The 57,671-nt window shown below is 63.4% G+C and carries 44 protein-coding genes (2 of these 44 only partly in view); 14 read left to right on the top strand and 30 right to left on the bottom strand.

Features of this window, described 5'->3' with window-relative positions:
• Together nhaC and MSG32_RS12605 are read right to left on the bottom strand one after the other, a co-directional pair.
• Positions 1-638, bottom strand: the beginning of a protein-coding gene (nhaC, locus tag MSG32_RS12610) for a Na+/H+ antiporter NhaC (RefSeq protein ID WP_248379990.1). It extends 895 nt beyond the left edge of the window; only the first 638 of its 1,533 coding nucleotides appear in the window; its start codon is at positions 636-638; the stop codon falls past the left edge of the window.
• 211 nt (positions 639-849) lie between these two features.
• Positions 850-1,959 carry a hybrid-cluster NAD(P)-dependent oxidoreductase gene (locus MSG32_RS12605; RefSeq protein ID WP_213113475.1) on the bottom strand — a complete coding sequence of 370 codons (1,110 nt, stop codon included), beginning with the start codon at positions 1,957-1,959 and terminating at the stop codon, positions 850-852.
• 618 nt (positions 1,960-2,577) lie between these two features.
• Between MSG32_RS12605 and MSG32_RS12600 the strand changes: the two genes are divergently transcribed.
• Entirely contained in the window at positions 2,578-3,861 is a 1,284-nt protein-coding gene (locus MSG32_RS12600) for an aromatic ring-hydroxylating dioxygenase subunit alpha (protein WP_192838586.1), read from the top strand.
• Positions 3,862-3,991: 130 nt separating this feature from the next.
• On the opposite strand, the gene cyoE is transcribed toward MSG32_RS12600, so the two are convergent.
• From cyoE to cyoA, 5 genes are read right to left on the bottom strand one after another with little or no spacing between them, the layout of a single operon-like run.
• On the bottom strand, positions 3,992-4,846 hold the full coding sequence (gene cyoE / locus MSG32_RS12595) for a heme o synthase (RefSeq protein WP_043333143.1): 855 nt from the start codon (positions 4,844-4,846) through the stop codon (positions 3,992-3,994).
• A 13-nt stretch (positions 4,847-4,859) separates the two neighbouring features.
• Positions 4,860-5,189, bottom strand: coding sequence for a cytochrome o ubiquinol oxidase subunit IV (cyoD, locus tag MSG32_RS12590; RefSeq protein ID WP_248379988.1), 330 nt, complete (start codon positions 5,187-5,189; stop codon positions 4,860-4,862).
• Positions 5,186-5,812 carry a cytochrome o ubiquinol oxidase subunit III gene (gene cyoC / locus MSG32_RS12585; protein ID WP_054555336.1) on the bottom strand — a complete coding sequence of 209 codons (627 nt, stop codon included), beginning with the start codon at positions 5,810-5,812 and terminating at the stop codon, positions 5,186-5,188. Before cyoC ends, cyoD begins: the two co-directional genes overlap by 4 nt.
• A 2-nt stretch (positions 5,813-5,814) precedes the next feature.
• Positions 5,815-7,824: a cytochrome o ubiquinol oxidase subunit I gene (gene cyoB, locus MSG32_RS12580; protein WP_248379986.1), complete on the bottom strand. Its 2,010-nt coding sequence runs from the start codon at positions 7,822-7,824 to the stop codon at positions 5,815-5,817.
• Between the two features lie 3 nt (positions 7,825-7,827).
• Complete coding sequence (gene cyoA / locus MSG32_RS12575; protein WP_082388205.1) at positions 7,828-8,796, bottom strand: ubiquinol oxidase subunit II; 969 nt, start codon at positions 8,794-8,796, stop codon at positions 7,828-7,830.
• Between the two features lie 1,458 nt (positions 8,797-10,254).
• On the opposite strand from cyoA, the gene MSG32_RS12570 reads away from it, so the two are divergent.
• On the top strand, positions 10,255-10,884 hold the full coding sequence (locus MSG32_RS12570; protein WP_052384477.1) for a flavin reductase family protein: 630 nt from the start codon (positions 10,255-10,257) through the stop codon (positions 10,882-10,884).
• Between the two features lie 231 nt (positions 10,885-11,115).
• Positions 11,116-12,696 (top strand): BCCT family transporter, encoded by a 1,581-nt coding sequence (locus MSG32_RS12565; protein WP_248379984.1) that lies wholly within the window; start codon positions 11,116-11,118, stop codon positions 12,694-12,696.
• Positions 12,697-12,823: 127 nt separating this feature from the next.
• On the opposite strand, the gene MSG32_RS12560 is transcribed toward MSG32_RS12565, so the two are convergent.
• From MSG32_RS12560 to MSG32_RS12550, 3 genes are all read right to left on the bottom strand, one after another.
• Complete coding sequence (locus MSG32_RS12560) at positions 12,824-13,063, bottom strand: hypothetical protein (protein ID WP_043333148.1); 240 nt, start codon at positions 13,061-13,063, stop codon at positions 12,824-12,826.
• A 261-nt stretch (positions 13,064-13,324) separates the two neighbouring features.
• Positions 13,325-16,351: a molybdopterin-dependent oxidoreductase gene (locus MSG32_RS12555; RefSeq protein ID WP_248379982.1), complete on the bottom strand. Its 3,027-nt coding sequence runs from the start codon at positions 16,349-16,351 to the stop codon at positions 13,325-13,327.
• Entirely contained in the window at positions 16,348-18,111 is a 1,764-nt protein-coding gene (locus tag MSG32_RS12550; protein WP_248379980.1) for an NADH-ubiquinone oxidoreductase-F iron-sulfur binding region domain-containing protein, read from the bottom strand. Before MSG32_RS12550 ends, MSG32_RS12555 begins: the two co-directional genes overlap by 4 nt.
• Positions 18,112-18,531: 420 nt before the next feature.
• Here MSG32_RS12550 and MSG32_RS12545 point away from each other — a divergent pair, with 420 nt between their 5' ends.
• Complete coding sequence (locus tag MSG32_RS12545; RefSeq protein WP_248379978.1) at positions 18,532-20,121, top strand: BCCT family transporter; 1,590 nt, start codon at positions 18,532-18,534, stop codon at positions 20,119-20,121.
• Between the two features lie 168 nt (positions 20,122-20,289).
• Here MSG32_RS12545 and MSG32_RS12540 read toward each other — a convergent pair whose 3' ends face one another.
• Complete coding sequence (locus tag MSG32_RS12540; protein WP_043333741.1) at positions 20,290-20,682, bottom strand: DUF4168 domain-containing protein; 393 nt, start codon at positions 20,680-20,682, stop codon at positions 20,290-20,292.
• 668 nt (positions 20,683-21,350) lie between these two features.
• Here MSG32_RS12540 and MSG32_RS12535 point away from each other — a divergent pair.
• Positions 21,351-21,986 carry a DUF4174 domain-containing protein gene (locus MSG32_RS12535; RefSeq protein WP_248379976.1) on the top strand — a complete coding sequence of 212 codons (636 nt, stop codon included), beginning with the start codon at positions 21,351-21,353 and terminating at the stop codon, positions 21,984-21,986.
• A 171-nt stretch (positions 21,987-22,157) separates the two neighbouring features.
• On the opposite strand, the gene MSG32_RS12530 is transcribed toward MSG32_RS12535, so the two are convergent.
• The 10 genes from MSG32_RS12530 to MSG32_RS12485 all read right to left on the bottom strand — a co-directional run bounded on the left by MSG32_RS12530 (position 22,158) and on the right by MSG32_RS12485 (position 36,155).
• Entirely contained in the window at positions 22,158-23,063 is a 906-nt protein-coding gene (locus MSG32_RS12530) for an electron transfer flavoprotein subunit beta (protein ID WP_248379974.1), read from the bottom strand.
• Positions 23,064-23,096: 33 nt separating this feature from the next.
• Entirely contained in the window at positions 23,097-24,569 is a 1,473-nt protein-coding gene (locus MSG32_RS12525) for an electron transfer flavoprotein subunit alpha/FixB family protein (RefSeq protein WP_248379972.1), read from the bottom strand.
• Positions 24,566-26,755: a (Fe-S)-binding protein gene (locus tag MSG32_RS12520; protein ID WP_248379970.1), complete on the bottom strand. Its 2,190-nt coding sequence runs from the start codon at positions 26,753-26,755 to the stop codon at positions 24,566-24,568. Before MSG32_RS12520 ends, MSG32_RS12525 begins: the two co-directional genes overlap by 4 nt.
• A gap of 89 nt (positions 26,756-26,844) precedes the next feature.
• A complete protein-coding gene (gene dgcA, locus MSG32_RS12515) occupies positions 26,845-28,923 on the bottom strand; it encodes a dimethylglycine demethylation protein DgcA (RefSeq protein ID WP_043333738.1) in 2,079 nt (692 codons plus the stop codon).
• A 272-nt stretch (positions 28,924-29,195) separates the two neighbouring features.
• Positions 29,196-29,732 carry a DUF5943 domain-containing protein gene (locus MSG32_RS12510; protein WP_107335564.1) on the bottom strand — a complete coding sequence of 179 codons (537 nt, stop codon included), beginning with the start codon at positions 29,730-29,732 and terminating at the stop codon, positions 29,196-29,198.
• A 99-nt stretch (positions 29,733-29,831) separates the two neighbouring features.
• Positions 29,832-30,842 carry a dipeptidase gene (locus tag MSG32_RS12505; RefSeq protein ID WP_052384560.1) on the bottom strand — a complete coding sequence of 337 codons (1,011 nt, stop codon included), beginning with the start codon at positions 30,840-30,842 and terminating at the stop codon, positions 29,832-29,834.
• 248 nt (positions 30,843-31,090) lie between these two features.
• Entirely contained in the window at positions 31,091-31,954 is an 864-nt protein-coding gene (gene mtgA / locus MSG32_RS12500) for a monofunctional biosynthetic peptidoglycan transglycosylase (protein WP_248379968.1), read from the bottom strand.
• A 182-nt stretch (positions 31,955-32,136) separates the two neighbouring features.
• On the bottom strand, positions 32,137-33,378 hold the full coding sequence (locus MSG32_RS12495) for a GlxA family transcriptional regulator (RefSeq protein WP_248379966.1): 1,242 nt from the start codon (positions 33,376-33,378) through the stop codon (positions 32,137-32,139).
• A gap of 682 nt (positions 33,379-34,060) precedes the next feature.
• Complete coding sequence (gene fghA / locus MSG32_RS12490) at positions 34,061-34,924, bottom strand: S-formylglutathione hydrolase (protein ID WP_248379964.1); 864 nt, start codon at positions 34,922-34,924, stop codon at positions 34,061-34,063.
• A gap of 121 nt (positions 34,925-35,045) precedes the next feature.
• The gene (locus MSG32_RS12485) at positions 35,046-36,155 is read right to left on the bottom strand and encodes an S-(hydroxymethyl)glutathione dehydrogenase/class III alcohol dehydrogenase (protein ID WP_248379962.1); all 1,110 of its coding nucleotides are present in this window, start codon (positions 36,153-36,155) and stop codon (positions 35,046-35,048) included.
• Positions 36,156-36,441: 286 nt separating this feature from the next.
• On the opposite strand from MSG32_RS12485, the gene MSG32_RS12480 reads away from it, so the two are divergent.
• A complete protein-coding gene (locus MSG32_RS12480) occupies positions 36,442-37,335 on the top strand; it encodes a LysR family transcriptional regulator (protein ID WP_248379960.1) in 894 nt (297 codons plus the stop codon).
• A gap of 104 nt (positions 37,336-37,439) precedes the next feature.
• On the opposite strand, the gene MSG32_RS12475 is transcribed toward MSG32_RS12480, so the two are convergent.
• Positions 37,440-38,918 carry an NCS1 family nucleobase:cation symporter-1 gene (locus tag MSG32_RS12475; protein WP_225996544.1) on the bottom strand — a complete coding sequence of 493 codons (1,479 nt, stop codon included), beginning with the start codon at positions 38,916-38,918 and terminating at the stop codon, positions 37,440-37,442.
• 902 nt (positions 38,919-39,820) lie between these two features.
• On the opposite strand from MSG32_RS12475, the gene MSG32_RS12470 reads away from it, so the two are divergent.
• The 4 genes from MSG32_RS12470 (at position 39,821) to preA (ending at position 45,221) form a co-directional block, all read left to right on the top strand.
• On the top strand, positions 39,821-40,723 hold the full coding sequence (locus MSG32_RS12470; protein WP_052384559.1) for a nitrilase-related carbon-nitrogen hydrolase: 903 nt from the start codon (positions 39,821-39,823) through the stop codon (positions 40,721-40,723).
• An 84-nt stretch (positions 40,724-40,807) separates the two neighbouring features.
• Positions 40,808-42,250, top strand: coding sequence for a dihydropyrimidinase (hydA, locus tag MSG32_RS12465; protein ID WP_043333732.1), 1,443 nt, complete (start codon positions 40,808-40,810; stop codon positions 42,248-42,250).
• A gap of 206 nt (positions 42,251-42,456) precedes the next feature.
• Entirely contained in the window at positions 42,457-43,857 is a 1,401-nt protein-coding gene (locus tag MSG32_RS12460) for an NAD(P)-dependent oxidoreductase (RefSeq protein WP_248379958.1), read from the top strand.
• A complete protein-coding gene (preA, locus tag MSG32_RS12455) occupies positions 43,857-45,221 on the top strand; it encodes an NAD-dependent dihydropyrimidine dehydrogenase subunit PreA (RefSeq protein WP_248379956.1) in 1,365 nt (454 codons plus the stop codon). Before MSG32_RS12460 ends, preA begins: the two co-directional genes overlap by 1 nt.
• A 172-nt stretch (positions 45,222-45,393) precedes the next feature.
• On the opposite strand, the gene MSG32_RS12450 is transcribed toward preA, so the two are convergent.
• The 3 genes from MSG32_RS12450 to MSG32_RS12440 form a co-directional block, all read right to left on the bottom strand.
• The gene (locus MSG32_RS12450; RefSeq protein WP_043333730.1) at positions 45,394-46,014 is read right to left on the bottom strand and encodes a TetR/AcrR family transcriptional regulator; all 621 of its coding nucleotides are present in this window, start codon (positions 46,012-46,014) and stop codon (positions 45,394-45,396) included.
• Positions 46,015-46,184: 170 nt separating this feature from the next.
• Positions 46,185-47,393, bottom strand: coding sequence for a CmpA/NrtA family ABC transporter substrate-binding protein (locus MSG32_RS12445; protein WP_248379954.1), 1,209 nt, complete (start codon positions 47,391-47,393; stop codon positions 46,185-46,187).
• Positions 47,394-47,443: 50 nt separating this feature from the next.
• Positions 47,444-48,019 carry an ANTAR domain-containing protein gene (locus MSG32_RS12440; RefSeq protein ID WP_054555320.1) on the bottom strand — a complete coding sequence of 192 codons (576 nt, stop codon included), beginning with the start codon at positions 48,017-48,019 and terminating at the stop codon, positions 47,444-47,446.
• Positions 48,020-48,581: 562 nt separating this feature from the next.
• On the opposite strand from MSG32_RS12440, the gene MSG32_RS12435 reads away from it, so the two are divergent.
• Positions 48,582-49,940: a NarK family nitrate/nitrite MFS transporter gene (locus MSG32_RS12435; protein WP_043333727.1), complete on the top strand. Its 1,359-nt coding sequence runs from the start codon at positions 48,582-48,584 to the stop codon at positions 49,938-49,940.
• Positions 49,941-50,061: 121 nt separating this feature from the next.
• Here MSG32_RS12435 and MSG32_RS12430 read toward each other — a convergent pair whose 3' ends face one another.
• From MSG32_RS12430 to dbpA, 3 genes are all read right to left on the bottom strand, one after another.
• A complete protein-coding gene (locus MSG32_RS12430) occupies positions 50,062-50,229 on the bottom strand; it encodes a hypothetical protein (protein ID WP_166019763.1) in 168 nt (55 codons plus the stop codon).
• A 139-nt stretch (positions 50,230-50,368) separates the two neighbouring features.
• Positions 50,369-50,941, bottom strand: coding sequence for an N-acetyltransferase (locus tag MSG32_RS12425; RefSeq protein ID WP_054555319.1), 573 nt, complete (start codon positions 50,939-50,941; stop codon positions 50,369-50,371).
• A gap of 251 nt (positions 50,942-51,192) precedes the next feature.
• A complete protein-coding gene (gene dbpA / locus MSG32_RS12420) occupies positions 51,193-52,593 on the bottom strand; it encodes an ATP-dependent RNA helicase DbpA (protein WP_043333726.1) in 1,401 nt (466 codons plus the stop codon).
• A gap of 1,083 nt (positions 52,594-53,676) precedes the next feature.
• Here dbpA and MSG32_RS12415 point away from each other — a divergent pair.
• Complete coding sequence (locus tag MSG32_RS12415; RefSeq protein WP_248379952.1) at positions 53,677-55,272, top strand: hypothetical protein; 1,596 nt, start codon at positions 53,677-53,679, stop codon at positions 55,270-55,272.
• A gap of 342 nt (positions 55,273-55,614) precedes the next feature.
• Here the strand turns inward: MSG32_RS12415 and MSG32_RS12410 are convergent, their stop codons facing one another.
• Positions 55,615-56,049 (bottom strand): hypothetical protein, encoded by a 435-nt coding sequence (locus MSG32_RS12410; RefSeq protein ID WP_248379950.1) that lies wholly within the window; start codon positions 56,047-56,049, stop codon positions 55,615-55,617.
• 431 nt (positions 56,050-56,480) lie between these two features.
• Between MSG32_RS12410 and MSG32_RS12405 the strand changes: the two genes are divergently transcribed.
• Entirely contained in the window at positions 56,481-56,984 is a 504-nt protein-coding gene (locus tag MSG32_RS12405) for a hypothetical protein (protein ID WP_248379948.1), read from the top strand.
• Positions 56,985-57,187: 203 nt separating this feature from the next.
• Complete coding sequence (locus tag MSG32_RS12400) at positions 57,188-57,502, top strand: hypothetical protein (protein ID WP_043333722.1); 315 nt, start codon at positions 57,188-57,190, stop codon at positions 57,500-57,502.
• A gap of 163 nt (positions 57,503-57,665) precedes the next feature.
• Here MSG32_RS12400 and MSG32_RS12395 read toward each other — a convergent pair whose 3' ends face one another.
• Positions 57,666-57,671 carry the final stretch of a hypothetical protein gene (locus MSG32_RS12395; protein WP_248379946.1) on the bottom strand. 1,002 nt of this gene lie beyond the right edge of the window, so the window shows 6 of its 1,008 coding nt (coding positions 1,003-1,008); the start codon falls outside the window, past its right edge; its stop codon occupies positions 57,666-57,668.

Below are 57,671 nucleotides of genomic sequence, written 5' to 3'. Positions count from 1 at the left end.
ATCAGATAGATCACCAGCGCGATCAGCATGGCGGGAATGGTGGTCGGCATCATGTTGCGGATGTGCGCGAACAGATTCACGCCCGTCACCGCAGGGGCCAGATTGGTGGTATCCGACAGCGGCGAGACCTTGTCACCGAAGAAGGCGCCGGACACCACCGCACCGGCGGTCCACCACGGCGGAATGCCGAAGCCGGCCCCGATGCCCATCAGCGCAAGCCCCACCGTGCCCACGGTGCCCCAGCTGGTGCCCAGCGCCACCGAGACCACCGCGCACAGCAGCATGGCCGCCGCCAGGAAGTATTCCGGCGAGACCAGCTTGAGCCCGTAGTAGATGATCATCGGTACGCTGCCGGAGGCGATCCATACCCCGACCGTCATGCCGACCAGAATCAGGATCGCGATGGAAGGCAGGCCGACACGCACGATGCGCATCATGCCCTCTTCCATCGCCGACCAGCCGTGGCCCAGCTTCCAGCCGATCAGCGCCGTGATGGCGACACCGCATACCAGCGGCACATGCGGGGTGAACTCGCCGAACACGAACAGTTGCAATGCAAGAACGGCCAGGGTGGCCACGATAGGCAGGCAGGCCATCTTGAGCGATGGCCGTAGTGGGGTCTTCACATCCCGAGTCATGTCTTGCTCCATTAGTTAGTTGTACTTTTTGTACCCCTAACGCTAATGGGACCCGGGAAGTCGCGGCTGACTGACTGCGTCATCCAACCGCGCGAATGCGACATGTCCTCTCATTTAGCCAGCGCATTTATCCAGCGCATTTATCCAGCGCCTGCGCCCGCCCGTGAATATCGCTCGCGAAAGCCAGCAGGGCGGGAGGCCAGGTTGTGGATCAGTAATCGATCACCACATCGCCATTGGGCACGCTGCAGCAGGACAGGATGAAGCCTTCGGCGACGTCTTCATCGGTGATGCCGCCGTTGTGTTCCATCTCGACCTCGCCCGAGACCTTCTGCACCCGGCAGGTGCCGCAGATGCCCATGCCGCAGGCCTTGGGAATATGCAGACCGAGCTTGGCGGCGGCGGCGTGGACGGTCTCGCCCGGGGCGATCTGCACCGACTTGCCGGTGGTGGAGAACTCGACCCGCGTGAGATCGGAGCGGTCCAGCTCATCGGCCAGCACCTCGGCCTGTTCGGCCTGCTCGATGGCCTCTTCCTCGACATCGACCGGCGTGGCACCGAAGGATTCCTCGTGATAGCGGCTCATGTCGAAGCCGTGGCTGCGCAGCAGATGCTTGACCGCATTCATGTAGGGCGTGGGGCCACAGCAGAAGATCTCGCGCTCCATGAAGTCCGGCGCGATCATCTCGAGCATCGCGTCGGTGAGATAGCCGCGATAGCCGGACCAGGTCTGGCCGGTCTCGAAGCGCTCGCAGATGACGTGCATGTTGAACTCCGGCACGCGGGAATCCATGAACTCGAGCTGACGCCAGAAGATGATGTCGCGCGGGCTGCGCGCACTGTGCACGAAGGAGATGTCCACGTTGGCATTGGTATCGAAGTACCAGCGCGCCATCGACATCAAGGGCGTGATGCCCACGCCACCGGACAGCATCAGAATGCGCTCCGCCGGGTAGTCGATGCAGTTGAAGTTGCCGACCGGGCCGTGCACCGCCAGCACATCGCCTTCATTGAGGTTGTCGTGCAGCCAGTTGGAGACCAGCCCGCCCGGCACGCGCTTGACGGTGATCGAGAAGCTGTAGGGCACCGACGGTGAGCTGGAGATGGTGTAGGAGCGCATGATCTGCTGGGCATCGATCTCGAGCTCCAGGGTCACGAACTGCCCCGGCTTGAAGAAGAACATCACCGGCTGTTCGGCCATGAAACAGAAGGTGCGGACGTCCCAGGTTTCCTGAATAACCTTCACGCAGCGCACGCTATGTCGACCGTTGGTCCAGGTCTGCGTCGTAACCGGATTGAAGTTGCTGAGAGTGGTGCTCATGAAGGCCTCGCTGGGCATGTTGTTCTTGGAGACATGTTCTTGAAGAGACAGTGTCAGGCCACCCTGCGCTGCGTGCGCGGCCAACGGTGGGACATGCTCAGGATTGTCGAGTCAGTGCCCGGCAAGCATTTATCCGTGCACGACAGAAACATGCCCGATCACTCCAATCACGCCCCGCAGCGCCCTGCCCCCGCCTCATCGCTACGTCTGTCTGTGCCTCAAAGCCCCTGCGCAGACGACCGGCGTCGGAAATACATCATTGAGCGTCGCCATCAGACATAAGTCGCGACTTGACCTCAGCCACACTGCGCTCCATGCGTGGCAATGCCCTTCAGACGTCATGCGGGCTGCCTGAACTTCCACGCTGACTATCCTGTCGAGCGAGCGGCACTCTGCCTGCGCCGCCCTCGACACCCGAACCGACCAGGACGGAATGACGCACCGCGCGATGCATCGGCACTCCCTCATGGGGCCCCGATGTCGCCCCGCGGTGCTGCCCGGCAATGGTCTGTTCACTCGTTCCCTCTGTCCCGGCTTCACAACAACAATGATCAGCACACTCACTCAACCCAAGGCGACCCTGCTCCCGGCGCCTACCGACCGTGCGAGGACACCGCGATGAGCGACTTACTGGAACACGCTCAGGATCAGCAGCGTCAGGCTGTGCGCGAGGCCGCCGCGCGGCTTCTAGAGGCCCGCAGTCCCGGCTACACCCTGCCCCAGCCCTTCTACAATGATCAGCGCCTGTTCGATCTCGACATGAAGGAGATCTTCGAGCGCGAGTGGCTGTTTGCCGGCCTCAGCAGCGAGATCCCGCTCAAGGGCAACTTCATGACCATGGACGTGGGCAACAGCCCGATCATCATCGTGCGCGGTGACAACGGGGCCATCCATGCCTTCCATAACGTCTGTCGCCATCGCGGGTCCCGCCTGTGCAGCACCGAGCGCGGCAAGGTCGCCAAGCTGGTGTGCGGCTATCACAAGTGGACCTATGAGCTGGATGGTCGCCTGCTGTTCGCCGGTTCCGACATGGGCACCACCTTCGATACCAGTGAATACGGCCTGCATCCCGTCCACGTGCGCTCAGCCGGCGGCATGCTGTTCATCAACCTCGCCGAGCAGCCCGAGAACTGCGAGCCGTTCTTCAAGACGCTGGAGTTCTACCTCAAGCCCTACGACATGGAGAACGTCAAGGTCGCGGCCAGCTCCTCCATCATCGAGGAAGGCAACTGGAAGCTGGTGATCGAGAACAATCGCGAGTGCTATCACTGCGATGGCTCCCACCCGGAGCTGCTCAACACCCTGCAGGAATTCGATGACACCGATGACCCGCGTGCCACCGAGGCCTACAAGGCGCTGGTCGCGAAGAAGCAGGCCGACTGGGATGCCGAGAAGGTGCCCTATCAGCTGGTGCGCTTCGGTCGCCGCAATCGCATGACGCGCACGCCGCTGCTGGAAGGCACCGTCTCGATGACCACGGACGGCACCCCGGCGTGCAAGAAGCTGCTGGGTCGCCTGCAAAGCCCCGACATGGGCTCGCTGCGCATCCTCAACCTGCCCAATTCCTGGAACCACTTCATGGGCGATCATGCCGTGGTCTTCCAGGTCGACCCGATCGGCCCCCTCAAGACCCGCGTGACCACCAAATGGCTGGTGCACAAGGACGCGGTGGAAGGTGTCGACTACGACCTGGCGAAGCTGCGCAAGGTGTGGGATGCCACCAATGATCAGGACCGTCAGCTGGTGGAAGAGAACCAGCGCGGCGTCAACTCCAGCGCCTATCAGCCCGGCCCCTACTCGGCGACCTTCGAGTTCGGTGTCGTCGACTTCGTCGACTGGTATGCCGAGCGCATGCAGGAAGCGCTCAAGGAACAGCAGGAGCCGCATCTGCAGCTGGCCTGAGGGTTTGTGAGCTTCTACTAAAAGACAGGCAAGAAAAAAACCCGCCACCGGCAAGCCGGTGGCGGGTTTTTTTGGCTTTCACCCGGGCAACACGCCGAAGGCGGGTCACCCGAGAGGTACTACGGCTGGATTACAGCTGCGTGTCCAGGCTCATCATCAGGCTGAGCGCCATGACGATGATGATGGAGAAGCCGAACAGCTTGCGTGCCCAGGAGGCATCAGGCTGATCCTTGAGGCGCCAGGCGGCCAGATACAGCCACCAGCCGCCCGTGACGGTCGCGACTACCAGATACCAGATGCCGGTATATCCCCACAGTGTCAGCAACAGCGACACCGGGATGAAGCCGGCAATGTACCCCGTCACTACACGCTTGGCATGCTCCATGCCTCGCGCTACCGGGAGTACCGGAATATTGGCGGCCCGATAGTCATCGACACGAAACATGGCAATCGCATAGGAATGCGGCATCTGCCACATACTGAAGATGATCAACAGCAGCAGCGCCCCCATGTCCGCCTGACCGGTGACGGCCAGGTAGCCGACCACTGGCGGCGCAGCGCCGGACAGTGAGCCGATGAGGGTGCCATACACCGAGCCACGCTTGAGCCACATGCTGTAGGCCCCGACGTAGATCACGAAGCCCAGCCCCACGGCGATCATCGCCATGAGATTGGTCATCGCGGCCAGAAGCCAGAAGCCTGCAAGGCCCAGCACGCTGCCGAAGACGAAGGCCCCCTTCAGCGAGATGTCGCCCTGCACCAGAGCACGGCCCTGGGTACGTGCCATGTGGCGGTCGATATCGCGATCGATGCAGTTGTTGAACACACAGCCTGAGGCCACGATCAACGCCACCCCGACCAGGGTGGCGATGAACAGCGCCCAATCCACCTCACCACCGGAAGCGAGAAAGAAGCCGCCGCTGACGGTGATCAGGTTGCCGAAGATAATGCCCGGCTTGGTGGTACGCAGGTAGTCCTTGATCATCAGGCTCACGCTATCAGATGGGCATCATGTTCTGATTCAGCTCGATCATGATCCACATGGAACCACCAACGACGATTGCCACGATCACCACGGTGAACAGCATGGCCATGACATTCCAGCTCTGCTCCTTGGAGCCGTCCAGGTGCAGGAAGAAGTACAGCTGCACGAAGACCTGAGCGATGGCGAAACCGTAGATGGCCCAGATCACGCCGACACCCGGATCGTCCATCATCATCACCATCCCGAACGGGATGATGGTCAGGATGATGGAGAGAATCAGACCGGTCACGTACTGCTTGACGCTGCCGTGATTGTCGTTGTGGTCGTTGTTGGAATGGCTCATAGCATCACTCCTGTGAGATAGACGACGGTGAAGACGCAGATCCAGATGACGTCCAGGAAGTGCCAGAACAGGCTGAGCATCATCAGACGACCGCGATGCACTTCCGTCAGGCCTTTCTGCTTGACCTGGAAGATCAGCAGCGCCATCCAGATCAGACCGACGGTCACGTGCAGACCGTGGGTGCCGACCAGGGTGAAGAAGGCAGACAGGAACGCGGACTTGTCCGGACCATGGCCGTTCACGATCAGGTGGTGGAACTCATAGATTTCCATCGCGATGAAGCCTGCGCCACAGGCGAAGGTGATCATCAGCCACTTGATCACCGCGGAGCTGTCTCCGCGGTTCATGCCCAGCATCGCCAGGCCGTAGGTGAAGCTCGAGGCCAGCAGCAGCGCGGTCTCGACCAGCACGAAGTCCAGCTCGAAGATCTCGGCGCCCGTCGGGCCACCGGCATAGGCCTGGCTCAGTACCACGTAGCCCGCGAACAGCATCGCGAACAGGATGCAGTCGCTCAGCAGATAGAGCCAGAAACCGAAGACCTTCAGGCCGTTGGTATCGTGATGCTCGTGATCGTCATGGGCGTCATGCGCCCCATCGTGAGATGTCATTGCATTATTCGCCATGATTACCCCTGAACCACTGTGTCGTTAGGTGTGCGGGCGCTGGGCAGGGCGCGACGCTCGCGACCCTCACGCTCGACACGCTCCACTTCCTCGACGGACACGTAGTAGTCGATGTCGTAGTTGAAGGAGCGCACGATGAAGGTGGCGATCATGCCGACCAGCCCGACCACGGCCATCCACCAGATGTGCCAGATCAGTGCGAAACCGAACACCAGGCTGAAGGCGGAGATGATGACGCCAGCAGCGGCGTTGCGCGGCATGTGGATCGGCGCATAAGGCTTCTTGGCCTCCTGCTCGATGCCACGTTCCTTCATTTCCCAGAACTCGTCGAGCTCGGAAACCTGCGGCTCGTGAGCGAAGTTGTAGAACGGTGCCGGTGAAGTGGTGCTCCACTCCAGGGTACGACCGCCCCAGATATCGCCGGTGGTGTCCTGCAGCTGCTTGCGGTTCTTGATGCTGACCGCGATCTGGATCACGGTGCACGCGATACCGATCAGGATCAGGACAGCACCGATGAAGGCGACGACCAGGTACGGTACCCACAGCGGGTTGTCGACGTGCTGCAGACGACGGGTCATGCCCATGAAGCCGAGGATGTACAGCGGCATGAAGGCGAGGTAGAAGCCAGTGATCCAGAACCAGAAGGAACGCTTGCCCCACTTCTCGCACAGCATGAAGCCGGTCGCTTTCGGGAACCAGTAGGTGATACCGGCCATCGCACCGAAGACCACGCCGCCGATGATGACGTTGTGGAAGTGAGCGATCAGGAACAGCGAGTTGTGCAGTACGTAGTTGGCGCCCGGAACGGCCAGCAGAACGCCGGTCATGCCACCGATGGTGAAGGTGACGATGAAGCCCAGGGTCCACAGCACCGGAGAGGTCATTTCGACGCGACCGCGGTACATGGTGAACAGCCAGTTGAAGATCTTCACACCTGTCGGGATCGAGATGATCATCGTCGCGATACCGAAGAAGGCGTTCACGTCAGCGCCGGCACCCATGGTGAAGAAGTGGTGCAGCCAGACGATGAACGACAGGACGGTGATGACGAGAGTCGCCCACACCAGCGAGGTGTAACCGAACAGCTTCTTCTTGGAGAAGGTGGAGATGACTTCGGAGAACACACCGAAGACCGGCAGCACCAGGATGTACACCTCAGGATGGCCCCAGGCCCAGATGAGGTTGACGTACATCATCATGTTTCCACCAAGGTCATTGGTGAAGAAGTGGAAGTCGAGGTAGCGATCGAGCGTCAGCATCGCGATGGTAGCGGTCAGAATCGGGAAGGCCGCGACGATCAGGACGTTGGCACACAGTGCGGTCCAGGTGAAGACCGGCATTTTCATCAGGGACATGCCCGGCGCACGCATCTTGAGGATGGTGGCGATGAAGTTGACACCTGTCAGCAGGGTACCGACACCGGAGATCTGCAATGACCAGATCCAGTAATCCACCCCGACTCCGGGACTGTAATTGGCCCCCGACAACGGCGGATAGGCCAGCCAGCCAGTCTTGGCGAACTCACCCAGACCCAGAGAGATGTTGACCAGCAGCGCGCCGACCACGAACAGCCAGAAGCTGAGCGAGTTCAGGAACGGGAAGGCCACGTCACGTGCGCCGATCTGCAGCGGCACGACAACGTTGATCAGACCGATGACCAGCGGCATCGCCACGAAGAAGATCATGATCACGCCGTGGGCGGTGAAGATCTGGTCGTAGTGATCCGGGGGCAGATAGCCGTGCCCGCCGGAGGAGGCCAGCATCTGCTGGGAACGCATCATGATCGCATCGGAGAAACCACGGATCAGCATCACCAACGCGACGATGATGTACATCATGCCGATCTTCTTGTGATCGACAGAGGTGAACCACTCATTCCACAGGTAGGCCCACTTTTTCTTTACCGTGATGAAGCCGAACAGGGCTGCACCACCGAGGATTACCGCCGCGAGCACGATCACAATGATCGGGTCGTGATACGGAATCGCCTCTAATGTGAGTTTTCCAAGCATTGCTTATTCCTCGGTTGCCATCGCAGATTCAGCGTGACCAGAAGCGTCATGATCGGACATGCCGTGTTCGGCGCTGTCGTGATGCATTCCACCCTTCTTCATGTGGCGCATCTGATCATCGCTCATGCCCAGCTCCATGCCGTCCATGTAGGGCGCCATGATCTGCTCATACAGGTTCGGCTTGACCTGACCATAGAAGGTCGGGGCAACGTCCTCGCTCGGCTCCTTGAGAGCGGCAAGACCAGCGTCATCCAGCACCTTGCTGCTGCCGCGTGCCTTCTCGATCCAGGCGTCGAAGTCGCCTTCGCTCATGACATGCGCCTTGAAGTGCATGTCGGCGAAGCCGGCGCCGCTATAGCTGGCAGAGATACCGTCGTAGGTACCCACTTCACTGCCGATCAGGTGCAGACGGTTTTCCATCCCCGCCATTGCATAGATCTGGCTACCGAGCTGCGGGACGAAGAACGAGTTCATCACCGTGTCGGATGTGATGTGGAAGCGAACCTGACGATCCACCGGCATGGCCAGTTCATTGACCGTCGCGATGCCCTGCTCCGGATAGATGAACAACCACTTCCAGTCCATGGACACGACCTGCACCTCGATCGGCTCACCGCCGTCGACGATCTCGGCACGCGGGTCCAGCTCATGCGTGCTCTTCCAGGTCAGGATGCCCAGAGCGAGGATGATCAGGCACGGAATGCCCCAGACCACGATCTCGATCTTGGTGGAATGCGCCCAGTTGGGCGTGTAGGTCGCCTTGCTCTGCTTGGTATCGCGATAGCGCCAGGCGAACCACAGCGTCATGAAGATGACCGGGATAACAACCACGAGCATCAGGTAGGTAGCAGTCAGGATCAGCGACTTTTCGGATTCACCGATAGGCCCCTTGGGATCGAAGAGTACGGCGTCACAGCCGGACAGCATCAATAATCCCGCGAGGATAGGGAGTCCCCGCAGAGCCCCCCGCATTAGGCTTTTTCTCATCTCACGACCTCGTTGGAACACGCCATGGCGTCATGACGAGCCCACATGTGGAACACAGCGTTCGAAGAAATGACCAACAGGAAGCCGTCGATCTTTCGAACGAAATCAGAAGATTTCCCGCAGGCGGGCACAGGATAGAGAAAAGACAGGGGGGCTGACTACGGGGCAGGATGACGCACCAGGGGCCACATGCGGATGACTTCGGCCATCCGGTGCGCGCCAATCATGCCTTGAGCGGCATGAGTTCTCTCACGCTCGAGGGAGGTTAAGGCAGCGGGATCGGGTGGCGAAGCCGACACTCACGGCAATGATGTCGCGACAGTGCATGCCTTGCAGGGCCAGACAGCTCGTCATTCACCGGCCTTCTCCGCGATGCCAGCCGCCCTGCCCTGCTTGATGATGCCCGTGAGAATCACGACCTTGTCGCGCCACAATTCAGTGCATCCCCACAGATGTCCTCGCCATCGGCGCACCAGGTGGCGTCGAAGCAACCACTACCGCCACACGATACTGCGCAATAAAAGCCCAATAAATGGCTACCACTTGAAATAAAATGCCAAAAATTGTGCCAATGAGCCTTTCAAAAGTTGCTGAAGTACTCCCCCAACCCGGGCGAGAGAGGCATTTTCCCGACATGATACTTGTATGAGGCCGGCGTTCATTGACGAGAAAACATGCATCATTATCGATCATGACCTGACAGGTAAATGCACCATGATGCGTCTCACATGATGCTGGCATTCCCGATCAACAGGGGACACTTTTTCGCAACCTTGGCATGCCATTCTCATGATCAACGCCGAACCAAATGGCCTGATGAGTGTCATTTTCCGCCATTCATTTACGCGGACTCACCACCTTTTTGCCAGATGACGCCCAGCCTTCCATCATAAAAAATACACAAATAAACACAACCCAGAAACCACCTGGTTACCAATTTTGCACAAAAATCCGGTTTCCCGCCCCCATTGTGTGACTTGAGTCAGACAAGGAATGAACTCGACCGCGGCGTCAGGAACAACATCCTCGAAAAAGGTCAAGACCTGCGACAATTGACCACACCAAAAATAGGGACAATGATCTGGGAGAATTTCCCGGGGCCTTTTTCACGCCCAGCGGCCAGACAGGCCACTCTTCACCAGCACCACCGGGCTGTGGTCAGACGCGATTCGCGTTCCCCATCAGCGATGATGCGCGGCCGCCACTCGCCGCGATGGGCAGATTCTCGAGCTCTCGGTCTAGCGGGCTCTGGGCCTGGCGGGCCCTCACTCTCTCCAATGTCAGGCGCCGTGCGACATGCTGCCTGCGCGGGTCGAGAGCCATGCTCTGCAACGCCCGCTCTGCGATGACAGCTCTGCGACGAAAGCTCTACAACAACAGCCCTGCGATGACAGCTCTATAACATCGGCCCTACAACCAGAGCCCTGCAATGAGACCCTCACCATGACTGCCTCCTCGACCACGCATTCCCTCATCGCCGCCGACCAGCTTCCCGCAGGCATCCTCTATCGCCTGTTCTCGGGCAGCATCGCGCCCCGGCCGATCGCCTGGGTCTCGACCATCGATGCGGCAGGCAACACCAACCTCGCGCCCTTCTCGTTCTTCACCATCGCCAGCATCAATCCGCCGGTGCTCGCCTTCAGCCCGCTGCGCAATGGCGAAGGCAAGACCAAGGACACCCTCAACAACCTCGGGCAGGTGGCGGAGTGCGTCATTCACATCGGTGGCGAGGCGATGAGCGAGGCGCTCAATCTCACCAGCGCCAGTCTCGCGGCCGACGAGGATGAGTTCACCCACGCGGGCCTGAACAAGGTGGCCATGCCGCCGCTGGCGGTTCCGCGCGTGGAAGGCGCCCCGATCGCCTTCGGCTGTCGGCTGCGCGACATCATCTCGTTCGGTGATCAGCCGCTGGCCGGTTCACTGGTGCTGGCCGAGGTGGTGGTGATGCATGCCGACGCAGCGGTCTGGGATGGGCGGCATGTCGACAATGAGGTGCTGCGTGCCATCGGGCGCATGGCCGGCAGTGACTATGCACGCACGGATAGCCTGTTCAGCCTACAGCGCCCCGAATGAGTTTCCGGCTCGGACAAGAACCCATAAACCTTAATACAATCAATGCCTTTCAGCGCATGACAAGGATGGCTCAAGGTTTGACGACGTCATCTGCAACTGGCAGAAAGGCGCATGTTGCACAAGGCTTCAGACCAAGGTCTGAACGCTTCCACCAGGCGGGACAAGGTCCCTCATTCTGACTCGAGATGCCCACAGGAGCGGCTATCGAAAGAAAACATACGAGGTAACTCCATGTCATCGAATCCGTATGTGACGGATTACCAGATCGGTCAGGACAATGTTCAGCGACTCGGGCTGGATGTCCACAAGCCGGTCTTCACCATCAGTGCGCTGCTGATCGTGGGCTTCATCCTGTTCACGCTGCTGATGCCCGAGTCGGCCGAGTCGGCACTGGGCGGCGCCAAGGCATGGTCCATCACCCATGGTGATTGGCTGTTCATGCTCTCCAGCAACTTCTTCATCCTGTTCTGCCTGCTGCTGGTCCTGCACCCGGTCAGCCGCCTGCGTCTGGGCGGACGCGACGCCAAGCCGGAATTCAGCCGGATGGCCTGGTTCGCGATGCTGTTCGCGGCCGGCATGGGCACCGGCCTGATGTTCTGGGGGGTCGCCGAGCCAGTGGCGTACTACACCGACTGGTCCGGCACGCCATTGAACGCACCACCGCGCACGCCGGAAGGCGCGACGGCGGCACTCTCGGCCACCGTCTTCCACTACGGGCTTCACCCCTGGGCCATGTATGCCGTGATCGGCCTGTCGTTGGCCTTCTTCGCCTACAACAAGGGCCTGCCGCTGACGCTGCGCTCGGTGTTCTACCCCTTGCTGGGTGAGCGAGTATGGGGCTGGAGCGGCCATATCATCGATATCGTCGCGGTGCTCGCCACCCTGTTCGGCCTTGCCACCTCTCTGGGGCTGGGCGCGGCCCAGGCGGCCTCGGGTCTGGACCATCTGTTCGGCATCGGCGATGGGCTGGTCAGTCAGGTCGGCGTGATCGTGGCGGTCACGCTCGCGGCCATCTACTCGGTGAGTCGCGGTCTGGATGGCGGCGTCAAACGCCTCTCCAATCTCAACATGATGCTGGCCGCGCTGCTGGTGGTGTTCCTGTTCATCGTCGGCCCGACCATGGACATCATCACCGGACTCGGCACCACCAGCGCCGGCTATCTGGAATATCTGCTGCCGCTCTCCAACTGGATCGATCGCCCCGACGAAGGCTGGTTCCATAGCTGGACCATCTTCTACTGGGCCTGGTGGATTTCCTGGTCGCCGTTCGTCGGCATGTTCATCGCACGTATCTCGCGCGGACGCAGCGTGCGCGAATTCGTCACCGCCGTGCTGGTGGTACCGACCCTGGTCACCATCGTGTGGATGACCGTCTTCGGCGGCACCGCACTGGAAGAGGCACGAGCCGCCGGCAGCGAGCTGGCCCAGGGCATCGATACTCCCTCGATGGCCATGTTCCAGATGTTCGACAGCCTGCCGCTGTCCTCCATCACCTCCTGCGTCGCCATCGTGCTGGTGCTGGTGTTCTTCGTGACCTCTTCCGACTCCGGCTCGCTGGTGATCGATTCCATCACCGCCGGTGGCAAGCAGGATGCCCCGACGCGCCAGCGCATCTTCTGGGCAGCGGCCGGCGGTCTGATCGCCTGTGCCCTGCTGTATGGCGGTGGCAGCACCGCACTGAGTGCGCTGCAGGCGGGCGCCATCTCCACGGGACTGCCCTTCACGGTGGTGCTGCTGGTGATGTGCTTCTCGCTGTTCCGCGGTCTGCGCTGGGAAAAGCGCGAATACGACCGCGCCAACGCATCGACCTGAGCCACTGCACGCAGTGAAAAGAGGCGAGTGAGCCCCCACGCAAAAGGGCCTGTCAGTCGACAGGCCCTTTTGTTCATCTGGCAATCAGTGTCAGTGCGCGGCGCGCAATCTTTCAGGAGTGCCGCGCCTAGCGCAGCCCCGGCAGCAGATACTTGTCCAGCGCCTGGCGCACAGAGGGCAGCAGGATATCGGAGTGCATCACCAGCTCGCGCACCAGTTCCTGCAGGCCCGGCACGCCCACCTCGGCATGCTTTCTGAGTGCCATGCGCGCGCAGGTGTCCGCGCAGGCATGCTCGGAAATCTGCACGCCCAGCGCCACCAGCCGCTCACGAAAGTCTTCGTGATCAATCAGCTCCACGATCATCATCGTCATTCTCCTTGCTCGCTGACGGCGGGCATTGTCATTGGTATTGACCCACTCTGTTCTGAGCATAGCCCTTGTGAGGATAGCCGAAATGCGCGGCGGGCTGTCTCCGACATTCTGGTCAGACCGGGGCGCCCTCTGCGTGCCTGCCCACGCCACTGGCGTAGGCATTTGCGTCAGGCGCGTCTGGCTCGGTTGCGGTCAATTGCCTCGATCTATCCGCTCGGTCCAGCCCGCTTGCCATGTCCACTTCACATGTCCGCTTCAGCCATCCACACCCGCCGAGGCGGGTTCGGCTCTGGCCAGACGGCAGGCGGCGTACTTGAACTCCGGAATCTTGCCCACCGGATCAAGCGCCGGGTTGGTCAACAGGTTGGCGGCGGCCTCGGCGTAGCAGAATGGCACGAAGACCATGCCGGCCGGCGTCAGCGGATCGGCACGGGTGGCAAGAGTGATCTGGCCACGTCGCGTGGTGATCGAGAGCGGCTCGCCCGGCGTGATGCCCAGGCGCTCCAGCTCCACCGGATTGAGCGTGGCCACGGCGGCCGGCTCGAGATTGTCGAGTACCGCCGCGCGGCGCGTCATCGAGCCGGTATGCCAGTGTTCGAGCTGACGGCCGGTGGTCAACACCGTCGGATAGTCGTCATCCAGCGTCTCATCCGGCGGCGTGGGCCAGGTCGGCACGAAGCGGGCACGGCCACTGGCGCGCGGGAAGCCCTCGCCGAACACCACATCCTCACCCTCGCCCCCCGGCGTCAGGCACGGATAGGTCACCGAGTTCTCCTCGGACAGCCGCGCCCAGTCGATGTTGTCGAGGGAATCCATGCCCTTTTGCATCTCGGCGTAGATCTCCTCCGGCCCGGCGTAATCCCAGTCAAGCCCCATGCGCCGCGCCAGCTGCTGGGTGATCCACCAGTCCGGCCTGGCCTCGCCCGGGGCGCGCAGTGCCGCCCGCCCACGCTGCACCTGCCGGTTGGTATTGGTGACGCTGCCGTCCTTCTCCGGCCAGGCGTACGAAGGCAGCACCACATCGGCGAACTGCGCCGTCTCGGTGACGAAGATGTCCTGCACCACCAGGTGCTCCAGATGCGCCAGCGCGCTGCGCGCATGCTCGAGATCCGGGTCCGACATCGCCGGATTCTCGCCGAGAATGTACATGCCGCGGATCTGATCGGCGTGGATGGCGTGCATGATCTCCACCACCGTCAGGCCCGGCGTCGCCGAGAGCGGGGTCTGCCACAACGCTTCCAGTCGCTCGCGCGCCGCCGTGTCGCCCACCGGCTGATAGTCGGGGAACACCATCGGAATCATCCCGGCATCCGAGGCACCCTGGACGTTGTTCTGGCCACGCAGCGGGTGCAGGCCGGTGCCTTCACGCCCGACATGACCACACACCAGCGCCAGCGCGATCAGGCAGCGCGCATTGTCGGTGCCGTGGGTGTGCTGCGAGATGCCCATGCCCCAGAAGATCATCGCGCGCCTGGCGGTCGCGTACTCGCGGGCCACGGCGCGAATCTCTTCTGCCGCCACGCCACACAGCGGCGACATCGCCTCCGGCGTCAGCGCCGCGACATGCTCCGCCAGCGCGGCGAAGTCCTCGGTGTGTGCCTCGATATAGGCCTGATTGGCCAGCCCCTCGGTGATGATGACGTTGAGCATGGCATTGAACAGCGCCACGTCCGCCCCCGGCGTGAACTGGATCGAGCGATGCGCCTGACGACGCAGCGCCAGCGCGCGCGGGTCGATCACCACGATGCGCGTACCACGCTTGGCGGCGCGCTTGAAGAAGGTCGCCGCCACCGGATGATTGACGCCCGGGTTGCAGCCGGTCAGCACGATCAGATCGGACTGCTCGGCCTGCATGAAGGAGGCGCTCACGCCGCCTGAGCCGACGCCTTCCATCAGCGCCGCCACCGAACTTGCATGACACAGGCGCGTGCAGTGATCGACATGATTGGAGCCGAAACCGGTACGCACCAGCTTCTGGAACAGCCACGCCTCCTCGTTGGTGCACTTGGCGCTGCCGAAGCCCGCCAGGCTGTCGGGGCCATGCGCGCGCTTGAGGCGCATGAGCCCCTCGGCCGCGACCTCGAGGGCCTCGTCCCAGCTGGCCTCACGGAAGTGGGTCAGCGGATGGGCGGGGTCAAAGTTCGCATCCAGCCCCTTGGCCACGCCGTCACGGCGGATCAGGGGGCGGATCAGACGCTCCGGATGGCGTGGATAATCGAAGCCGAAGCGCCCCTTCACGCACAGCCGGCCGTGGTTGGAGGGCCCATCGCGGCCACTGACCGCGATGATGTTGTCCAGCCGCGTATCCGCAACGCGCTGTCGGCGCTGATCAGACTGATGGGAGTCAGCGCCCGCCATGCCCTGCTGGGCATCCGCCAGGGTCGCGACCGGCTGACCCTCGACACTCAACGCCTCGCCGCTGCCACGGCTGACCTGATACTCCAGCTGACAGCCCACGCCGCAGTACGGGCAGATGGAGGCGACGCGCTCATCGACGGCGGCGCTGTCGCCGAAGCCCTGCTCATCCACCTGGGTGGCGGGCATCAGGGCGCCGGTCGGGCAGGCCTGCACGCACTCGCCACAGGCGACGCAGGTGCTGTCGCCCATCGGGTCCTCGAGATCGAACACGATGCGCGTATTGCTGCCGCGCCCCGCCAGCCCGATCACGTCATTGACCTGCACCTCGCGACAGGCGCGCACGCACAGACCGCAGCTGATGCAGGCATCATGATTGACCGCCATCGCGGTATGGGAGTGATCGAGAGCGCTGGCCTGCGTCGGCAACCACTCCTCCACCGTATCCCCCAGCCACTCGCGGACCGTCTCGCGGGCGCCGCCCAGGGTCTCGCGCGCGTGCCCGACATCCACCGCCAGCAGCTCGGCCATCGCCATGAAGTGGCTGCTGACATCGGGGTTGTGCGCCTCGGCGGGCATGTCGGCGGCGAGCAACTCCACCACCATCGCGCGCGCCTCGCCGGCACGCCGTGAACTGGCACTGCGTACCACCATGCCCGCCCGCGCCTCGCGGATGCAGCTGGCAGCGAGAGTGCGCTCGCCATCGATCTCGACCATGCAGGCGCGACAGTTGCCATCGCCGCGATAATCCGGCGCTTCGCTGTAGCAGAGGTGGGGAATCGTCTCGCCGGAACGCTTGGCGATCTTCCATAGCGTCTCGCCGGGATAGGCCGTCACCTCGGCACCATCCAGCGTGATGGTGAAGCCATCCTCGCGCAGCGGCTGATCATCCGAGGATGAGTTGCCCAATCCTGTCAGCGCGTTCATGCCTCACCTCCCGTGGCGTCAGCCGCATGGCTCGTGGCGATCAAGCGCACCCCGCTGCTGGCGAGGGTCTCCCGGAAGTCCTTGAGCAGGCCGAGTACCGGATTGGGCGCGGCCTGACCAAGCCCGCAGATCGAGGCATCCATCATCACCTGCGACAAGCGCGTCAGCAGCGTCTCATCCCACTCATCACCGCTGAGCGCCGCCAGCATCTGGCGCGTGCCGACACGACACGGCGTGCACTGGCCGCAGGACTCGTCCATGAAGAAACTCATCAGATTGCGCGCCACCGCCGCCAGATCGTCCTTATCCGACAGCACCACCACCGCGGCCGAGCCGATGAAGCAGCCGTGGGCCTGCAGGGTGTCAAAATCCAGCGGCAGGTCCGCCTTGCTGGCCGGCAGAATGCCGCCGGAGGCCCCGCCGGGCAGGTAGGCACGCAGGCGATGGCCGTCGGCCATGCCGCCGCCGTATTCCTCGACCAGCTCGCTGAGCGTGATGCCAGCCGGTGCCAGATACATGCCCGGGCGTCTGACGCGCCCGGAGAGCGAGAAGCTGCGCAGCCCCTGACGTCCCTGACGCCCGGCCGCGACGTAGTGGTCATGGCCTTCGCGATGGAGCCGCGCGATCCAATAGACCGTCTCGACGTTGTTGACCAGGGTCGGGCGACCGAACAGCCCGCACTGGGCCACGAAGGGCGGACGCTGACGCGGCTTGCCGGGCTTGCCTTCCAGCGACTCGATCAGTGCCGATTCCTCGCCACAGATATAGGCACCGGCGCCACGCCGCAGCTGGATATAGCCCGGCGCGACGAGGCCTGCGGCTTCCAGCTCCGCGATGCAGTCCCGCAGCACCTCATTCAGGGTCGGGTACTCGTCGCGCAGATAGAGGTAGAGCGCCTCGGCCTCGATGGCATGCGCACTGGCCAGCGCGCCCTCGAGGAAGGTGTGCGGCTCACGCTCCAGATAGCAGCGGTCCTTGAAGGTGCCGGGTTCGCCTTCATCGGCGTTGATCACGCAATAGCGCGGCCCCGCCTCGGCGCGCACGAAGCCCCACTTGCGAAACGTCGGGAAGCCCGCCCCGCCCAGGCCACGCAGTCCGGCCTGCTCGATCATCTGCGCCAGGTCCTCGATGCTGACCTCACCGCCATCCAGCGCGGCGAGCAGCCCATAACCGCCACTGGCGCGATATTCCGCCAGCCGCGGATAGTCGAGACTCGCAGCCGGCGCGGCATGCACATGACCTTCGGCAATCGCCGCCGTGACGCCTTCCACGCTGGCGTGGCCGAGATGGTAATGCCCGACCTCCGCCACCGGCGCACTGTCGCAGCGTCCCATGCAGGGCGCACGCAGCACGCGCACCTGTTCGGGGTCCAGCCCCGAGGCGAGACCGGTGCGCAAGGCTTCGGAGCCGGCCAGCTGACAGGACAGCGAATCACAGACGCGCACGGTCAGTGCCGCGGGCGGCGTCTCGCCATCGCGAACCACGGTGAAATGGGCATAGAAGGTGGCTGTCTCGTAGACCTCGGCCATCGGCAGGCGCATCCACTCGGCCAGCGCGCGCAGATGGGCCAGCGTCAGGTAGCCGACCTCATCATTGAGCACATGCAGATATTCGAGCAGAAGGTCACGCTGCGCCGGGGCATCGCCCAGCAGGCGCTGTACCTCGGCCCAGGCCTCGGCATCCAGCGGACGGCCGCGCAACTGGCTGCGCGAACGGCGGCGAGCGACAGGTGTCGGCTCGGTCAGGGTCTCAGGCGTCATGGCGGCACCACGGTGTTGTTATTGGGCGGGAGCAGGCAAGTACTGGCGTATCGCGCGAGGAGTGAAGTCTCGGGCGCGAAAGTGGTGCGCGGTCAGGGAGTACGCACCACTTTCCTTCACTGTAGATCGCAATCTACAAAGCGGGCACACCTGCGACAACCGCTCTGAGCGCTGAATCGCCCCCTGTGTCAGTCACGCATATGCCGGCGTCGTATCCAGCTAACTCGCTCTCGCCCAGCCCTCACACAATCACGAGGGCCGGTGGCGACCTGTCCCGCAGTCAGACTCGCCACCGCGCTCCGGATTGCCATTCCACCCCCTTCCCACATCGCAGCCCCGGGAGACACCCACGACAACACCTCGCTTCACGCCAGCTGCCCTGCCCGGCTGGCGACACCAATAACAACATGAGGTCACCAAATGTCATCGAATCCGTATGACACGGACTACGAGATCGGCCAGGACAATGTCCAGGTCATGGGTCTCGATGTTCACAACCCCGTCTTCGCGATCAGCGCCGTGCTGATCGTCAGCTTCATCCTGTTTGCCATCCTCTTCCCAGCGGGCGCGGAAAGTGCCCTGGGCGGCGCCAAGGCCTGGTCCATCGCACATGGCGACTGGCTGTTCATGCTGGCCGGCAACCTCTTCGTGCTGTTCTGCCTGCTGCTGATCGTGCACCCGGTGGGCAAGCTGCGCCTGGGCGGTCAGAAGGCGAAGCCCGAGTTCTCGACACGCTCCTGGTTCGCGATGCTGTTCGCCGCTGGCATGGGCATCGGGTTGATGTTCTGGAGCGTCGCCGAACCGGTGGCCTACTACACCGACTGGTACGGCACGCCACTGAACGCACCCGCCGGGACGCCGGAAGGAGCACGCGCCGCGCTGGGCGCCACCATGTATCACTGGGGCCTGCATCCCTGGGCCATCTACGCCGTGGTCGGGCTGTCGCTGGCCTTCTTCACCTACAACAAGGGCCTGCCGCTGACCATCCGCTCGGCGTTCTACCCGCTACTCGGTGAGCGCACTTGGGGCTGGATGGGGCATATCGTCGATATCCTCGCCGTGCTGGCGACCATCTTCGGTCTGGCGACTTCGCTGGGGCTGGGCTCCGCTCAGGCAGCATCGGGGCTGGACTACCTGTTCGGCGTCGGCGATGGCCTGCCGACCCAGATCGCGATCATCATCCTGGTGACGCTGGTGGCCATCTACTCGGTCAGTCGTGGCCTGGATGGCGGCGTGAAGCTGCTTTCCAATATCAACATGATCATCGCCGCTGTCCTGATCATCTTCATCCTCATCTTCGGGCCGACACTCGCCATTCTCATGGGCCTGGGCACCACCACCCTCAGCTATGTGGAATATCTGCTGCCGCTGTCCAACTGGATCGGCCGCCCCGATGAAAGCTGGTTCCACGGCTGGACCGTCTTCTACTGGGCGTGGTGGATTTCCTGGTCACCGTTCGTCGGCATGTTCATCGCACGTGTCTCGCGCGGCCGCACCGTACGCGAATTCGTCACCGCCGTGCTGCTGGTGCCGACACTCGTCACCATCGTGTGGATGTCCGTCTTCGGTGGTACCGCACTGGAACAGGCCATCAATGGCGTAGGCGCGCTGGCCAATGGCATCGATTCCGTGTCGCTGGCCATGTTCCAGATGCTCGACAACCTGCCGCTGTCCGGTGTGGCGTCCTTCATCGCCATCCTGTTGGTACTGGTGTTCTTCGTGACCTCCTCGGATTCCGGTTCGCTGGTGATCGATTCGATCACCGCCGGCGGCAAGATCGACGCACCGATCAGCCAGCGCATGTTCTGGGCAGCGATGGAAGGCCTGATCGCCGGTGCCCTGCTCTATGGCGGCGGAAGCGCTGCGCTGGGCTCGCTGCAGGCGGGCGCCATCGCCACGGGGCTGCCGTTCACGCTGGTACTGCTGGTGATGTGCTATTCGCTGTTCCGTGGCCTGATGCAGGAAAAGAAGGCACAGGACATGCTCATTCGTCCGGTCGCCGGCGCCTGACATGCGGCGCTGACCATAGCTTTACTGACCATAGCTTTACTGACCAAAGCTTTACTGACCAAGGCGGTACTGACTGACAGGCCGCAGGACATGGGCACAAAAAAACGCCGCCCCCGGTAACCGGGGGCGGCGTTTTCATTGGATGACCCGAACGTCATCCAGGCGAGATCAGGAGTTTTCCTGAGCCAGCTTCTGCACCTTCTTCATCAGGTCCGGGTCGTTCTGGACCGCTTGACCGATGGAGTTGAAGGTGGCGACTTCCAGACCGGAGTCTTCGACAGCGCTGACCATCTCGTCGTTGGCTTCCTGACGCACGCTCTGCTTGGCAGTCTCGTCGTCGGCTTTCTGCAGCTTGCCGGCGAATTCCTGAGAGATGCGTGCGATGTCCTGAGAGGCCGCAGCGAACTGTTCCAGCTGAGCGTCAGTGAAATCGCCAGCCTGAGCCTGTGCCGCCTGGGCAGTAGACTGACCCTGGGCCGGTGCGTCAGCAGCGAACGCCGGTGCCGACATCATGCCCGCGGAAATCAGGGCAGCCGTCATGTATGCAGTCATCCGTTTCATTGCAGCCTCCAGCAGTGATCAATAAGTGTTTGCCCTAACTCAGACGGGCCTGACGACAGGATGTTCATTTTTTCATGCAACTCTTTGAAAACATTCTGTATCGCCAGAGTTACATGAGTCGCAGATCAGCAACGTAAAAACCGCGGGGCCGCGCATGGCGGGCGTCATGACGGCTGGACGCGCATACAGCTTGCACCACGATCGTGAAAATATCTGCAGCAAGCCGCGTGAAGTCTGCCCACCACGCACTCGACCCGCCCTCGATACAGACATGCCTCTGCGCTCGCTACGCGCTCTAGACAGGCATGCCACCTGTTGCCGCCGCTATCGGCATGTCGCCATTGACCTTTTCACAGACTGAATGAGGGCGGCATGTCGTGAAGTACCACATAAATCGCGCGCCAACGGGCAGCAAACTCTCGGCGACTGTCTTAGTCTTGAAGGAGAGGCTGTCATCCAGGTGTGCCATTCTCCTGTACAACCTGCTTCTGCAGCCCAGGCTGGCACACCCAGCTCATAACATTCGTTGCCGGAGGACTGCCATGTCCACGCACATACCATCCACGCAGAGACTGTCCAAGCAGAGACTGTCCTCGCAGGTACTGTCCACATACGTACCGCCCGCGCTGCCTCGACGGCTCTCGCATAACAGGCTGACGCCGGGCCTGATGAACCTCTTGTTGCTGGCCCTGCTGCCGGCCCTGCTGCTGAGCTCGCCGGTACATGCCATCAGCCTGCTGGATTCGGACGCCGACCTGAACGCGCCCGCCGAGACATCCACTGGTGCACCGCCGCCCCCGACCTCGCCGGGCACCGCGGAGACCACCATGACCGCCGCCAATGTCGACCCCGCCGCCAACCCGCTGCTGGGCGAGACCTGGAACCGACGCTCGCTGGTGCTGATCGCGCCGGATGAGCAGGACCGGGACCTCGAGCGTCAGCGCGAGGAACTGCGTGCCACGCGTGGCGAGATGCAGCAACGCGACATGACGCTCTATACGCTGATGGGCACGCGCGGCATCCACGATGGCGTGCCGATGAGCTTCGAGGAGGTGCGTGCCCTGCGTGATGCCATGCAACTGCGCGAGGGCGCGCCCTTCACCGTCATCCTGATGGGCAAGGACGGCGGCAAGAAGATGCAGCAGGAAGGCTTCGTCTCCCCCGACCAGATCTATCAGGTGATCGACAACATGCCGATGCGCCAGCGCGAAGCCAGTCAGGCAGCGCGCAAGCTCCCCCAGGGCACCGACGAGCACACCTCGCCTGAACCCTTGAACGATGAGGACTGGCAGTGGGAGGAGTGACCTTTCTGTGAGAAACGACCTTCTGTGAGGAGCGACCTTCTGTAAGGAGCGACCTTCTGTAAGGAGCGACCTTCTGTGAGGAGCGACCTTCTGTGAGGAGCGACCTTCTGTGATGCATGAAAAAGCCCCTGCCAGCCGAGCTGACAGGGGCTTTTTACCGTCTGCGCGGCTTCAGCGCAGTACGCCTTCCTCACGCAGCAGCTTGAGGATTTCCGCCGCGCCCTCCTCGGCGCTTACGCCTTCCAGCCGCTTGCCACCACCCCCTTCGGCCTTGGCGGCCGCGGCCTTGAAGCGGTCCCGCGCGCTGGTCGCCTTGATGCGCTTCAAGCGCTTGGGACGCTTGCGAGCCGGGGCCACGCCGAAGGCCTCAGCCTGCGCATCATGGACAAGCTCGCCGCTGGCCAGTGAGGAAAGCTCACCGCGCCGCGCCTGCGCGAAGGCCGACTGACGCGCCGCCGGCGCCGCGGAATCGACACTGACAAGCGCCGGCAGCTTCACGCGCAACCGTCGCCGCTGACCACGTGGCAGCGCCTGCAAGGCGGTGAGATGCGCGCCATCGCAGCTCTCGATCGCGACGATACCCTCCACCAGCGGCCAGCCAAGACTCTCCGCCAGCAGATGCGGCAGCAGGCCGCTGCCCTCGCCGGTCTCGCCCTGGCCGCCACACACCACCAGCTGCGGAGCCACCTGCTTGAGGCGCGTGACCAGCAGCGGCCAGACATCGATGACCGGTTGATCAGCAGCCTTGAGCGAATCAGCAGCCTTGAGCGGGTCAGCGCCGAGAGCATCCGGCGTCACCAGCGTCAACGCCTCAAGCCCCATGCCCAGATAACCACGCAGTGCCTGATCCTGTTCGCTGCCGGGCACGATCTCGCTGCCACTGGCATGCCAGGCGCTGAGGCTTACGGCACCGGGTGCCGACTGTCGCTCCAGCGCCAGACACAGCTCCAGGGCGCGGGCGTCCTGCTCGGCGCGCCGCAGACGCCCCGAAACCGGGTGCTGCCCCAGCGACACCAGACTCACGACCTCAAGCGGCGCCGAGGCCTGCTGCGCAACAGATGAACGATCTGCCTTCATGTCCTTCTCCTTTCCCCTGTCGCAGGCGCGAGTTCAGGCCGCGTCGGCGGCAAGCGTGGCGGATGACGTACTGGATGACGCCGAGGCCGCGGCAGGCACCTGACCCGCCGACGAGGCATCACCGCCGGCACTGCGTTCGGCCTCGAGCTGCTGACAGAGACTGGCGAGAATCGCCCCGGCGTCACCGATCACCGAAAGATCGGCACGCTTGACCATGTCACAGCCGCCATCGGTGTTGATGGCCACCACCTTGTCGCAGCGCTGGATGCCCTGCAGATGCTGGATGGCCCCCGAGATGCCCACCGCGACATAGACCCGCGCCGTCACCCAGGTACCGGTGGCACCGACCTGGCGGGCACGCGGCATGAAGCCGTCATCCACCGCCACCCGCGAGGCGCCTTCGGTGGCCCCCAGCAAGCTGGCGGCGCGGTGGAAGCCATCCCAATCGTGGATGCCGTTGCCCGCCGAGAGAATGAATTCGGCCTCGCCCAGCGCGATCGCGGAGGGGTCGACGGCCACCGGGCCAAGATCTTCGATCACGTCTGGCACGGCGTGCGCGGCACTGGCCGCCTCCCACTCGAGCGGCAGCGCGGCGTGGCGCACATCTTCCACCGGCTCGGCGCATTCCGCCTCGCACAGCACGATACGGGTCAGCGGGCGGGTCAGGTCCTGCTGACCATTGCCGCTGCGCCCGGTGACGCTCACCCCGGCAAGCTCGCCACGCCCGATGGCGGCAAGCTCGCCGTCGAGCTGATAGGCATTGCCGCTGGGCCGCGCCAGCGCATCGCCCTGGCACAGCAGGCGCGCACCGAGACGTCGGCCGCGTTCGCCGCCGCCAGTGCGGGATTCCGGCAGCAACCACAGCCGTGGTGCCAGCTTGCCATCGATGGCCTCAAGCTCCGCCAGCTGGGCCAGCGGCGCATAACCATCGTGGAGGGTATCGGCAAAATGCAGCCAGCGATCGGCACCCGCCGCGCCGAGCCCGACACTGTCGGCGGCGTCACCATCCTCACGCAGCGTGCCGAAAGTAACGGCCAGTACCGCACCCTGATGGGCGGGGTCGGCATCGGCGATCTGACGCGCCAGCCCCAGCACATCGCGGTCGTGACTCGAGAGTCGCCCACCGGTCATGTCCGGCACCACCGCGATCAGGAAGGCGGGTGATGCGATCTCGACCAGCGGCAGCACGCGCGCCTTGGCCACGACCGCGGGCTGGCCAGCACCCGCCGCGGCAGGCCCGGAGCGGCCACTGCGGTCGATGCGTTTGCGGCCATTGGCGGCGATGAAGTGGCCGACATGCGGGTCGCGACGCATCACGCCCTTCGGGCCCATCCAGCGTTCCTGAGGGACTGCCGCGCCGCGGCCCAGCGCCTGCAGCGCGATGAGATGCTGCGGGTGCAGGCGATTGCGTGCCTGCTGCTCCAGGCGCGGGTCACGGCGTGGCAACGCCTCTCGATGGGATACCGGTGGGCGCTCGGTTGCTTGTGGATCGACGGGAATCGTCATGCCGCCACCTCCGCGTCAGTGGGCTGCGTGGTCGACGCCGCCAAGCCTTGCGCGGACGCTTCCAGTACCAGCGCCCGCGCCATCAGTTCCGCCAGATCCAGCACCTGGGGTTCGGCTTCACCGGCCGGAGCCACCACGCCTTCCAGCATCGCGGTGCACTGCGGGCAGCCGACCGCCACCACCTCGGCGCCGGTCTCGCGCACATCGCCCATGCGCATGTCGGGGATACGCTGCTTGCCGGGGATGTCCGTCACCGGCGCGCCACCGCCACCGCCGCAACAGCGCGAGCGGAAACCGGAGCGCTGCATCTCGCGCACTTCCAGCCCCAGCGCCGCCAGCAAGCTGCGCGGCGCCTCGAATTCACCGTTGTAGCGCCCCAGATAGCAGGGGTCGTGCCAGGTGACCGCGCCGAGCGTCGCCAGTCTGGTGGCATCGAGGCTCAGGCGACCGGCCGCCAGCAGCTCGTTCATGTAGCTGGTGTGGTGGTTGACGAGGTAGTCGCCACCGAAGGCGGCATATTCACGACCCAGCACATGGAAGCTGTGCGGATCGCAGGTGATGATGCGCGCGAAGCGATACTTCGACAGGGTGGCGATATTGCGCGTGGCCAGCGACTGGAAGGTCGCCTCATCCCCCAGGCGGCGCGCCACGTCGCCACTGTCACGTTCTTCCGCACCGAGGATGGCGAAATCGACCCTGGCGGCGCGCAGCACCTGCACGAAGGCGCGCAGCGTGCGCTGATTGCGCATGTCGAAGGCGCCATCGCCCAGCCACAGCAGCGCTTCCACCGGACGCGGATCACGCGCTGCCTCGCGGGCGGCCTGCAGCTCGGCGATGCGCGGCAGGTCGAGATCCGCCGCCCAATGCAGACGCGCATCGAGCGCGAAGCCGCCCGGATTGTCGGTGGCGATGAGGTTGTCGAGCACCTCGACGCCCTTGCCCGGCGTCGCGCCCTGCTCCAGCGTCATGTGACGGCGCATGTCGACGATGGCATCGACGTGCTCGATCATCATCGGGCACTCCTCGACGCAGGCGCGACAGGTGGTGCAGGCCCACAGGGTTTCCGGCTCGACCAGTACCTTGAACTCGTGGATCAGCTTGTCGCCATCTGTCGCCTCACCCGCAGCGCCCGGTGCCGCCTTGATCTGGATCGGCCCGGATGACGCTGCCTGAGTTGCCGGGCGAGCATGCGGAGAGGCCCCGACGATGGTCTGCTGCGGGCCGCCGCCATGCTGGCCGGGCGCGCGCCTGGGCTCATCGCCCGGATAGGGCGAGCCGGCGTAGGCAGCATCGCTGCCACCGGCCATGCCGACCACCATGTCCTGGATCAGCTTCTTGGGATTGAGCGGCTGACCGGCCGCGAACGCCGGGCACACCGCTTCACAGCGCCCGCATTGCACGCAGGCATCGAAGCCCAGCAGCTGACGCCAGTTGAAATCGGACGGCTTGCCGACACCCAGCGGTGCCTCGGGGTTGGTCAGGTCCAGCGGCAGCAGCGCGCTGTCGCGGATGCCCGCACTGTCACGAGTGCTGAAACGTGCCGGACGCCGATGGAAGGCCAGATGCAGCGCGCCGGCGAAGGCATGCTTCATCGGCCCGGTGATGCGCGAGCCGCCGCCGGTCATGCCGACGATCATCTCGAGCAGTCCCCAGGCGATGCCTGCTACCAGCACCAGCCCGAGGATGCCGCCGGAGATCATGCCGCCGACGCCTTCCGGCAGCACCAGTGACAGACTCATCACGAACAGGCTGGCGGAGAACACCAGCAGGCTCTTGGGCAGACGCATCCACGGACCACGCGACAGGCGTGCCGGCGGGTCGAGGCGACGACGACGCACGAACAGCGCGCCACCGAACATCGCGCCACTGGCCAGCAGCAGCAAGACGCCCAGCCAGGCGGAGTCGATGCCGAAGCCGTAGACCACCACCATCAGCAGCGCCGCGGCCACGAAGCCACCCCCGGTGGCGACGTGGGTGTTGGCCATGTAGCGGTCCCGCGCGACCACGTGGTGCAGGTCCACCCCGTAGCGGCGCGGTACCTTGGCAAGGCTCGCGATCAGCTCTCCCACACTCATGGACGTGGCGTCCGCCCGCCCCTGGCGCCACAGGCCGATGCGCTTGACCGCGCCGATGGCAGCCAGCGCCAGCGCGGTGAAGATCAATACCGACAAGATCGTGTCATTCATGCTGCTCACCCTCTTTCTTCAAGCCCGCTGTCGACCGGACGACTGCCGAGCCGGCGGCATAGGCGCGGCCGGCTCGGCAGATCACGTCATCAGAAGTCCTTGCACAGACGCAGGGCGTCATAGATGGCGGCGTGGGTGTTGCGCGGTGCGTTGCAGTCACCGAGGCGGAACAGCAGATAATCATTGCCCTCGGTGGCCTGGCTCAGGCACGGCTGCGGCTTGATGGCGTAGAGCGACTCGACGTCGATCTGGCCCTTGTTGAGTGAGCCATCCTTGAAGGCGTAGTAGAGCGCCTCATCCGGACGCACGCCGTTCTCGACCACGATCTGATCGACGACGCGCTCTTCCAGCGTGCCGGTGTATTCGTTCTCGAGCACCGCCACCAGGCCCTCGCCTTCGCGGTAGACCTCATGCAGCACCATGTCGGAGGTCATCACGACTTCCTTGGCATACAGGCTGCGGTAATAGGTCGGGAAGGTGGTGCCGCCGACCGCCGCACCCGGCTTGATGTCGTCGGTGACGATCTCGACCCTGGCGCCCTTGTCGGCCAGATAGTCGGCCACCGAGACCCCGGAGAACTCGCAGATGCTGTCATAGATCAGCACATTGCTGCCCGGCGCGACGCGCCCGTCCAGCACGTCCCATGAAGAGACGATCAGGCTCTTGGCCGGGTCTTCGTCATAGCCCCAGGACGCGAACTGGTCCATGAACGGACGACCGCCCACCGCGAGGATCACCACATCGCCGCGCAGGTCACGGATGGTGGCCTCATCGGCCCGCGTGCCCAGGCGCAGGTCGACCTTCAGGCGTGCCAGTTCCAGCTGATACCAGCGCGTGATGCCGGCGATCTGATCGCGCTGCGGCGCCTTGGCCGCGATGGTGATCTGGCCGCCCAGCTCGTCACGGGCCTCGAACAGCGTCACGTCGTGGCCGCGTTCGGCACACACGCGAGCTGCCTCCATGCCGGCCGGACCGCCGCCGACGATGACGACCTTGCGCACCGGGCCGCTGGTCTTCTCGATCTGATGCGGCAGGCCCATGTATTCGCGCGAGGTGGCGGCATTCTGGATACACAGCACGTCGAGGCCCTGATACTGGCGGTCGATGCAGTAGTTGGCGCCGACGCACTGCTTGATCTGGTCGAGCTGGCCCATCTTGATCTTGGCGATGATGTGCGGGTCGGCGATGTGGGCGCGGGTCATGCCGACCATGTCGACATAGCCGCCTTCCAGAATGCGCTCGGCCTGGTTGGGGTCCTTGATGTTCTGGGCGTGGATCACCGGAATCGAGACGACTTCCTTGATGCCGGAGGCCAGGTGCAGGAAGGGTTCCGGCGGGTAGGACATGTTGGGAATGACGTTGGCGAGGCTGTTGTGGGTATCACAGCCGGAGCCGATCACGCCGAAGAAGTCGAGCAGACCGGTGGCGTCGTAATAGGCCGCGATCTGCTTCATGTCGTCGTGGGACAGGCCATCGGGATGGAATTCATCGCCACAGATGCGCATGCCGACCACGAAGTCGTCGCCGACCTCGGCGCGCACCGCCTTGAGCACCTCGAGACCGAACTTCATGCGCCCCTCGAAGCTGCCGCCCCACTCATCGGTGCGCTTGTTGACACGCGGGCTCCAGAACTGGTCGATCAGGTGCTGGTGCACGGCGGACAGCTCGACGCCATCCAGGCCGCCTTCCTTGGCGCGCCGCGCCGCCTGGGCGAAATCGGCGATGATGCGCTGGATCTCCTCCACCTCGATGGTCTTGCAGGTGGAGCGATGGACCGGCTCGCGGATGCCGGACGGTGACATCAGCGAGGTCCAGTCGAAGCCGTCCCAGCGCGAGCGACGCCCCATGTGGGTGATCTGGATCATGATCTTGCCGCCATGCTTGTGCACGGCATCGGCCAGATTCTGGAAATGCGGAATGATGCGGTCGGTCGACAGATTGACGGAGCTCCACCAGCCCTGCGGGCTGTCGATGGAGACCACCGAGGAGCCACCACAGATGCACAGGCCACACCCGCCCTTGGCCTTCTCTTCGTAGTAGCGCACGTAGCGCTCGGTGGTCATGCCGCCATCGGTGGCATACACCTCGGCGTGGGCGGTACTGACGACGCGGTTGCGGATGGTCAGCTTGCCGATCTCGATCGGCTGGAAGAGTGCGTCGAATGCCATGGTGAGAGCTCCTCGCCGGGGAGAGCGCCGCCTCGTCACGCTGGCCTGGCCTGCCCGCCGCCACGAGTCGTTGCTGGTGGCGGCGGGGTTGGCGTCAGGCGTCTTGCATGTCAGGAAAGGCGGCGCTCAGGCGTTGCGTTGTCGTTGTTGTGGGTGGTGAGTGTCGTGACAGAGAGATGCTCGGGCAGGCGGCTTGTGCTGTTGCCTTTTGCCTGGGCCGGGCCTGGGCCTTGACCCGAGCCATGGAATAGAGAGTGGCGGATCCGAAAACGTCACACTGTTCCGGGAGCGACCTCGAAATACCCCACGTCACAGCCTTCCTCACCGCCGCTCTGGGTCTGCACGGCGACGGTGCGCAGCTCGCTGCCACGCGCGGCCAGAATCTGGTCCATCGCGCCGGCGAACCAGCCGGTGAACATGTACTCGAGCCTGGTGCCGGTCTTGCCCTGCTGATAGACGAAGCAGGAGTGTTCCAGGCGCACCTTGCAGGTACCGCGCTCCAGATCGATCTCCTCGGTGATGAACAGACCCCAGCCACGCTGCGACAAGCGCTTCATGTAGTGCTCGAAGACTTCCACGCCGACCAGGCCATGCAGCTCGGCTTCCTTCTCGCACCAGTGCCAGGCGCTCTTGTAGCCGGCGTGATAGAGAATCTCGGCGTATTTCTCCACGCCCAGCGCCTCTTCCACCGCGACATGGTTGTTGATGAAGAAGTGGCGCGGCACGTACAGCATCGGCAGCGCATCGGACGTCCAGACGCCAGTCTCGCTATCCACTTCGATCGGCAGTTCAGGGGCCATCTTGCTCATGTCGGTGTCCTCCAAAGGGGGCTTGAGGGAATTGCAAAAGAGAGATCAGGAAAGAAAGATCAGGAAAGCGCGATCAATAAAGGGCACAGGCAGCCAGACTCAGCCGCCCCAGACATTTTCCAGCGTGCGCAGCCAGTTCTCGCCCATGATCTTGCGTACCTGATGCTCGCTCATGCCGCGACGCAGCAGCGCCTCGGTCAGATTGGGGAACTCGCCGATGGTGCGGATGCCTTCCGGATTGACGATCTTGCCGAAGTTGGTGAGACGGCGGGCGTAGCCCTTGTCGTGGGTCAGCCACTCGAAGAAGTCCTGGCCGTGACCCTGGGTGAAGTCGGTGCCGATGCCGATGGCATCCTCGCCGACCAGGTTCATCACGTATTCGATGGCCTCGACGTAGTCGTCGACGGTGGCGTTGACGCCGGCCTTGAGGAAGGGGGTGAACATGGTGACGCCGACGAAGCCGCCGTGTTCGGCGATGAAGCGCAGCTCGGCATCGGACTTGTTGCGCGGGTGGTCCTTGAGACCGGCCGGCGCGCAGTGGGAATAGCAGACAGGCACCTTGGACTCGAGGATGACTTCCTCGGAGGTCTTCGAGCCGACGTGGGAGAGATCACACATCACGCCGACGCGGTTCATCTCGGCGACCATCTCGCGGCCAAAGCCGGACAGGCCGCCGTCGCGCTCGTAGCAGCCGGTGCCGACCAGATTCTGGGTGTTGTAGCACATCTGCACGATGCCCACGCCGAGCTGCTTGAAGACATCGACATAGCCGATCTGGTCTTCATAGGCGTTGGCATTCTGGAAGCCGTAGATGATGCCGGTCTTGCCGGCGGCCTTGGCGGCGCGGATGTCGGCGGCCGTGCGCGCCACGCAGACCAGATCACTGCTCTCGGCGATCAGCTGGTTGCTCTTGACGATGTTGTTGACGGTCGCCTGGAAGCCTTCCCAGACCGAGACAGTGCAGTTGGCAGCGGTCAGACCGCCCTTGCGCATGTCCTCGAACAGCTCGCGCTGCCACTTGGCGATCACCAGACCATCGATGACGATGCTGTCATCGTGCAGGGCGCGGGCCGCATCGGACCCACCGAAGGAGGAGGAGAATTCGGACATCATGTCGCTCCGGCGCTGGGCAGGCGGCTCTGGAAGTCAGGTCACTGCCCGTACCCGGCGGACAGGGCCTGCCGGAACACGATCTCCAGCAGGCTGTGCCAGCATAGTCCTGCCCTCTTTCCCCTCTGACGCCAGATGCGACCCGTGGCTATCGAATCGCGTCAGGGCTGTCGTTTCTGAAACGACGACGCCCCGACTCGAGAGAGCCGGGGCGTCGTGGGACAGCCGATGGTGTAGCGTCAAGCCGGTCAATGCGCGGGGGACAGCTCCTTCAGCGAAGGCAGCAGGTCCCAGCTCAGCCAGCCACGCGGCTGCTCCAGACGCTTCAAGTAGCCCATGCCGAGATTGGTCATCTGACGGCGCGTCCAGCTGGCACGGCGCTGGATATAGGCCGAGGGCTTGCCGGCATTGAAGCGGATCGGGTTGGGCAATACCGCCGCCAGCAGACTGGCCTGGTAGGCGGAAAGGCTGGCGGCATCGGTATTGAAGTGATGCTCGGCCGCTGCCTCGACGCCGAAGACCCCCGGCCCCCATTCGGCGACATTCAGGTAGACCTCGAGAATGCGCTCCTTGGGCCAGATCATCTCGATCAGGATGGTGAACCAGACCTCCAGCCCCTTGCGCACCCAGCTGCGACCGTTCCACAGGAAGACATTCTTGGCGGTCTGCTGGCTGATGGTACTGGCGCCACGCAGGCGCTCACCGGCCAGCCGCGCATCGATGGCCTTGACGATCTGATCGACATCGAAGCCGTAGTGATCAGGGAATTTCTGGTCTTCCGAGGCGATCACCGCCAGACGGGCATTGTTGGAAATCTGCTCCATCGGCACCCAGTCATGCTGCAGCGCCATCGGCTCGCCGGTGACCAGGCCATAGCCCCACTTCTCCAGCATCACCATCGACACCGGCAGCGGCACGAAGCGCAGCAATACCACCAGGCCGATGCAGGCCACCATCCAGCAGGCGATGACCTTGAATGCCCACACCGCCAGCCAGCGCAGGCGCTCCATCGGGCGCATGCCGGCACGCGGCGCCGGGCGGCGTGTCGCCCCGCGCCGCACACCCGCCACACGCTCCGTGCCTTCCTGCCTGCGTTGCTGTCCTCGTGCCATCCCTTGCCGTCCCCTGTCGTGCGTGTCGTGGCTCGCCGCCGAGCCATTGTCGTGTCAGCCACTGCTTCCTGGTGCCTTCGAGTGTACCAGAGCGTGCCGGTGGCTCCTGTGAAAACGACAACGCCCCTGCCTGAGCGGCAGAGGCGTTGGACATTGCGGGAAGCTGGTGTCAGTCGGCGGCGTCAGCCCTGCAGGCGCACGCTGGCGTAGGTCGGCTCACCGCGCGCATTGGCCAGTGCCAGAATCGCCGAGGAGACGGGGGACTCGCTGGCCGGTTGCAGGGGCGCATTGCCGACCATGCTCTGGCCGATCGACTGGTGCAGCAGCCCTTCCAGACTGGCGACACCGGTCAGCTGGTGATCGCCATCGGCGCGACACGGCACCTCCAGCACGCTGACACTGCGCTCGCCACCGATGCGCTCGTCACGCGGCGGCATGCCGAAGTACTCGCGGTAGCACTTGGAGAAGTGCGGCGTGGACACGAAGCCGCAGGCCGAGGCCACCTCGATGATCGACAGCGCCGTCTGCTTGAGCAGCTGACGCGCGCGGGTCAGGCGCAGCTTGAGGTAGTAGCGCGACGGCGAGCAGTGCAGATACCGCTGGAACAGCCGCTCCAGCTGACGGCGCGAGACATCGACATAGTGCGCCAGCTCGTCCAGGCCGATGGGCTCTTCCAGATTGGCCTCCATCAGCGCGACGATTTCCAGAAGCTTGGGCTGGGTGGTGCCCAGCACATGCTTGAGCGGCACGCGCTGCTGGTCCTGCTCGCCACGCACGCGATCGCAGATGAACATCTCGGAGATGCCCGCCGCCAGTTCGCGGCCATGCTCGCGACCGATCATGGTCAGCATCATGTCCATCGGCGCGGTACCGCCGGAGGCCGTGGCGCGGTCCTGATCGATGGAGAACAGTCGTGTGGTCAGCGGCACGCGCGGGAAGGCTTCCTGCATCGCGGCCAGACACTCCCAATGGATGCTGGTCTCATGGCCTTCGAGCAGCCCCGCCTGGGCCAGCGCCCAGCTGCCGGTGCAGACGGCACCCAGCTTGCGGCCGGCACGCGCCTGGGCCTGCAGCCAGCTGACATGCGGACGATGCACGGAGCGCTGAATGCCGACGCCACCGCACACGATGACGATATCCAGCGGCGGGCAGGCCTCGGTGGAGGTATCGGGCGTGACCTGCAGGCCATCGCTGGCACGCACGGGGGCGCCTTCCAGCGTCACGGTATACCAGCGGTACAGCTCGCGTCCGGCCAGCTGGTTGGCCATGCGCAGCGGTTCCACCGCCGAGGCCAGCGAGATGAGCGTGAAGCTGTCGAGCAGCAGGAAGCCGATGGTCTGCGGCTGGCGCGTCTCGCCGGCTATTCCTGCAGCGGATGAGTGAGCTTCGTACGGGCGGGCGAAACGGCCACTGGTCAATGCCATGAGGGGAGTCCTTCTCTATATCTGCTTGAGTGGCAGACCGGGGCCTCGTGGTGCCCTCTCCCGTGACCTGATGAGGCCGGCGGGGGTCCGCAGTATTATCGTTATTGGGTCTCAGCAGGGAGCGAACCCTGAGGGGTCGGCTCCAGCAGCGACGACATCGGCGATCGGCCCCATCAGGGGGAGGTCAATAAGCGACCTCTGCAATTCCGATAGCGTCAGGGATGTCGTGATTCACTGCCTGGACGTCGTGCGTTGTCCACCTCTCGACAGTAAACCATCGCGCCTGCCTGGCGCAGTGACTTTATCGCCGCTGTGCAGCAAATCATCGTTGCCGTACGGCACAGAATAACGCCTGAGTTGGCTGCCACTGACGCAGCATAAGCAAACGCCACCAGAACGGGCCTTCATGCCTGAAGGTTCTGAAAGACTCTGCTTCTCATGACGAAAAAACGACAGTCCCGCTATCCATCAATCGATAGCGGGACTGTCGTTTCTGTCTTTCACGCAGTGTCTCTGCTCGGCGAGCGATCAGCTGCGATTGGCACTTTCATACCTCAACGCCTGAGGCTCACCTCAAAGCAGGTGTTTCGCGTGCCTTTCATTTCTACCAGCGACCACACTCACACCTCAAAGCAGGTGTTTCGCGTGCCTTTTCATTTCTACCGGCGACCACACTCACACCTCAAAGGAGGTGTTTCGCGTGGTAGGTCAAATGCTCATCGATGAAGCTGGCCATGAAGAAGTAGCTGTGGTCGTAGCCGGGCTGACGACGCAGGACCAGCGGGTGATCCAGCTCGGCGCAGACCGCCTCCAGGCGCTCCGGCTTGAGCTGCTCCTCGAGGAACTCATCACTCTCGCCCTGCTCGACGAACAGCTCCTGACGCGCGGCGCCGCTCTTGCTCGCCTGCTTGACCAGCTCGCAGGTGTCCCACTGCGCCCACTGGGCGCGGTCATCGCCGAGATAGCCGCTGAAGGCTTTCTCGCCCCACGGGCAGGCCATCGGATTGACGATCGGCGCGAAGGCCGAGACCGAACGATAGCGGCCCGGATTCTTCAGCGCGCAGATCAAGGCGCCATGGCCGCCCATGGAGTGACCGGAGATGGACTCACGCTCGCCATCCACCGGGAAGTGCCGCTTGACGAGCGCCGGCAGCTCATCGGTGACGTAGTCATACATGCGGTAATGACGCGCCCACGGCTCGCGGGTGGCATTGACGTAGAAGCCTGCGCCACTGCCGAAGTCGTAGCTGTCGTCTTCGCCGTCCAGATTGACGCCGCGCGGACTGGTGTCCGGGCAGATCAGGGCGATGCCCAGCTCCGCCGCCTTCTTCTGCGCGCCGGCCTTCTGCATGAAGTTCTCGTCGGTGCAGGTCAGCCCCGACAGCCACCACAGCATCGGCACCGGGCCTTGTTCGGCCTGGGGCGGCAGATAGATGGCGAACACCATGTCGCAATCCAGGCTGCCACTGCGGTGACGGTAACGCTTGAGCCAGCCGCCATGCACCTTGTTGGCGCTGACCAGCTCGAGTTGTTCGGTCGCGGTCATCATGCTCTCCCTTGTGATATCGCCCATGAAAACGGCGTCGGCAAGCCGACGCCGTTTCGCGTTCCAGACCTCACCGGGCAACACGCGTTTCCCTGTTGCCCGGCGGCAGTTCAGCCTCGGATCAGAAGCTCAGCACGGTACGGATCGACTTGCCTTCGTGCAGCAGATCGAAGGATTCGTTGATCTTCTCGAACGGCATCTGGTGAGTGATGAAGTCGTCCAGATTGATCGCGCCGTCCATGTAACGCTCGACGTAGCCCGGCAGTTCGGTACGGCCCTTGACGCCACCGAAGGCGGAGCCTTTCCAGACGCGCCCGGTCACCAGCTGGAACGGACGGGTGGAGATCTCTTCACCGGCACCGGCGACGCCGATGATGATGGATTCGCCCCAGCCCTTGTGCGCGCATTCGAGCGCCGCACGCATGACATTGACGTTGCCGATGCACTCGAAGGAGTAGTCGACGCCGCCGTCGGTCATGTCGACGATGGCTTCCTGGACCGGCACGGACAGCTTGCTCGGGTTGACGAAGTCAGTGGCGCCGAACTTGCGGGCCAGGTCGAACTTGTCTTCATTGATGTCGATGGCGATGATGCGCGACGCCTTGGCCATCACCGCGCCCTGGATGGCGGCCAGACCGATGGCGCCGAGGCCGAAGATGGCCACGGTGGAACCCGGCTCGACCTTGGCGGTGTTCATCACCGCACCGATACCGGTGGTGACGCCACAGCCCAGCAGGCAGATCTTGTCCAGCGGCGCTTCCTTGGACACCTTGGCCAGCGAGACTTCCGGCACCACGGTGTATTCAGAGAAGGTCGAGGTGCCCATGTAGTGGTGCAGCATCTTGCCATCGAGAGAGAAGCGCGAGGTGCCGTCCGGCATCAGGCCGCGACCCTGGGTGGCACGCACGGCGCTGCACAGGTTGGTCTTGCCGGAGAGGCAGAACTTGCACTTGCCGCATTCCGCGGTGTAGAGCGGAATGACGTGGTCGCCCGGTACCAGGCCAGTCACGCCCTCGCCCACTTCCTCGACGATACCGGCGCCTTCGTGGCCCAGCACGGACGGGAACAGGCCTTCCGGATCTGCGCCGGACAGGGTGAACGCATCGGTGTGGCAGACGGCGGTATTGACGATGCGCACCAGCACCTCGCCGGCCTTCGGCCCTTCGACGTCGATCTCGACCAGTTCCAGCGGCTTGCCGGCTTCCAGCGCAATCGCAGCACGTGATTTCATGAATCTCTCCTAGTGAGCATCAATAGCGGTAAACTGGCTGCCAATCTCATGTCCCCTGGCGTCGTGACGATCATCACGCAGGGCACGCTGAAAGGTAGCAGCACCTGACAGGTTGCATGGATGAGTCGCCCGAGGGACTCCCCACGCGACAGGCACTGGGCTCGTCCTTGCGGTTCATCCTTGCGGGCTTGGCATGGAACACAGTCTACGCAGTCATGCGGGTGGGATTAAGCCGTCGGCACTCAGATGATTATTGCCACTCAACAACAATGAAAGAGGAGCCAGCATGCAGCGCTGGGACCGTATCGAAGCCTTCGTGGAAGTCGTCAGAATCGGCTCATTTTCCGGTGCCGCCCGTCATCTCGGGGTGTCCAGCTCACATGTCAGTCGTCTGATCAGCCAGCTGGAAGCCCAGCTCGACACCCAGTTGCTCTACCGCACCACCCGTCAGACGCGTCTCACCGATGCCGGACAGGTGTATTTCGAGCACTGTCATCACCTCTTCGATGGCTTCCGCGCCGCCGAACAGGCCATCGGTGACTTTCATGCCCGCCCCAGCGGCGTGCTCAAGCTGACCAGCGCCACCACCTTCGGCGAGCGCTACGTCGCGCCGCTGGTCAACGACTTCCAGCTGCTGCACCCGCAACTGGAAGTGCAGATGCACTTCACCAACCGTCCGGTGGAACTGATCGACGAGGGCTTCGACGTCGCCATCCGCATGGGCGTGCTCAAGGACTCCTCGCTGATCGCAAGGCGACTGGTGGACCGCCGCGAATTCGTCGTCGCCTCGCATGACTACTTCCAGCAGGCGCCGCGCCCGCACACCCTGGCCGAGCTCTCCAGTCACCGCTGTCTGGCCGGTTCCAAGCGCGAGTGGCTGTTCGAGGTCGAGGGCCAGCGCCGCGAGGTGCGCATCACCGGCAGCTGGCAGGCCAACTCCGGCCCGGCACTGCTGGACGCCACGCTCAAGGGCCTTGGCCTTGCCCAGATTCCCGACTATTACGTCGCGCCCCACCTGGCCAGCGGCAAGCTGATCTCGGTGCTCGATGAGTACCAGGTGCGCGATACCGGGGTGTGGATCGTCTATCCCCGCCATCGTCACCTCTCGCCCAAGGTGCGCCAGTTCGTCGACTTCATGGTCGAGCGCTTCGAGCACGGCATTCCCGGACTCGTGGGCTGACACCCCCGACAGACGATAGACGATAGACGACAAACGATAGACGACAGACGGGCTGCCGATGGGCAGCCCGTCTGTCGTTGTACTCACCGTGTTCACCAGCGGCGTCAGGCGCGTTGCGCTCCGCTGCCCGGCACCGCCTCCGGCAGGTGCACCGGCGGCGCCTTGACCAGCAACTTGCTGGCCACGAAGTAGACCAGCGCCCCCAGCAGCGAGCCGGTGAACCAGCCGTAGTCGTAGAACCAGGACAGTCCGGGCTGCGAGAAGCTGATCACCGTCAGTCCCACCGGCACGAAGAAGGCGATGAAGCCCGCCGGATTGAAGGCCGGATAGGTGCTGCCATCCAGATAGAGTGCCGGCAGATCAAAGGACTGACGACGGATCACGAAGTAGTCGACGATCATGATCCCCGCGATCGGCCCCAGCAGACTCGAATAGCCCAGCAACCAGTTGGAATAGAGGCTCTCGAGACTGACGTCCGAGACGATCCAGCCCATCTTCTTGATCAGCTCGAAGCCCATCAGCAGCACCCCGACCAGCCCGGTCAGCAGCACGCCGCGCGTCTGGTTGATCAATTTCGGCGCGATGTTCTGGAAGTCATTGGTCGGCGAGACGATGTTGGCCGCGGTATTGGTGGAGAGCGTCGCGATGATGATCAGCACCATGGCGATGGCGACCCAGCCGGGGCTGTCGATGCGACCGATCAGGTTGACCGGGTCGGAGATGGTCTCGCCCACCAGCGAGCTGGACGCCGCGGTCAGCACCACGCCGAGCGCGGCGAAGAAGAACATCGTCAGCGGCAGGCCGATGATCTGACCGACGATCTGGTCCTTCTGGCTCTTCGCGTAACGGCTGAAGTCAGGAATGTTCAGCGACAGCGTCGCCCAGAAGCCGACCATCGCGGTCAGGCCCGCCATGAAGTAGCTGGCCACGCCATCGCCTTCGGGACGATTCGGCGGCTGGGCCAGCAGCTCGCTGATCGAGGTATGCGGCAGCGCCCACACCATCAGGCCGACACCCACCGCCAGCAGCAAGGGCGCGGAGAGCGTCTCCAGCCACTTGATGGATTCCGCGCCGCGAATCACCACGAACAGGTTGAGCGCCCAGAACACGAAGAAGCCGATGACCTCACCTACCCCGCCCAGCGCCTTCCAGTCGGCCGAGAGGCTCGACAGCAGCAGGTGGATCGCCAGCCCGCCGAACATCGTCTGGATACCGAACCAGCCACAGGCGACCACCGCGCGAATCATGCATGGCACGTTGGAGCCGATGATGCCGAAGGAGGAGCGCAGCACCACCGGGAAAGGGATCCCGAAGCGCGTGCCGGGGAAGGCGTTGAGGGTCAGCGGAATCAGCACCACCAGGTTGGCGACCAGAATCGTGAACAGCGCCTCGCCGACGCTCAGGCCGAAGTAAGCGGTCAGGACGCCACCCAGGGTGTAGGTCGGCACGCAGATCGACATGCCGACCCACAGTGCGGCGATGTTCCAGCGCGACCAGGTGCGTTCGGCACTCTTGGTCGGCGCGATATCCTCGTTGTAACGCGGGCTGCGGGCGACATCCTGTGCCACCACCAGCTCGATCATTTCCTCATTGCTGCGCACCATGTGCGAGCGCGTCTGTGTCGGGGCCATGAGTCCTCACCTGTTCAGCTGTTGTTATTGTTGAGGGTGATGCACTGCGCTTGCCTTATGTCACTTGTCGTTTCTTGTCTTCCTTACCTTCTCCGTCGCTTTCCTGGCTCCTCTTCGCACCTCCCCGTTCGGCACACATCATCAGGCACACTTCATTCGGCACTGCATGCAGAAGATTCTGATGCAGAAGATTCTGCGGCAGACGAATCTGCGGCAGACGAATCTATGGCAGGCCGTGTAGAAGAAACACCTTGCGCAGTTCGTGTGCAAAACCCTGTGGCAAATCGCATGCCGCCGGCCGGATTATTGCCGACAAATCAAACCTGTCTTGCAAGACAACTTGAGATGCAATGGCGCGTATTTTCATGCATGACGCCTGTCAGGTGGCGACAAGCCGTGTTCGCGCCAACTGTCAGTATGGTCAGGTTCCAAGCTGGTGCAAGGCGGTCTTGCGCAATGCCCCCGCAGACGATCACAAGCCACTGTTGTGCATCGTCTTTTCCCTTGAAAATCACGTGAACCACGCTGATTCTGCAGGCACCACAATGGTGAAACATGGCCTTTTAATGAATAAAAACTCTTTGATAACAACAAGATAAATCCAAAAGACTTTATTTGACACTTCATCTTGCCGAACGCGGGAACACTGTCTAATGTTCATTAAGCTGACTGGTGAGACAGGATTTAAATCGGACCTTTCCTGACCCATGACGCCTGCCAACGGCATGCAGACTTGCCAGGCAGGCGGCGTGTTTTTCCTGGGGCCATTTCGCGCTATCCCTGCTCACCCGTTCAGCCCACCAGCACTCATTGAAGACAACAACAACCGGCGCCAAGCGCCCGATGAGGAAGACATGTCGAACGATTCCCGCATCTCCTATACCGAGGATGCCGGCAAGCTGCGCTGCGCCGTCATCCAGATGGGACTCAACGTCTCCACCGACCTCGAGCCCGCGCAGATCCGTGATGCCATGAACGAGGCCCACCTGCCGCTGATCGATCAGGCCGGTGAGGCAGGCGTCAAGATCCTGTGCTTCCAGGAAGTCTTCAATCAGCCCTATTTCTGCCCGAGCCAGGACGCCAAGTGGTATGCCGCCGCCGAGCGCGTGCCCGACGGCCCCACCGTCACCCTGATGCAGCAGTACGCGAAGAAGCATCAGATGGTGATCATCGTGCCCATCTACGAGGAAGTGCAGCCGGGGGTGTACTACAACACCGCCGCCGTCATCGATGCCGACGGCAGCTATCTGGGCAAGTATCACAAGACCCACATCCCGCAGGTAGCGGGCTTCTGGGAGAAATTCTTCTTCAAGCCGGGCAAGTCCGACTGGCCGGTCTTCGACACCGCCTACGGGCGCATCGGCGTCTACATCTGCTACGACCGCCACTTCCCGGAAGGCTGGCGCGCATTGGCGCTCAACGGCGCCGAGATCATCTTCAATCCCTCCGCCACCGTCGCGGGCCTCTCCCAATACCTGTGGGAGCTGGAGCAACCCGCCTCCGCCGCCGCCAATGGCTGCTACATCGCCGCCATCAACCGCGTCGGCCATGAACAGCCCTGGGATATCGGCGAGTTCTACGGCTCCTCCTACTTCGTGAATCCGCGCGGCCAGATCGAAGCCCAGGCCAGCGCCACCGAGGATGAGCTGCTGATCCACGACCTCGACATGGCGATGGTGCGCGAGGTGCGCAACAACTGGCAGTTCTTCCGCGACCGTCGCCCGGACGCCTATACCCGCCTCACCGACGGCGAGTGACGGACTGACGACCCGCACGACAACAACAAGACGACCTGACACTCAATGCCGGACAAGGCCGCGCGATGCGGCCGGGAGAGACTCATGGCAATCCTGATCAAGGGCGGCAGCATCCAGACCCACGAAGAGCGCTACACCGCCGATGTGCTGTGTGACGGCGAGACCATCACCGCCATCGGCACCGACCTGGACGTCCCGGACGACTGCGAAGTGATCGACGCCAGCGGCTGTCTGGTGATGCCTGGCGGCATCGACCCGCACACCCACATGCAGCTGCCCTTCATGGGCACCGTGGCCAGCGAGGACTTCCAGACCGGCACCGCCGCGGCGCTGGCCGGCGGCACCACCATGATCATCGATTTCGTGATCCCCTCCCCGCAGCAGCCGCTGATGGAGGCCTATCACACCTGGCGCGAATGGGCCGAGAAGTCGTGCTGCGACTACAGCTTCCACGTCGCCGTCACCTGGTGGGACGAGAGTGTCAGTCAGGACATGGCGACGCTGGTCGCCGATTACGGCGTCAACAGCTTCAAGCACTTCATGGCCTACAAGAACGCCATCATGGCGCCGGACGACACCCTCGTCTCGAGCTTCGCGCGCTGTCTGGAACTGGGCGCGATTCCCACCGTGCATGCCGAGAACGGCGAGCTGGTCTATCACCTGCAGCAGAAGCTGCTGGCCGACGGCATCACCGGCCCGGAGGCACATCCGCTGTCGCGCCCGCCGCAGGTCGAGGGCGAAGCCGCCAGCCGCGCCATCCGCATCGCCGGCACCCTGGGCACGCCGGTGTATCTGGTCCACGTCTCCACCGCCGATGCGCTGGAGGAGATCCGCTACGCCCGCGAGCACGGTCAGCCGGTCTACGGCGAGGTGCTGGCAGGCCATCTGCTGATCGATGAAGAGGTCTATCAGAACAAGAGCTGGGAATTCGCGGCCGGCCACGTGATGAGCCCGCCGTTCCGCTCGCTGGAGCACCGTCAGGCACTGTGGGGCGGCATCCAGTCCGGTGACCTGCAGACCACCGCCACCGATCACTGCTGCTTCTGCGCCGAGCAGAAGGAGATGGGCAAGGACGACTTCTCGAAGATTCCCAACGGCACCGCCGGGGTCGAGGACCGCATGGCGATGCTGTGGCACGAAGGCGTCAACACCGGGCGCTTCTCCGCCGAGGACTTCGTCGGCCTGACCTCCACCAATGCGGCCAAGATCTTCAATCTCTATCCGCGCAAGGGCGCGATCCGCGTCGGCAGCGACGCCGACATCGTGGTCTGGGACCCCAACGCCGAACGCACCATCTCGGCCAAGACCCACCACCAGAACATCGACTTCAACATCTTCGAAGGCCGCACCGTCAAGGGCATTCCGCGTCACACCATCAGCCGCGGCGACTGGGCATGGCGCGATGGCGAACTGCATGCCAAGCGCGGCCATGGCCAGTATGTCGAGCGTCCGGCCTACCCCAGCGTGTTCGACCAGCTCAAGGCCCGCGCCGAGAGCAACGTCGTCAGCGCCGTGGATCGCAGCTGACGGACGGCGAACGGCCCACCCGAGACCAGTACGAAACGGCTGAGACCAGTACGAAACGGCTGAACGACGGCCTGGCGGCGCACCTGACGCGCTGTCAGTCCCTTGGCACTGCCAAACAAGCCGCTGCCAACCAAGAAGCGCAACCCGACTCGCCTGCAAGACCAACAACAACGACCCCGCGCCTGAGCGCGGGCAGGAGCCACACCGTGACCACATCCTCCACTCCTTCCCACTGGGCCCCGAGCGGGCTCGCGGAAGAGGCGCTGAGTGCGCGTTTCACAGACCTGCATCCGGCGCTCAGCAAGCGTCAGGCCTTCATCGAGAGCTCGCGCTGTCTGTACTGCTACGATGCACCCTGCATCAAGGCCTGCCCGACCAGCATCGACATCCCGACCTTCATTCGCCGTATCCACGATGACAATCTCGAAGGCGCCGCCAGCGAGATTCTCGATGCCAATATCCTCGGTGGCAGCTGCGCCCGCGTCTGCCCCACCGAGATCCTCTGCGAGCAGTCCTGCGTGCGCAATCAGGGCGATGAGTGCCAGCCGGTGCTGATCGGCCTGCTGCAGCGCCATGCGCTGGACAACGCCCAGTTCGAAGCCCATCCGTTCACGCGTGGCGCCAGCACCGGCCGGCGTATCGCGGTGGTCGGCGCCGGGCCTGCGGGGCTTTCCTGCGCCCATCGTCTGGCACGTTTCGGCCACGACGTGGTGATCTTCGAGGCCGAGGAAAAGGCCGGCGGCCTCAACGAATACGGCATCGCCCGCTACAAGCTGACCGATGACTTCGCCGCCCGCGAAGTCGAATTCCTGCTCGAGATCGGCGGCATCGAGATCCGCCACGGTCAGCGCCTTGGCGACAACCTGGCACTGGCCTCCCTGACACGCGAATTCGACAGCGTCTTCCTGGGCCTCGGCCTTGGTACCAGCCATGCCCTCGGCCTGACTGGCGAGGATGCCAGCGGCCTGATGGCGGCCACCGACTTCATCAAGGTGCTGCGTCAGAGTGGCGAGCTGAACGCGCTGGCGGTGCCCAGACATGCCGTGGTGATCGGCGCCGGCAACACCGCCATCGATATCGCCGTGCAGGCCAGGCGCCTCGGCGCGCAGACGGTGGACCTGGTCTATCGGCGTGGCGAGGAGCAGATGTCCGCCACCCATCACGAGCAGGAAATCGCGCGCGCCAATGGCGTGATGATCCACACCTGGGCGCGCCCGCTGGCGATCGATGTGGCAAACGATAGTGGTGGAAGCGAAGAAGGTGATGACGCCGCGCTCAGCGCGATGCAGTTCGCGCGCACGCGGGTCGAGGATGGCCGCCTCGTCGATACCGGCGAGACCTTCACGCTGGCCTGCGATGGGGTCTTCACCGCCATCGGCCAGGGCTTCGATGACGCGAGCCTGAGCGACGCCCATGCCGCAGGGCTGGCCCGCGAGGGGGCCAGGATAGAAGTGGACGAGATGCTGCGCACCAGTCTGCCCGGCGTCTATGCCGGCGGCGACTGCATCGCCCGCGGGCAGGACCTCACCGTACAAGCCGTCGCCCACGGCAAGCTGGCCGCCGAGGCCATCCATCACGATCTGATGCTCAAGGTGGAGGCCGCCTGATGACCATTCATACCCCGCTCAATGACGACAACGCCCGCCCGGCAGGTTCTGACTCAAGTGCTGGATCAAGCGGCGATCACGTCGCCAGCTACAAGGCCGATCTGTCGGTCAACTTCGCCGGCATCCGTGCCCCCAACCCCTTCTGGCTGGCCAGCGCCCCGCCCACTGACAAGGCCTACAACGTGGTACGCGCCTTCGAGGCCGGCTGGGGAGGCGTGGTCTGGAAGACGCTGGGCGAAGACCCGGCCGCGGTGAACGTCTCCTCCCGCTACTCGGCGCACTATGGCCCGAATGGCGAGGTCAGCGGCTTCAACAACATCGAGCTGATCACCGACCGCTCGCTGGAGATCAACCTGCGCGAGATCACCCAGGTCAAGAAGGACTGGCCGGACCGCGCGCTGATCGTCTCGCTGATGGTGCCGTGTGAGGAAGAGGCCTGGAAGACCATCCTGCCGCAGGTCGAGGCCACCGGCTGTGACGGCATCGAACTCAACTTCGGCTGCCCCCATGGCATGCCGGAACGCGGCATGGGGGCGGCGGTGGGCCAGGTGCCGGAGTATGTCGAGCAGGTCACGCGCTGGTGCAAGACCTACAGCTCGCTGCCGGTGATCGTCAAACTGACACCCAACATCACCGACGTGCGTGAACCGGCCAAGGCCGCCTGGCGGGGTGGCGCCGATGCCGTCTCGCTGATCAACACCATCAACTCCATCACCCATCTGGATCTCGACCGCATGGTCGCGCATCCCATCGTCGGTGACCGCAGCACCCACGGCGGCTATTGCGGCAGCGCCGTGAAGCCCATCGCGCTGAACATGGTGGCCGAGATAGCGCGCACGCCGGAAACCGCCAATCTGCCGATCTCCGGCATCGGCGGCATCTCCAACTGGGAAGATGCCGCGGAATTCATCGCCCTCGGCGCGGGCAGCGTGCAGGTGTGCACGGCGGCGATGCTGCACGGCTTCCGCATCGTCGAGGAGATGAAGGACGGCCTGGGACGCTGGATGGACAGCAAGGGCTATCAGCGTATCGATGAGTTCTCGCGCGCGGCGGTGCCCAACACCACCGACTGGAAGCAGCTGGACATGAACTATCAGGTGATCGCCCGCATCGACCAGGACAAGTGCATCGGCTGCGGACGCTGTTACATCGCCTGCGAGGACACCTCGCACCAGGCCATCATGCATCTGGCCAAGGACAACGGCACCGCCCGCTATGAGGTGAAGGACGCCGACTGCGTGGGCTGCAACCTGTGCGAGATCACCTGCCCAGTCGAGGACTGCATCACCATGGAAGTGCAGGACACCGGCAAGCCGTACATGAATTGGATGGAGGACCCGCGCAATCCGCATCGCGCGGCCTGATCGCCTGATGCGGCGCTGATCCTGAACAGGAGCGGAGAGAAACAACGAGAAACAGATGGAATCAAAAAAGGGGCTGCCAGCAATGGCAGCCCCTTCTTCATTGGCTTTATGACCCACTAGTGATGAGCATTGTTAGCCTAAAGATAATTAGTTCATAAAGCCACCTGCTGACTCAGGCGGACAAACCGACGCCCTTCAGCAGCACCCGCGTCACGTTCTGCACCGCCTGCTCGAATTCCCGATCACTCAGCGCCTTGCCCTGATTGAGCACCGCGATCTGGTGATCGAAGTCGGCGTAGTGCTGGGTGCTGGCCCAGATCATGTACAGGTAGGCAGAGGCATCGACGTTGTCGATGCGGCCCTCGCCGATCCACTGGCGCAGACGTGACTTCTTCATCTCGGCCCACTCGTCGAGCCACACCGTCAGCTCTTCGCCCAGCACCGGCGCACCCTGCATGATCTCGCTGGCCCACACCTTGGAGCCATAGGGGCGCTGGCGCGAGTGCATCATCTTGGCGCGAATGTAGGTGGAGAGCACCAGCTGCGGGTCGTCGTAGGCCTCGAAGCACAGCGCATCTTCCTTCCACAGCGCCAGCAGACCATCGAGCACCGCGCGATACAGCGCTTCCTTGGTGCTGAAGTAGTAATGCAGATTGGACTTGGGCAGCTCTACCTCGGCGGCAATATCGACCATGCTGGCGCCGACATAGCCCTTGAGAGCGAAGATCTTTTCGGCGGCGAGCAGGATGCGGCCGACATTATCCTTGCGAATCTGAGACTTGCGAGTGGTCATGCGATCCCCTGACGCGGTGCTGGCAGTGCGATGAGAATATCACAACCGCACTGCCAACATGTCTGAGCCGTCAGGTTTGCCCTGTCATCCGGCAAAGGAGATGGCGACTTATCTACAAGTGCTGTGCAATCCCGCGCCAGCGCGGACCGGCAAGAACCGCGCCCGCGACGTCACTCGAAGACCGCGCCATCGATGAAGCCATCCGCTGGCATCGGCACCTGGCCCGCCTCGCCGCTCAGCCACCAGGGCGCCGGATGCGTGCCTTCACTGCGCTCATCCGCCACCGGCACCACCATGCCCAGCTTGCGGGCCGCCGTGCGGTAAAGATCCGGTCGCACACAACGTGTCAGCGTCGCCTCGAGATCCTCGTCATTGAAACCCTGCAGATGCCCCCAGCGCTGCATCTGGGCGATGTACCAGCGCGTCTGGGAACGCCACGGGAAGTTGGCCGCGTAGCGATGGAAGATGGTCCAGCCGGGATTGTGCTGCTGGAAGTCGTCCACCGACTGCTCGACATCGACATCCTCCAGACCGCGCGTCACCACGCTCATCGGCACCTCCGGCATGCCCTCGTCGTGCAGCCACTCGGCGGCCTTGGCCCGATTGCCGGGGCGGTCCAGCCAGGCGCAGGCATTGAGCAGCGCGCGAATCAGCGCCTGATGCGCCAGCGGATGCTGCTCCGCCCAGTCCTCGCGCACGCCCAGCACCTTTTCCTGCCCGAAGCGCCAGATATCGTGACTGCCCGCCACCACCTGCCCCATGCCCTGCGCCGCCGCCAGGCTGTTCCAGGGCTCACCGACACAGAAGCCATCCAGCGCACCGCTGGCCAGCTGCGCCGCCATCAGCGGCGGCGCCACGGCACGCATCTCGACGTCGCGGTCCGGATTGATGCCACCGGCCGCCAGCCAGTAACGCAACAGATAGCGGTGCGAAGAGAACGGGTGCACGCTGGCCAGTTTGAGCAACGGCTCGCCACGCTGCTTGCGCTCGTGCACATGCGCCGCCAGCGCCTTCGCGACCTGCAACGGACTGGAGAGGTCGTGGCCGTCCTCGCCGAGGGTGGCCATCAGCGCGCGCGACAGCGTGATGGAGTTGCCACCCAGATTGAGCGTCATGGCACTGATCACCGGCGTGGCGCGGCCATCCAGGCCCAGGGTCGAGGTCAGCGGCATCAGCGCCAGCATCTGCGCACCCTGCAGCACGCCGGTCTGCAGGTCATCACGCAACGCCGCCCACGAGGGTTGCCACTTGAGTGTCACCGCCAGCCCCTCCTCGCGGAAAAGCCCCAACTGCTCAGCGACCACGAAGGGCGCGGCATCATTGAGTGGCATCAGGCCCAGCGTCAGCTGATGGCCATTCAGGGGTACATCTGTGGGCATCACGCACACCTCTTGAACGATCGAGAGAGAAGGACAGTACGGCGACCGGCTCAGCGCCGACGCGCGGCCTTGAGCAGCTCATCGGCCAGCTCATGCAGGGCCAGGCGCCGGTTCATGGCGGTCTTGCGCAGGTATTGGTAGGCGGCATCTTCACTGAGCCCGCGCGTCTCCATCACCACGGCCTTGGCACGATCGACGCTGCGCCGCTGCACCAATGTGGTCTGGGTACGGTTGAGCTCCCCCTTGAGCGCACGGTGCGCCTCGAAGCTGGTGATGGCGACCTCGACCATGCTGCGCACCATCGCTGGCATGACGTGGTCCACCACATAGGCCGAGACACCGGCGCCGGCCGCTTCGCGCACGAGGTCTGGCGCATCTTCACTGGCCAGCATGATCATCGGCTTGGGATAGCGTCGCCCCAGCTGGCCGAGATGCTCCAGGGTGTCGCGGCTGGGCAGGTCGGCGTCGATGATCACCGCATCGGGCTGATGCTGCTCGACCAGCGCGTGCAGGTCCTCGTGCTCGTCAACGCGCAGCGCCACCTCGAAGCCGGCGCTCAATAGCGCCTGCTCCAGCGCGGCGGAGCGCTCACTGCGGACATCGACGATCAGCACGGTCACGGGCATGTCAGGTTTCCTTGGGTCGGGCATGAGACTTGCCGTACACCCAAGCAGGATTCGTGCCGCAATCTGGTGCAACCCTGCGGCCAAAGGCCTTCAGAGCGGCCGAGCCGAAAGCGTCGCTGCACTGCAATGAGGCACGCGCCTTGCCGACCCTCCCAGCGCCATTCGCGTGCGCCAGACTGGTACCTCTCGCCTTGCTGACGCACCGCCAGCGCGCATCGAGCGGACATCCAGCCCGGGATACCGCCTGCGCATGCCAACCCACCTCCCTCGCCAAGCCATTGATCTTCTGGGACTTGTCCCGCCCACACCCCCGCAACTGGCGCACTACTTGCTTTGATCCTGTCACTTGCCGCACAGACGCTCTGCTGCCGGCAACCATGGCATCACCGACTGCTGCCATCGCTATCCATGACGTGGACCAGGCTCTTCGGAGTACGAGTGCGTCGAACCAGGCCCCTCAATGACGAGGCGCCCTTGCTGTCGTTCATTCACAGCCGTTCGACCACTCGCCGAGCACACCTGACTTCGTGCCCGGCACCGACGCTGAATCAGGAGCCCACTCATGGATATCCGCAACAAGGCCAGCCGCATCCGGCTGTTCAGCTTCAACACCCCGCAAATGCGCGCCTTCCACATGTCGTGGTTCGCCTTCCACGTCTGCTTCTTCGGCTGGTTCGGCATAGCGCCGCTGATGGCAGTGGTGCGTGACGACCTCGGCCTGACCAAGACCCAGATCGGCAACACTATCATCGCCTCCGTCGCCATCACGGTGATCGTGCGCCTCGCCATCGGCGTGCTGTGTGATCGCATCGGGCCACGCAAGGCCTACACCTGGCTGCTGTGCCTCGGCTCGCTGCCGGTGATGTGCATCGGCTTCGCCGACAGCTTCGAATCCTTCTTCCTGGCCCGTCTGGCCATCGGTGCCATCGGCGCCTCCTTCGTCATCACCCAGTACCACACCTCCGTGATGTTCGGCCCCAACGTGGTCGGCACCGCCAACGCCACTACCGCTGGCTGGGGCAACCTGGGCGGCGGCACCACCCAGATGCTGATGCCGCTGGTGATGGCCGGCCTGCTGATGCTGGGCGTCGAGCAGACCCTGGGCTGGCGTCTGGCGATGGTCGTGCCGGGCATCGTGCTGTTCCTGACCGGTATCGCCTACTACTTCTTCACCCAGGATGCGCCGGACGGCAACTTCAGCGAGCTGCGTGAGCGTGGTGAGCTGCCCAAGGCCGAGAAGGAATACAGCATGCGCGCCACCTTCGGCGCGGCAGCACGCGACATCCGTGTCTGGGCCCTGTTCCTCGTCTATGGCGCCTGCTTCGGGGTCGAGCTGACCATCAACAACGTCGCCGCCATCTACTTCTTCGATCACTTCGATCTCGACCTCGCCACCGCCGGTCTCATCGCGGGCCTGTTCGGCCTGATGAACCTGTTCGCCCGCACCCTGGGCGGCGTGTTTTCTGATCTCTTCGCCCGCCAGTCCGGCCTCAAGGGCCGCGTGCGCTGGCTGTTCATCGCGCTGCTGTGTGAAGGCGTGGCGCTGGTCGGCTTCGCCCAGATGGAAACCCTCGCGGTGGCCATCGGCATCATGCTGGTCTTCAGCCTCTTCGTGCAGATGGCGGAAGGCGCGACCTTCGGTATCGTGCCCTTCGTCAACCGCAAGGCACTCGGCGCGGTCGCCGGTATCGTCGGTGCGGGCGGCAACGCGGGCGCTGTCGCCGCGGGCTTCCTGTTCCGCAGTGAGGAACTGACCTACCAGGAAGGCCTGATGTACCTGGGCATGGGCGTGATCGTGATCTCGCTGTTCGCGCTGCTGGTGCGTTTCAGCGCTGCCACCGAAGCCGAGGAAAGCCGCGCCTACGACGCCGCCGTCGCGGACCGCAAGCAACAGAGCGAGCAGCAGCCCGCCTCGGCATAAGCGGATTGCTTTCTCCCCTAGCCAGACACAAGAAGGCCCCGCCTCCCATGAGGTGGGGCCTTCTTGTGTCTGTCGACAGCTCAGGTCAGCGGCGACTCATCGCAGCGCTGGCAGCCGAGCCTCAGCTATCGGTGGCGTTCTCGACGCTATCACCGGCTTCCTCGACGGCGTTGTCCATCTTCTCACCGGCCTTCTCCATCGGGCCTTCGTCCTCGCAACCGGCGAGCGACAGGCCACCGAGACCGAGCATGGCAATCATCAGCGAACTACCCAGAGTCTTGAGCTTCATGATGTCTCTCCTTGAATCATCGGTCGGAATGACGCGACAGCTGCCATCTCACGCAGGCTGCCACGTGGTGTTACCCATGACATGGAGCGGGAGCCTTGCCGTTTCAAGGGTCACGCAACGCCGAGTTGCCTGTTGCTGATCAAATACCCAGCTCAGAGAAGGTATCGGGAAACTGCACTTCACCGCCCAGCCCCTCCAGATAGTCCGGCAGCAGCTCGAAGGCGACGAAGGACCCCGGCACGTCGTCATGATGGCAGTAGAGCCCGTAATGACACGCCGGATGAAAGCCCAGGTGGGTATAGAAATCCGCATGGCCGGCCGCCACCACGGCCCCCGCCCCCAGCAGCCGGCAGCGCTTGACCGCCGAGATCACCAGCCGCTTGCCGATGCCGTGACGCTGATGCTGGGGCAGCACCGCCAGCGGCGCCAACGCCATCAGCACGCGGTCCGGGTAGCCGGAAAGCTCCACGCGCGACACCATCACATGCCCCAGCAGGCCGCCCTCGCCTTCACTGAGATGGCGGCCGGTCTCCGGGTCGGTGACACGCTCGGCCACCAGCGAGATCTGCGCCAGATTGCCTCGACGCAATCTGTCACCCAGGCGCGCTTCACGATGGCCGGCAAAGACGGATTCATGAATGCGGTAGATGCGCTCATGATCAATGAGACGTTCTTCACGAATGCGAAGATTATCGACGGCGTTGGCAGTCATCACGAGGTACCGGATCAGCGCCCTGATGGTCAGGGACGTTACCTCAAGCTTAGCCACCGCCCGCAGCGGCTGCGAGCGTCAATCTGCTGCTCAAAAAGCACGATGCCCGCCGTGGTGGCGGGCATCGCTTGGGGTGATATCAAGGTCGCATGGCAGATGAAAAGCCTGGTTCAGTCCCTCTCAGGCTTCTCGCCGATACCGGTCAGACACGTCACCGACACTGCTCGAGCATCGCGCCGACGCTGCCCGCCTCAGCTCTTGAGACGACGCGCGCGGAAGGAGCGCCCCTTGAGCTTGCCGTTCATCAGCTGGGTGAGTGCCGACTTGGCGACATCACGCTCCACGGCGAGGAAGGTGGTCCGCGCCAGCACCTTGATCTTGCCGATCTTGCTGCCTTCCAGGCCGCCGTCACCGGTCAGCGCGCCGAGGATATCGCCGGGACGCAGCTTGTCCTTCTTGCCACCGTCGATCTGCAGCGTCGCCATGCGCGCATGGAACGGCTCGCGCGTCAGCATGCTTTTCGAGGGCAGCGGCTCGGCTTCCAGCGTCTGCTCGAGGAACTCACCCAGCTTGGTCAGACGATAGTCTTCCTTCTCGGTGTAAAGCGTGCAGGCGATACCGGAGCTGCCCGCGCGGCCGGTACGCCCGACACGGTGCACGTGAGCGTCGAGATCACGCGCGATCTCGTAGTTGAACACCGCGTCCAGCGCTTCGATATCCAGCCCGCGCGCCGCGACATCGGTGGCCACCAGAATCGAGGTGCTCTTGTTGGCGAACATCACCAGTGTCTGGTCACGCTCGCGCTGTTCGAGGTCACCGTGCAGCGCCATGGCACTGAAGCCATGCTCATTGAGCGCGTCGCTGACTTCCTGCGCCTGACGCTTGGTGTTGCAGAACACCACGCTGGATTCCGGGCGGTACTTGAGCAGCAGGATACGCAGCGCCTCGAAGCGCGCCTCGTCATCGGCGACACGGTGGAACAGCTGACGGATGCTGCTGTCATCGTGAGTGGAGGCCACCTCGATGCTGACCGGATCACGCAGCATGCGCTCGGCGATCGGACGCACGCCATCGGCGAAGGTCGCGCTGAACAGCAGCGTCTGACGCTCCTCCGGGGTCTCGGCGACGATGGCATCCAGCACCTCGGCAAAGCCCATGTCGAGCATGCGGTCGGCTTCATCCAGCACCAGGGTATTGAGCTCGACCAGGCTCAGGCTGCCCTTGCGCAGGTGCTCATCCACGCGCCCCGGCGTGCCGACGATGATGTGCGCGCCGTGTTCCAGCGAGCCCAGCTGCGGGCCGAAGGGGGCGCCGCCGCACAGGGTCAGCACCTTGACGTTGTGCAGGCCGCGCGCCAGACGACGGATCTCGCCGGCGACCTGATCGGCCAGCTCACGCGTCGGGCACAGCACCAGTGACTGCACACGGAAGCGCGAGACCTTGAGGCGTGACAGCAGCCCCAGGCCGAAGGCAGCGGTCTTGCCGGAGCCGGTCTGGCCCTGGGCGATGACATCGCGGCCTTGCAGCATCGGCGGCAGGCTCTGCGCCTGAATCGGCGTCATGGTGTGATATTCGAGCGTGGCGAGGTTGTCGAGCAGCTCGGGCGCCAGCGCCAGAGAGGCAAAGGCAGGGGTGGCGGTGGCGTCAGTCACGGGGACATTCCTTCAATCGATGAACAGGCACGAGCCGAACGGGCTTACGCGCGGGCGCAGAGCATAGCAGAGCGTGGCCACTAACGCCTGCCACGGATGCCAGCACCTGATACCGGCTCCCCAGGCGAGATAGCCTTTTTGAGCAACGCCCTCTCTTGACCGCCAGACTCACCTCTCAGCACACCGTATGAGCCAGCTCGCATGTGACTCAACTCAAAGCATGATTTTCGTCACGACAGGATTCGATTCCCGCCAAATATCATTTATTAATTATCGTTAATTAAACAAAATGGCCAACGGTCAGTTGGCATGTCACGAAATCCCATATCAGGCGGTGGCCGAGTCGCTGCATATTTCACGCCGTGCATTTCCTGCAGCGCACTTCACGAAAATGGCGCCGACATTCGTGACGGGATAATCATCAAGACGTTCTTGTTATCTGCCTCAGACTATCAGTGCCAATGACACACCAGGATTGGCGCATACCGAGATGGGCCCACCCCCATGCCGGGTATGAGGAATGCCACCTCTCATCAGTGATGTGCTGCTGGATACCGCTCGGCTACCGCAGCGGTGCCGCTGCGCGCCCAGAGACTAAATCTGAATCGATGTCATGAATATCAATGACTTGCAGATAGCGAAATGCTGTCCGTGCCGCACAGGCGTTTTCGATCTCGGGGTGGTCTCCCGAATTGGATCGTTGCAAGCGTACTGACAGCCAGTGCGAAGCCGCTCATCACGCCGGTCATGAAAATGGTCATCAAGCCCGATGCAAGGCACAGGTCGCCGGCACTCAGAACCGGCAACACCATGGAAACACCATTGACGTGAACCCTGCAGCTTCATCGCCACAATTCACGTCACCACGTGCATACAAGTTGCTGTAATAGCACGTCAAAGAGCAAATGATATCGCACGGACAGGCGATCTTTGCCACCCGCAACACCACGGTCACCGCTGCCCCGACGACAGGGGAGCAGCAATAGAGCGGCGCAGTCTTCAAGCCGCCAGCTGTCAGAGGGGATCACACCTCTCTACCGAAACAGCCACAAGATGTCACTACGACCCAGGGAGCAAGACGACATGAAGGACCTCTCAAGAATCACGGGCTACGGATGTATCGTGGCCGGTGTCGGCCCGGCAGGCATGGGATTTCTGTTCAATGCCCTCAAGACAGGCCAGATCACGACACTGGCCCGCCACGGACTGTTGATTCTCGATGCCGGCGGCACCCACGCCAGCGGCAAGCTTGGCGCTGGTCGGCTGTGCGAATATCGCATCACCGCCAACTCGGTCGGCGATGTGTTCCTCGACTGCCTGCGCGACCCGGCACTCGCCGACGTGCTGGCCCCGCTCGAAGGCGAACCCTGCCTGGAACGAATCCGGGCCGATCCCTACTCCTCCCCGCGACTCGATGAGATCGGCGAGCTGCTGGAAGCCGCCAGTGCCCTGGTATTGGCGCACATCACCGCCCTGCCGGGCGTCGAGATGTGGTGCGGCACCAGCCTGGACACGCTGCAGTACCTCGACGGCACCAGCATTCTGACGCTCTCGCATGAACCGGAAGTGGCCCAGCGCACGTCGCGGCTGCGCACCGAGAACCTGGTGCTCAATCTGGGCGGCCAGCAGTGCCCGGAGCAACTGACCCAGAGCCTCAATCGTCAGGGACTGACGCCGTCGCGGCGCGCACGCATCTACAGCGGCGATGAGCTGTTGCGCATGCCACCGGGGCAGCTGCGCAGCCTGCTGCTGCCGCGACTGCGGCGTGGTGGTCGCGTCTGTGTGGTGGGTGGCTCGCACAGCGCCTTCTCGATGCTCGACGTGCTGGCCGACGCGCTGCGCAATACCCGCGTCAAGGAGATCACCCTGCTGCATCGCTCGCCGATTCGGCTGTTCTTCGAGAATGCCGAAGAAGCGCGCGCCGCAGGCTATCACTACGATGCCGAGCGCGATGTGTGCCCGATCAGCGGTCGCATCAACCGCTCCGGCGGGCTGCGCTACCGGGCGCTGGCCATCGGTCAGGAAATTCTGGCCACCGGCCGCATCGAAGAGTGCGCGATGGACATCCAGCTGGTGCAGACCGGCCCCGGCAGTGCCCAACGCCTGGAACTGGCCAGCGAAGTGCTCGCCGACGCGCCCATCGTGGTGCAGTGCAACGGCTATCAGCCGATTCTGCCCACCATCAGCGACGCCCATCATCAGCCCATCACGCTGCGTGAGGTGAATGGCGGGCTGGATTCCGATGCCAACGGCAACCCCTGCGACATCCACGGCCAGCGCCTTGCGGGCCTCTACATGTTCGGGCTGGGCGCCGGTCTTGCCGTCGACCCGACACTGGGCAGTGAAGCCTCCTTCGATGGCCGCATCTATGGCGTCTGGCAGTTCCACAATCACGCCAGCCTGCCGGCCCTCCACGCCATCATTGCGCGCAACGCCAGTGACGACGCGCTCGGCAGCGACACTGCTCACTCCGTCGGTCAGGTGATCGCCAGCGATCGCGGCATGGCCAGCGGCAGTGGAATGACCAGCGCTAGCGACAAGACCATCGCAAACAGTGTCGTCAGCGAGAAGGCCAGCGCGGACAACCTCGCACAGGCGAGCGACGCCGAGGACTTCTCCAGCGCCCTCAAGGTGCTGAGTGACTCACTGGGCCTGCAGCAGAAATCCCGCATGGCGTAGCAAGGCATGACGTGACCTGAGCAAGCACAGTGCTGCCTGTGGGCCTTGCCATCAGATGATTACGTAATACCGGTTATGGAGCACAGAAGACACAACCACGGGCTTTACCACCTGCACATAAGCCAACTTATTATCTTTTAGATAAATATACCAATAAATAACACATAATGACGCTGGAGCCCCCACTCTCCCCGGCGCAAGCAAGAAAGGCCACACGAAGACGCACGATGGCGATACCTCCCCACACAAAAGCGCCGCCCGGGCATGTCCCGAGCGGCGCTTTTGTGTGTCATTTCAGCAAGAGCTTAGGCCGAGCCTTGCAGCCAGCTCGGCCGCGGTCACTTAGCGTGCCGCTTCTTCCTCAAGACGCGCCTGCTTGCCACCGAGAGTGAAGCAGGTGTCGATCTCGCGCAGCATGAACAGCGCGACACAGGCGGCCAGCATTGGCCAGGCGGCGAAGAACAGCAGGTGATCGAACGGGTCCAGATACTGCTTGAAGGCAGAGAAGGTAGACCCGGCGTGCAGCAACAGCACCAGACCGTAGGTGAGGGTCTTCTTCACGCCGGTGACGAACAGCAGCAACAGCACCATCTCGATGACGGCAATCGCGATGACGATGCCCTCGCCCATGCCACCGATGGCATAGAACTTCTCGAAGATGGCGGCGGCGTGGCCAGGATTGAAGAACTTGTCCAGTGTCCACATCGTGATCACGAGGAAGACCCCGAGGCGCAGCAGCAGCAGGGAAATGCGGATTCGATCGGCGTGCTTCGTCATGTCAATTCTCTCCAGGGGGAATGGGCCAGCGCTGCAACGCAGCGGGCACGTGCTGCTGTGTACGTACGAAGTGGCCGTCTGGTTGCATCGATTGATGATTTTTCTTGCAAAATTAACCACTTGGCAGCGAAACCCCGCCTCGCGTCCCTTGGCGCAAACGCCTGCTTCATCTACGGGTTTAGCATCCGCGAGCTGCCATTGTTGGGGAAAACAGCAGCAGTGACTGCCGCACAAGAGGCGCTGACTCGCCCGCCATCCAACACTCTGCCTTTCTCGCTGTCTGATTCATCAGCGATTAGCGCCTTTGCAGCCTCGCCCTGACCTTAGACCCTAGCCCCTAGCCCCTAGCCCCTGGACCCTAGCCCCTAGCCCCTGGACCCTAGCCCCTCGACCGGCCTGCCGGTTCGCCCTTCGCTCTGGAGTTTATCCACATGGCCTCCAAGACTGATCATCCGTCTGCTTGCCCGCCGTCAGACACTTCAATGCCGGGCTCTTCCACCCAGCCCCTTCCTGCGCTGCGCCGCTGGCAAGCGCCCGGGCCTGGCGGCTCGCACCTGCCGACCCGCATTGCCAAGGCGCGCTTTCCGGCCTTGAGCGCCCAACTGCTGGCGCATGCCACGCGCATTGCAGCAGAACGCGAGCGCGGCGAGATTCTCGACTACGCCTGTGCCATGAGTGCGGTGCCGACGGTGATTCAGGAGATCTGGCTGGCCAGTGGCGAGCTTGAGACATTCGCATTACGCGAAGGCATCCAGATCGAGAGCCTGGCGGAGCTGCTGGGTGAGCACACTCCGCCTGACAGCCCCGCCACCGCTGCACAAAGTGGCGTGCCAGCGCGGGTCGTGAGGCCCCTTGATACTTTCGACTGGCTGCATCTGGCGCTGGAGCAGCTGTTGCAGATACATCAGGATAAGCAACGTTTACACTCAGACTGATGTATCTCGGCGCCAAAACTCGTATGGTGAGAGAGAGGCTCGGCCTGTCGTCGATCAAGATGACGCGCGAGCCTCGAGCACGACTGTCATATGCACGACTGGAACGCATTTCTGGTACGAGCAACAAGGCACGACATCAAGCACAGCACGCGGAGCAGAACATCACGATCGATCATTGAAAACGACCAGCCGAGGAGGTTCACATGAAGGTCTACAAACCTGAATGGCGTTGCACGCTCGACGTGACGGAAGGCCCCGACCCCACCGCCCGCTGGAAAACACGGCTTGCCTGGCGCTTGCGCGCCCTCGCCGACCGCTTTGATGGCGGTAGTCGTACGATGAAGATTGACTGCAATGTCACCCCGGCGCTCACCCGCGAAGAGGTCGACACCTGCCTGGGCAAGGGCTTCGCCCTTAGCCAGAACCTGATGCTGCAACTGGCCAACCACAGCGCCTGCGAAGATGTCCTACGCGACGCCAAGGCCGAGCTCTACGAAGAAGAGCAACACCCGATGTAACGGTCTGATCTCAGTAGAACCCCGCAGATCAACCCATCGGTGAAGGTAGTCCGCAATATGCATGAAAAAGCCCTCCCGGCGATGCCGGGAGGGCTTTTATTCTGTAATATACCAACTAAATATAGTTAAAAATAAGCACAAGCGTTAGGCAATAAAAATTTATTCAATC

It is taken from the genome of Cobetia sp. 1CM21F (assembly GCF_023161745.1).
GTDB lineage: Bacteria > Pseudomonadota > Gammaproteobacteria > Pseudomonadales > Halomonadaceae > Cobetia > Cobetia amphilecti.
The sequence above is the reverse complement of the archived record's forward strand: the minus strand, read 5'-3'. Positions and strand labels throughout refer to the sequence as shown.

Excerpts from the sequence above, each read along its gene's own strand:
- MSG32_RS12605 (WP_213113475.1), bottom strand. The coding sequence starts at position 1,959 with ATGAGCACCACTCTCAGCAACTTCAATCCGGTTACGACGCAGACCTGG.
- MSG32_RS12600 (WP_192838586.1), top strand. The coding sequence starts at position 2,578 with ATGAGCGACTTACTGGAACACGCTCAGGATCAGCAGCGTCAGGCTGTG.
- cyoE (WP_043333143.1), bottom strand. The coding sequence starts at position 4,846 with ATGATCAAGGACTACCTGCGTACCACCAAGCCGGGCATTATCTTCGGC.
- cyoD (WP_248379988.1), bottom strand. The coding sequence starts at position 5,189 with ATGAGCCATTCCAACAACGACCACAACGACAATCACGGCAGCGTCAAG.
- cyoC (WP_054555336.1), bottom strand. The coding sequence starts at position 5,812 with ATGGCGAATAATGCAATGACATCTCACGATGGGGCGCATGACGCCCAT.
- cyoB (WP_248379986.1), bottom strand. The coding sequence starts at position 7,824 with ATGCTTGGAAAACTCACATTAGAGGCGATTCCGTATCACGACCCGATC.
- cyoA (WP_082388205.1), bottom strand. The coding sequence starts at position 8,796 with ATGCGGGGGGCTCTGCGGGGACTCCCTATCCTCGCGGGATTATTGATG.
- MSG32_RS12570 (WP_052384477.1), top strand. The coding sequence starts at position 10,255 with ATGACTGCCTCCTCGACCACGCATTCCCTCATCGCCGCCGACCAGCTT.
- MSG32_RS12565 (WP_248379984.1), top strand. The coding sequence starts at position 11,116 with ATGTCATCGAATCCGTATGTGACGGATTACCAGATCGGTCAGGACAAT.
- MSG32_RS12560 (WP_043333148.1), bottom strand. The coding sequence starts at position 13,063 with ATGATGATCGTGGAGCTGATTGATCACGAAGACTTTCGTGAGCGGCTG.
- MSG32_RS12555 (WP_248379982.1), bottom strand. The coding sequence starts at position 16,351 with ATGAACGCGCTGACAGGATTGGGCAACTCATCCTCGGATGATCAGCCG.
- MSG32_RS12550 (WP_248379980.1), bottom strand. The coding sequence starts at position 18,111 with ATGACGCCTGAGACCCTGACCGAGCCGACACCTGTCGCTCGCCGCCGT.
- MSG32_RS12545 (WP_248379978.1), top strand. The coding sequence starts at position 18,532 with ATGTCATCGAATCCGTATGACACGGACTACGAGATCGGCCAGGACAAT.
- MSG32_RS12540 (WP_043333741.1), bottom strand. The coding sequence starts at position 20,682 with ATGAAACGGATGACTGCATACATGACGGCTGCCCTGATTTCCGCGGGC.
- MSG32_RS12535 (WP_248379976.1), top strand. The coding sequence starts at position 21,351 with ATGAACCTCTTGTTGCTGGCCCTGCTGCCGGCCCTGCTGCTGAGCTCG.
- MSG32_RS12530 (WP_248379974.1), bottom strand. The coding sequence starts at position 23,063 with ATGAAGGCAGATCGTTCATCTGTTGCGCAGCAGGCCTCGGCGCCGCTT.
- MSG32_RS12525 (WP_248379972.1), bottom strand. The coding sequence starts at position 24,569 with ATGACGATTCCCGTCGATCCACAAGCAACCGAGCGCCCACCGGTATCC.
- MSG32_RS12520 (WP_248379970.1), bottom strand. The coding sequence starts at position 26,755 with ATGAATGACACGATCTTGTCGGTATTGATCTTCACCGCGCTGGCGCTG.
- dgcA (WP_043333738.1), bottom strand. The coding sequence starts at position 28,923 with ATGGCATTCGACGCACTCTTCCAGCCGATCGAGATCGGCAAGCTGACC.
- MSG32_RS12510 (WP_107335564.1), bottom strand. The coding sequence starts at position 29,732 with ATGAGCAAGATGGCCCCTGAACTGCCGATCGAAGTGGATAGCGAGACT.
- MSG32_RS12505 (WP_052384560.1), bottom strand. The coding sequence starts at position 30,842 with ATGTCCGAATTCTCCTCCTCCTTCGGTGGGTCCGATGCGGCCCGCGCC.
- mtgA (WP_248379968.1), bottom strand. The coding sequence starts at position 31,954 with ATGGCACGAGGACAGCAACGCAGGCAGGAAGGCACGGAGCGTGTGGCG.
- MSG32_RS12495 (WP_248379966.1), bottom strand. The coding sequence starts at position 33,378 with ATGGCATTGACCAGTGGCCGTTTCGCCCGCCCGTACGAAGCTCACTCA.
- fghA (WP_248379964.1), bottom strand. The coding sequence starts at position 34,924 with ATGACCGCGACCGAACAACTCGAGCTGGTCAGCGCCAACAAGGTGCAT.
- MSG32_RS12485 (WP_248379962.1), bottom strand. The coding sequence starts at position 36,155 with ATGAAATCACGTGCTGCGATTGCGCTGGAAGCCGGCAAGCCGCTGGAA.
- MSG32_RS12480 (WP_248379960.1), top strand. The coding sequence starts at position 36,442 with ATGCAGCGCTGGGACCGTATCGAAGCCTTCGTGGAAGTCGTCAGAATC.
- MSG32_RS12475 (WP_225996544.1), bottom strand. The coding sequence starts at position 38,918 with ATGATCGAGCTGGTGGTGGCACAGGATGTCGCCCGCAGCCCGCGTTAC.
- MSG32_RS12470 (WP_052384559.1), top strand. The coding sequence starts at position 39,821 with ATGTCGAACGATTCCCGCATCTCCTATACCGAGGATGCCGGCAAGCTG.
- hydA (WP_043333732.1), top strand. The coding sequence starts at position 40,808 with ATGGCAATCCTGATCAAGGGCGGCAGCATCCAGACCCACGAAGAGCGC.
- preA (WP_248379956.1), top strand. The coding sequence starts at position 43,857 with ATGACCATTCATACCCCGCTCAATGACGACAACGCCCGCCCGGCAGGT.
- MSG32_RS12450 (WP_043333730.1), bottom strand. The coding sequence starts at position 46,014 with ATGACCACTCGCAAGTCTCAGATTCGCAAGGATAATGTCGGCCGCATC.
- MSG32_RS12445 (WP_248379954.1), bottom strand. The coding sequence starts at position 47,393 with ATGCCCACAGATGTACCCCTGAATGGCCATCAGCTGACGCTGGGCCTG.
- MSG32_RS12440 (WP_054555320.1), bottom strand. The coding sequence starts at position 48,019 with ATGCCCGTGACCGTGCTGATCGTCGATGTCCGCAGTGAGCGCTCCGCC.
- MSG32_RS12435 (WP_043333727.1), top strand. The coding sequence starts at position 48,582 with ATGGATATCCGCAACAAGGCCAGCCGCATCCGGCTGTTCAGCTTCAAC.
- MSG32_RS12430 (WP_166019763.1), bottom strand. The coding sequence starts at position 50,229 with ATGAAGCTCAAGACTCTGGGTAGTTCGCTGATGATTGCCATGCTCGGT.
- MSG32_RS12425 (WP_054555319.1), bottom strand. The coding sequence starts at position 50,941 with ATGACTGCCAACGCCGTCGATAATCTTCGCATTCGTGAAGAACGTCTC.
- MSG32_RS12415 (WP_248379952.1), top strand. The coding sequence starts at position 53,677 with ATGAAGGACCTCTCAAGAATCACGGGCTACGGATGTATCGTGGCCGGT.
- MSG32_RS12410 (WP_248379950.1), bottom strand. The coding sequence starts at position 56,049 with ATGACGAAGCACGCCGATCGAATCCGCATTTCCCTGCTGCTGCTGCGC.
- MSG32_RS12405 (WP_248379948.1), top strand. The coding sequence starts at position 56,481 with ATGGCCTCCAAGACTGATCATCCGTCTGCTTGCCCGCCGTCAGACACT.
- MSG32_RS12400 (WP_043333722.1), top strand. The coding sequence starts at position 57,188 with ATGAAGGTCTACAAACCTGAATGGCGTTGCACGCTCGACGTGACGGAA.